Source organism: Tabrizicola sp. (assembly GCF_016792905.1).
In the GTDB taxonomy this organism is placed as follows: Bacteria; Pseudomonadota; Alphaproteobacteria; order Rhodobacterales; family Rhodobacteraceae; genus Tabrizicola.
The window spans coordinates 1-55593 of the sequence record NZ_JAEULP010000058.1; the positions used below are offsets into that span (position 1 = coordinate 1).

55 protein-coding genes and 1 tRNA gene (1 of these 56 only partly in view) are annotated in these 55593 nt (G+C 66.6%); 27 read left to right on the plus strand and 29 right to left on the minus strand.

Annotated elements, in window-relative coordinates:
* A partial coding sequence (locus tag JNL31_RS12260; RefSeq protein WP_294973614.1) for a DNA topoisomerase IV subunit B occupies positions 1 to 1689 on the plus strand: 1689 nt, incomplete at its 5' end.
* Between the two features lie 90 nt (positions 1690 to 1779).
* A complete protein-coding gene (locus JNL31_RS12265; protein ID WP_294973615.1) occupies positions 1780 to 2640 on the plus strand; it encodes an FkbM family methyltransferase in 861 nt (286 codons plus the stop codon).
* 252 nt (positions 2641 to 2892) lie between these two features.
* Here JNL31_RS12265 and JNL31_RS12270 read toward each other — a convergent pair whose 3' ends face one another.
* The 7 genes from JNL31_RS12270 to JNL31_RS12300 form a co-directional block, all read right to left on the minus strand.
* Positions 2893 to 3552 (minus strand): hemolysin III family protein, encoded by a 660-nt coding sequence (locus tag JNL31_RS12270; RefSeq protein ID WP_294973616.1) that lies wholly within the window; start codon positions 3550 to 3552, stop codon positions 2893 to 2895.
* Between the two features lie 83 nt (positions 3553 to 3635).
* Positions 3636 to 4292 (minus strand): ThuA domain-containing protein, encoded by a 657-nt coding sequence (locus JNL31_RS12275; RefSeq protein ID WP_294973618.1) that lies wholly within the window; start codon positions 4290 to 4292, stop codon positions 3636 to 3638.
* Positions 4293 to 4307: 15 nt separating this feature from the next.
* Entirely contained in the window at positions 4308 to 4955 is a 648-nt protein-coding gene (locus tag JNL31_RS12280; protein ID WP_294973619.1) for a dihydrofolate reductase family protein, read from the minus strand.
* 20 nt (positions 4956 to 4975) lie between these two features.
* The gene (locus tag JNL31_RS12285) at positions 4976 to 5557 is read right to left on the minus strand and encodes a DUF998 domain-containing protein (protein WP_294973620.1); all 582 of its coding nucleotides are present in this window, start codon (positions 5555 to 5557) and stop codon (positions 4976 to 4978) included.
* Between the two features lie 11 nt (positions 5558 to 5568).
* On the minus strand, positions 5569 to 6132 hold the full coding sequence (locus JNL31_RS12290) for a DUF998 domain-containing protein (RefSeq protein ID WP_294973622.1): 564 nt from the start codon (positions 6130 to 6132) through the stop codon (positions 5569 to 5571).
* Positions 6132 to 7469, minus strand: a complete 1338-nt coding sequence (proS, locus tag JNL31_RS12295; protein WP_294973624.1) for a proline--tRNA ligase — start codon at positions 7467 to 7469, stop codon at positions 6132 to 6134. Before proS ends, JNL31_RS12290 begins: the two co-directional genes overlap by 1 nt.
* 142 nt (positions 7470 to 7611) lie before the next feature.
* Positions 7612 to 8253, minus strand: a complete 642-nt coding sequence (locus JNL31_RS12300) for a BrnA antitoxin family protein (protein WP_294973625.1) — start codon at positions 8251 to 8253, stop codon at positions 7612 to 7614.
* Positions 8254 to 8374: 121 nt separating this feature from the next.
* Between JNL31_RS12300 and JNL31_RS12305 the strand changes: the two genes are divergently transcribed.
* Together JNL31_RS12305 and JNL31_RS12310 are read left to right on the plus strand one after the other, a co-directional pair.
* Positions 8375 to 9223: a carbohydrate ABC transporter permease gene (locus JNL31_RS12305; RefSeq protein ID WP_294973627.1), complete on the plus strand. Its 849-nt coding sequence runs from the start codon at positions 8375 to 8377 to the stop codon at positions 9221 to 9223.
* Positions 9220 to 9996, plus strand: a complete 777-nt coding sequence (locus tag JNL31_RS12310; protein ID WP_294973629.1) for a carbohydrate ABC transporter permease — start codon at positions 9220 to 9222, stop codon at positions 9994 to 9996. The genes JNL31_RS12305 and JNL31_RS12310 overlap by 4 nt, the downstream gene beginning before the upstream one ends.
* A gap of 4 nt (positions 9997 to 10000) precedes the next feature.
* On the opposite strand, the gene JNL31_RS12315 is transcribed toward JNL31_RS12310, so the two are convergent.
* From JNL31_RS12315 to JNL31_RS12325, 3 genes are read right to left on the minus strand one after another with little or no spacing between them, the layout of a single operon-like run.
* On the minus strand, positions 10001 to 10483 hold the full coding sequence (locus tag JNL31_RS12315; RefSeq protein ID WP_294973631.1) for a helix-turn-helix transcriptional regulator: 483 nt from the start codon (positions 10481 to 10483) through the stop codon (positions 10001 to 10003).
* 41 nt (positions 10484 to 10524) lie between these two features.
* A complete protein-coding gene (locus tag JNL31_RS12320; protein ID WP_294973633.1) occupies positions 10525 to 11181 on the minus strand; it encodes a cytochrome b/b6 domain-containing protein in 657 nt (218 codons plus the stop codon).
* 1 nt (position 11182) lies between these two features.
* On the minus strand, positions 11183 to 11446 hold the full coding sequence (locus JNL31_RS12325) for a PepSY domain-containing protein (RefSeq protein ID WP_294973635.1): 264 nt from the start codon (positions 11444 to 11446) through the stop codon (positions 11183 to 11185).
* Between the two features lie 223 nt (positions 11447 to 11669).
* Between JNL31_RS12325 and JNL31_RS12330 the strand changes: the two genes are divergently transcribed.
* From JNL31_RS12330 to JNL31_RS12340, 3 genes are all read left to right on the plus strand, one after another.
* On the plus strand, positions 11670 to 12821 hold the full coding sequence (locus tag JNL31_RS12330; RefSeq protein ID WP_294973638.1) for an AI-2E family transporter: 1152 nt from the start codon (positions 11670 to 11672) through the stop codon (positions 12819 to 12821).
* A complete protein-coding gene (locus tag JNL31_RS12335; RefSeq protein WP_294973640.1) occupies positions 12818 to 13474 on the plus strand; it encodes a chromosomal replication initiator DnaA in 657 nt (218 codons plus the stop codon). Before JNL31_RS12330 ends, JNL31_RS12335 begins: the two co-directional genes overlap by 4 nt.
* An 89-nt stretch (positions 13475 to 13563) precedes the next feature.
* A complete protein-coding gene (locus JNL31_RS12340) occupies positions 13564 to 15771 on the plus strand; it encodes an RNA degradosome polyphosphate kinase (protein WP_294973641.1) in 2208 nt (735 codons plus the stop codon).
* A gap of 80 nt (positions 15772 to 15851) precedes the next feature.
* Here JNL31_RS12340 and JNL31_RS12345 read toward each other — a convergent pair whose 3' ends face one another.
* The 3 genes from JNL31_RS12345 to JNL31_RS12355 all read right to left on the minus strand — a co-directional run bounded on the left by JNL31_RS12345 (position 15852) and on the right by JNL31_RS12355 (position 20071).
* Positions 15852 to 18149, minus strand: coding sequence for a Tex family protein (locus JNL31_RS12345; RefSeq protein WP_294973643.1), 2298 nt, complete (start codon positions 18147 to 18149; stop codon positions 15852 to 15854).
* A gap of 60 nt (positions 18150 to 18209) precedes the next feature.
* A complete protein-coding gene (locus JNL31_RS12350) occupies positions 18210 to 19859 on the minus strand; it encodes a DUF2235 domain-containing protein (RefSeq protein WP_294973645.1) in 1650 nt (549 codons plus the stop codon).
* A gap of 135 nt (positions 19860 to 19994) precedes the next feature.
* Positions 19995 to 20071, minus strand: a tRNA-His gene (locus tag JNL31_RS12355).
* A 135-nt stretch (positions 20072 to 20206) separates the two neighbouring features.
* Between JNL31_RS12355 and JNL31_RS12360 the strand changes: the two genes are divergently transcribed.
* The 8 genes from JNL31_RS12360 (at position 20207) to JNL31_RS12395 (ending at position 27167) form a co-directional block, all read left to right on the plus strand.
* The gene (locus tag JNL31_RS12360) at positions 20207 to 20425 is read left to right on the plus strand and encodes a DUF6324 family protein (RefSeq protein WP_294973646.1); all 219 of its coding nucleotides are present in this window, start codon (positions 20207 to 20209) and stop codon (positions 20423 to 20425) included.
* A gap of 136 nt (positions 20426 to 20561) precedes the next feature.
* Positions 20562 to 22136, plus strand: coding sequence for a Ppx/GppA family phosphatase (locus JNL31_RS12365; RefSeq protein WP_294973648.1), 1575 nt, complete (start codon positions 20562 to 20564; stop codon positions 22134 to 22136).
* Complete coding sequence (locus JNL31_RS12370; RefSeq protein WP_294973719.1) at positions 22136 to 22747, plus strand: VOC family protein; 612 nt, start codon at positions 22136 to 22138, stop codon at positions 22745 to 22747. Before JNL31_RS12365 ends, JNL31_RS12370 begins: the two co-directional genes overlap by 1 nt.
* Complete coding sequence (locus JNL31_RS12375) at positions 22744 to 23229, plus strand: GNAT family N-acetyltransferase (RefSeq protein WP_294973649.1); 486 nt, start codon at positions 22744 to 22746, stop codon at positions 23227 to 23229. Before JNL31_RS12370 ends, JNL31_RS12375 begins: the two co-directional genes overlap by 4 nt.
* Positions 23230 to 23260: 31 nt before the next feature.
* Positions 23261 to 23974, plus strand: a complete 714-nt coding sequence (locus JNL31_RS12380; protein ID WP_294973650.1) for a molecular chaperone DjiA — start codon at positions 23261 to 23263, stop codon at positions 23972 to 23974.
* Complete coding sequence (locus tag JNL31_RS12385) at positions 23971 to 25023, plus strand: endonuclease (RefSeq protein WP_294973651.1); 1053 nt, start codon at positions 23971 to 23973, stop codon at positions 25021 to 25023. Before JNL31_RS12380 ends, JNL31_RS12385 begins: the two co-directional genes overlap by 4 nt.
* Before the next feature lie 31 nt (positions 25024 to 25054).
* Entirely contained in the window at positions 25055 to 25432 is a 378-nt protein-coding gene (locus tag JNL31_RS12390; RefSeq protein WP_294973652.1) for an AAA+ family ATPase, read from the plus strand.
* 172 nt (positions 25433 to 25604) lie between these two features.
* Positions 25605 to 27167 carry a hypothetical protein gene (locus JNL31_RS12395; protein ID WP_294973653.1) on the plus strand — a complete coding sequence of 521 codons (1563 nt, stop codon included), beginning with the start codon at positions 25605 to 25607 and terminating at the stop codon, positions 27165 to 27167.
* Between the two features lie 99 nt (positions 27168 to 27266).
* Here JNL31_RS12395 and scpA read toward each other — a convergent pair whose 3' ends face one another.
* On the minus strand, positions 27267 to 29393 hold the full coding sequence (gene scpA, locus JNL31_RS12400) for a methylmalonyl-CoA mutase (RefSeq protein WP_294973654.1): 2127 nt from the start codon (positions 29391 to 29393) through the stop codon (positions 27267 to 27269).
* Between the two features lie 66 nt (positions 29394 to 29459).
* Between scpA and JNL31_RS12405 the strand changes: the two genes are divergently transcribed.
* The gene (locus tag JNL31_RS12405) at positions 29460 to 29921 is read left to right on the plus strand and encodes a DUF4174 domain-containing protein (RefSeq protein WP_294973656.1); all 462 of its coding nucleotides are present in this window, start codon (positions 29460 to 29462) and stop codon (positions 29919 to 29921) included.
* Between the two features lie 94 nt (positions 29922 to 30015).
* Here the strand turns inward: JNL31_RS12405 and JNL31_RS12410 are convergent, their stop codons facing one another.
* The 6 genes from JNL31_RS12410 to JNL31_RS12435 form a co-directional block, all read right to left on the minus strand.
* A complete protein-coding gene (locus tag JNL31_RS12410; protein WP_294973658.1) occupies positions 30016 to 32019 on the minus strand; it encodes an acetyl/propionyl/methylcrotonyl-CoA carboxylase subunit alpha in 2004 nt (667 codons plus the stop codon).
* A 107-nt stretch (positions 32020 to 32126) separates the two neighbouring features.
* The gene (locus JNL31_RS12415; RefSeq protein ID WP_294973659.1) at positions 32127 to 32345 is read right to left on the minus strand and encodes a hypothetical protein; all 219 of its coding nucleotides are present in this window, start codon (positions 32343 to 32345) and stop codon (positions 32127 to 32129) included.
* Positions 32346 to 32661: 316 nt separating this feature from the next.
* On the minus strand, positions 32662 to 33057 hold the full coding sequence (locus tag JNL31_RS12420; RefSeq protein WP_294973661.1) for a hypothetical protein: 396 nt from the start codon (positions 33055 to 33057) through the stop codon (positions 32662 to 32664).
* A 186-nt stretch (positions 33058 to 33243) separates the two neighbouring features.
* Entirely contained in the window at positions 33244 to 33372 is a 129-nt protein-coding gene (locus JNL31_RS12425; RefSeq protein WP_294973663.1) for a hypothetical protein, read from the minus strand.
* 211 nt (positions 33373 to 33583) lie between these two features.
* Positions 33584 to 33997, minus strand: coding sequence for a DUF6497 family protein (locus JNL31_RS12430; protein ID WP_294973665.1), 414 nt, complete (start codon positions 33995 to 33997; stop codon positions 33584 to 33586).
* 3 nt (positions 33998 to 34000) lie between these two features.
* On the minus strand, positions 34001 to 35533 hold the full coding sequence (locus JNL31_RS12435; RefSeq protein ID WP_294973666.1) for an acyl-CoA carboxylase subunit beta: 1533 nt from the start codon (positions 35531 to 35533) through the stop codon (positions 34001 to 34003).
* Positions 35534 to 35712: 179 nt separating this feature from the next.
* Here JNL31_RS12435 and JNL31_RS12440 point away from each other — a divergent pair, with 179 nt between their 5' ends.
* The 3 genes from JNL31_RS12440 (at position 35713) to JNL31_RS12450 (ending at position 38772) form a co-directional block, all read left to right on the plus strand.
* Positions 35713 to 36066 (plus strand): DMT family protein, encoded by a 354-nt coding sequence (locus JNL31_RS12440; protein ID WP_294973667.1) that lies wholly within the window; start codon positions 35713 to 35715, stop codon positions 36064 to 36066.
* 41 nt (positions 36067 to 36107) lie between these two features.
* Positions 36108 to 37316: a multidrug effflux MFS transporter gene (locus tag JNL31_RS12445; protein WP_294973669.1), complete on the plus strand. Its 1209-nt coding sequence runs from the start codon at positions 36108 to 36110 to the stop codon at positions 37314 to 37316.
* A 61-nt stretch (positions 37317 to 37377) separates the two neighbouring features.
* On the plus strand, positions 37378 to 38772 hold the full coding sequence (locus tag JNL31_RS12450; RefSeq protein WP_294973671.1) for a short-chain fatty acyl-CoA regulator family protein: 1395 nt from the start codon (positions 37378 to 37380) through the stop codon (positions 38770 to 38772).
* 73 nt (positions 38773 to 38845) lie between these two features.
* Here the strand turns inward: JNL31_RS12450 and JNL31_RS12455 are convergent, their stop codons facing one another.
* The 3 genes from JNL31_RS12455 to betI form a co-directional block, all read right to left on the minus strand.
* Positions 38846 to 39082: a DUF465 domain-containing protein gene (locus JNL31_RS12455; protein ID WP_294973673.1), complete on the minus strand. Its 237-nt coding sequence runs from the start codon at positions 39080 to 39082 to the stop codon at positions 38846 to 38848.
* 102 nt (positions 39083 to 39184) lie between these two features.
* Complete coding sequence (gene betA, locus JNL31_RS12460; protein WP_294973675.1) at positions 39185 to 40834, minus strand: choline dehydrogenase; 1650 nt, start codon at positions 40832 to 40834, stop codon at positions 39185 to 39187.
* Between the two features lie 3 nt (positions 40835 to 40837).
* Positions 40838 to 41419, minus strand: a complete 582-nt coding sequence (gene betI / locus JNL31_RS12465) for a transcriptional regulator BetI (RefSeq protein WP_294973676.1) — start codon at positions 41417 to 41419, stop codon at positions 40838 to 40840.
* 87 nt (positions 41420 to 41506) lie between these two features.
* On the opposite strand from betI, the gene choX reads away from it, so the two are divergent.
* The 3 genes from choX (at position 41507) to choV (ending at position 44383) form a co-directional block, all read left to right on the plus strand.
* Entirely contained in the window at positions 41507 to 42442 is a 936-nt protein-coding gene (choX, locus tag JNL31_RS12470; protein ID WP_294973678.1) for a choline ABC transporter substrate-binding protein, read from the plus strand.
* A gap of 82 nt (positions 42443 to 42524) precedes the next feature.
* Positions 42525 to 43355, plus strand: a complete 831-nt coding sequence (gene choW, locus JNL31_RS12475) for a choline ABC transporter permease subunit (protein ID WP_294973680.1) — start codon at positions 42525 to 42527, stop codon at positions 43353 to 43355.
* A complete protein-coding gene (choV, locus tag JNL31_RS12480) occupies positions 43352 to 44383 on the plus strand; it encodes a choline ABC transporter ATP-binding protein (protein WP_294973682.1) in 1032 nt (343 codons plus the stop codon). Before choW ends, choV begins: the two co-directional genes overlap by 4 nt.
* A gap of 208 nt (positions 44384 to 44591) precedes the next feature.
* Here choV and topA read toward each other — a convergent pair whose 3' ends face one another.
* Positions 44592 to 47186 (minus strand): type I DNA topoisomerase, encoded by a 2595-nt coding sequence (gene topA, locus JNL31_RS12485; RefSeq protein WP_294973684.1) that lies wholly within the window; start codon positions 47184 to 47186, stop codon positions 44592 to 44594.
* 351 nt (positions 47187 to 47537) lie between these two features.
* On the minus strand, positions 47538 to 48689 hold the full coding sequence (gene dprA, locus JNL31_RS12490) for a DNA-processing protein DprA (protein WP_294973686.1): 1152 nt from the start codon (positions 48687 to 48689) through the stop codon (positions 47538 to 47540).
* Positions 48690 to 48867: 178 nt separating this feature from the next.
* Here dprA and JNL31_RS12495 point away from each other — a divergent pair, with 178 nt between their 5' ends.
* The 5 genes from JNL31_RS12495 to JNL31_RS12515 all read left to right on the plus strand — a co-directional run bounded on the left by JNL31_RS12495 (position 48868) and on the right by JNL31_RS12515 (position 52586).
* Positions 48868 to 50145 carry a 4-aminobutyrate--2-oxoglutarate transaminase gene (locus tag JNL31_RS12495; protein WP_294973688.1) on the plus strand — a complete coding sequence of 426 codons (1278 nt, stop codon included), beginning with the start codon at positions 48868 to 48870 and terminating at the stop codon, positions 50143 to 50145.
* A 173-nt stretch (positions 50146 to 50318) separates the two neighbouring features.
* On the plus strand, positions 50319 to 50582 hold the full coding sequence (locus JNL31_RS12500; protein ID WP_294973690.1) for a YtxH domain-containing protein: 264 nt from the start codon (positions 50319 to 50321) through the stop codon (positions 50580 to 50582).
* A gap of 133 nt (positions 50583 to 50715) precedes the next feature.
* Positions 50716 to 51447 carry an ABC transporter ATP-binding protein gene (locus tag JNL31_RS12505; RefSeq protein ID WP_294973691.1) on the plus strand — a complete coding sequence of 244 codons (732 nt, stop codon included), beginning with the start codon at positions 50716 to 50718 and terminating at the stop codon, positions 51445 to 51447.
* The gene (locus JNL31_RS12510) at positions 51422 to 52018 is read left to right on the plus strand and encodes an energy-coupling factor transporter transmembrane protein EcfT (RefSeq protein ID WP_294973692.1); all 597 of its coding nucleotides are present in this window, start codon (positions 51422 to 51424) and stop codon (positions 52016 to 52018) included. Before JNL31_RS12505 ends, JNL31_RS12510 begins: the two co-directional genes overlap by 26 nt.
* A 25-nt stretch (positions 52019 to 52043) precedes the next feature.
* Positions 52044 to 52586, plus strand: a complete 543-nt coding sequence (locus JNL31_RS12515; RefSeq protein ID WP_294973693.1) for a biotin transporter BioY — start codon at positions 52044 to 52046, stop codon at positions 52584 to 52586.
* Positions 52587 to 52589: 3 nt separating this feature from the next.
* Here the strand turns inward: JNL31_RS12515 and JNL31_RS12520 are convergent, their stop codons facing one another.
* The 4 genes from JNL31_RS12520 to metF form a co-directional block, all read right to left on the minus strand.
* Positions 52590 to 53660: a thiolase family protein gene (locus JNL31_RS12520; protein ID WP_294973695.1), complete on the minus strand. Its 1071-nt coding sequence runs from the start codon at positions 53658 to 53660 to the stop codon at positions 52590 to 52592.
* Complete coding sequence (locus tag JNL31_RS12525; protein WP_294973697.1) at positions 53648 to 54943, minus strand: AMP-binding protein; 1296 nt, start codon at positions 54941 to 54943, stop codon at positions 53648 to 53650. The genes JNL31_RS12520 and JNL31_RS12525 overlap by 13 nt, the downstream gene beginning before the upstream one ends.
* Positions 54940 to 55380: a type II 3-dehydroquinate dehydratase gene (gene aroQ, locus JNL31_RS12530; RefSeq protein WP_294973699.1), complete on the minus strand. Its 441-nt coding sequence runs from the start codon at positions 55378 to 55380 to the stop codon at positions 54940 to 54942. Before aroQ ends, JNL31_RS12525 begins: the two co-directional genes overlap by 4 nt.
* 146 nt (positions 55381 to 55526) lie before the next feature.
* Positions 55527 to 55593, minus strand: partial view of a methylenetetrahydrofolate reductase [NAD(P)H] gene (gene metF, locus JNL31_RS12535; RefSeq protein ID WP_294973701.1) — the final stretch only. Its footprint extends 803 nt past the window's final position; the window shows 67 of its 870 coding nt (coding positions 804-870); its start codon lies off the right edge, out of view — the gene reads right to left on this strand; it ends in the stop codon at positions 55527 to 55529.

The window sequence follows — 55593 nt, forward strand, 5'->3', positions numbered from 1 at the left end:
CACCCCAAATTCCCCGGCAAATCCGCGCTCGAGGTCATCCTCTGCACCCTCCACGCCGGCGGCAAGTTCAACGCCAAGGCCTACTCCACCTCCGGCGGCCTCAACGGCGTCGGCTCCTCGGTCGTCAACGCCCTCTCCGACCTGATGGTGGTCCAGGTCGCCCGCGACCGCGAGCTTTACGAGCAATCCTTCTCCCGCGGCATCCCCCAGGGTCCCGTCGAGAGGCTCGGCCCCACCCAGAACCGCCGCGGTACCACCGTCACCTTCCACCCCGACCCGGAGATCTTCGGCCACCAGACGTTGAAACCCGCCCGCCTCTACAAGATGGCGCGGTCCAAGGCCTATCTCTTCTCGGGCGTGGAAATCCGCTGGAAATCCGCTGTAAACGACGGCGAGACCCCGCAAGAGGCGACCTTCCACTTCCCCGGCGGCCTTGCCGACTTCCTGAACGAGAGCCTCCGCAAGGTCACCACCTACTCAGAACGACCCTTCGCCGGACGGGTAAGCTTCGAGGAGAAATACCAGGTCCCCGGCTCGGTTGAATGGGCGATCAACTGGACCCCCGCCCAGGACGGCTACCTGCATTCCTACTGCAACACCGTCCCCACGCCGGAAGGCGGCACGCATGAGGCCGGGTTCTGGGCCGCGATCCTGAAAGGCATCCGCGCCTATGGGGAACGCGTCAAGAACCGCAAAGCCGACCAGATCACCCGCGACGACCTCCTCACCGGCGGCTGCGCGCTCCTCTCGATCTTCATCCGCGAGCCGCAGTTCGTCGGCCAGACCAAGGACCGGCTCTCGACCGAGGAAGCCGCCAAATGGGTCGAAAACGCCGTCCGCGACCATTTCGACACCTGGCTCGCCGCCGACCCGAAATCCGCCGGTGCGATCCTCGATTTCCTCGTCCTGCGCGCCGAAGAACGCCTGCGTCGGCGTGAGGAAAAGGAAACCCAGCGCAAGACCGCCACCAAGAAACTGCGCCTGCCCGGCAAACTCACCGACTGCTCCGCCAAGAACCGCGAAGGGACGGAGCTTTTCATCGTCGAAGGCGACTCTGCCGGCGGCTCCGCCAAGGGCGCCCGCAACCGAGAGACGCAGGCCCTCCTCCCCCTCAAGGGCAAGATCCTGAACGTCCTCGGCGCGGCCTCCGCCAAGCTGAACGAAAACGCCGAAATCCGCGACCTGTGTGAGGCGCTTGGCACCGGCATGGGTACCCGCTTCAAGCTCGACGACCTGCGCTATGAAAAGATCATCATCATGACCGACGCCGACGTCGACGGCGCGCATATCGCGAGCCTGCTGATGACCTTCTTCTTCACCCAGATGCGCCCGCTGATCGACAAGGGCCACCTCTACCTCGCCTGCCCGCCCTTGTATCGCCTGACCCAAGGCGCCCGCCGGATGTACGTCGCCGACGATGCCGAGAAAGAGGCGTGGCTGGCGAAGGGCCTCGGCGGCAAAGGCAAGATCGACGTCCAGCGCTTCAAGGGCCTGGGCGAGATGGACGCCAAGGACCTGAAGGACACCACGATGAACCCCGCCACCCGCAAGCTGATCCGGGTGTCGATCGATGAGGACGAACCGGGGGACACCTCCGACCTCGTGGAGCGCCTGATGGGCAAGAAGCCGGAGCTACGCTTCCAATACATCCAGGAGAACGCGCGGTTTGTGGAGGAGCTGGATGTGTGATTGCATTCTACCCCTGCCAACGCCTGAAACTTCAAACCCTGGCTCATAGGCAGATGGTACATCGTGCGCCCAATTGACCGTATAAGAGCGTTGCACAAGCTGGTTCAGGCGACCCGCAAGACAGTCGTGGTCGACGTCGGCGCAAACCCCTTCAACGGCACGCCAGTCTACGCTCAACTGCGCAAATCGGGCGTGGCGCACATCATCGGCTTCGAACCGCAACCCGAAGCCCTGGAAGCCCTGGTAAAGGCCGCTGGCCCTAACGAAACCTACTTGCCCTATGCGATTGGCAAAGGTGCGACCGAAACCCTGCACGTGACGAAGAACAGCGGTCTGGTATCGATTCTGGAGCCGGATCCATGGATTGCCAGATACCTCAATCCCTGGTGGCGCCGCGCCATCGAAGTGCATCAGCGCGTTCCGATGGAAACGCACCGCCTCGATGATCTTGATGAAATCGAGCAAGTCGACTTTCTCAAGATCGACATCCAAGGCGGGGAATTGGCTGTCTTCCAGAATGCCAGGAGCAAGCTTGCGACCGCAGCCCTTGTTCAGACTGAAATTCCGATAGTCCGCTACTACAAAGATCAACCCTCGTTCGGTGCGATCCAGGAAGAACTCGAGGCGCAGGGATTCCTGGCGCATAAGATTGTGGAGACAAGTGCGCATCACCTCGGCTATCCGACAGACCTCGCGGAAAAGCTGCCTATCAAGCCTTCTCAAGCCACGGTTGCCGACATCGCCTTCCTGCGCAGCCCGGTCAGCATGGAAAGCTTGTCCGTCGATACGCTGCAACACATGGCGATTCTTGCCGATGCAGTTCTCCATTCCTACGATCTGGTGTTCCGCTGCCTTGGCGAACTCGTCCGGCGAAATGTGGTGCAGTCCGGTGATACAGCGGATTATGTGGCATTGCTCCGGGGAACGGTTTTCAGGAAAACTCGGGAATAGGAAGCAAAGGGTGGGCGCCAACCCACCAAACTCGCCCTCCCCGTCAGATTTGCTCAAGGCAAATCTGACCGCGCCGTCCCTTCCGGCCCTCGGCAGCGGCCTCGGGCATTCGGTGGGAAAACGGTCCACAGGACTGTTTGTCTCATCCGTCTCACCCCTGCGTGCCGCTCGCGGTCAGCTTCGCACCCCGTCGGACAGGCGCCTCCTCACAGTCCTCGCGGGTGTGCTTGGGCGTTCGACGTTCGGTCCAGATCACCCCACCGCCACCGCCACCGCCGCGAAATGCAGCCCCGCCGCCACCGCGACAAACCCGTGCCAGATCGCGTTCTGGAACCGCAGCCGCTCCCAGACATAAAATCCCACCCCCGCCACATAGGTCGCCCCGCCCGCGACCAGAAGCCAGAGCGACACCGCAGGCAGCGCCGCCGCCACCGGGCCGATGGCGATGATCCCGACCCAGCCCAGCATCACATAGGCCAGGATCGACAGCCGGTCATAGCGCCCCGGCAGCACCACCTTGACCAGGATGCCGAGCGCCGCCCCGGTCCAGACCACCGCCCCCAGCGCCCAGGGCCAGGCGCCCGCCAGATGCGGGATCACGGCGGTATAGGTCCCGGCGATCATCACATAGATCATCGAATGGTCGAACCGACGCAGCAGCCATTTCAGCGCCGAAGGGGGCGTCATGTTGTAGGCCAGCGAAAAGCCCCACATCAGGAAGAAACCGCCCGCATAGACCGTCAGCGCCGCGAAGGTGCCGATCCCCGCAGTCTGAAGCCCGTGGAACAGGAGAAGCGGAAAGGCGATCAGCCCGGCCAGAAGCGCCAGCGCATGCACGATCCCGTCGGCCAGGAGCTCGCCCAGCGAAAGCTCGCGTTTCAGCATGCGGTAATGATCGGCTTGCAGGGTCATGGCGTCAGTCTGGCAGGCAAATGTTGCGAAAGCATGACCTGACTTTGCCACAGCGCAGGCACGCTCGAAGCCGTGACGTGGCGTCACGCCCGGCGGACGGCCCAGAGCAACCCGCGTCGCATCAGTTCGGCCGCCGGGCCGTGGTCGATCACCGCTTTCTGGTGGCCAAGCGCGTTGTAATAGACCCGGCCCGCGCCGTAGCCCTTGGTGAACACGACCGGCATCGCCACCGGCCCGTTCACCGCATGGGGGCCCGCCACCACCGGAAAATCGCAGACGGCATGGACCTTTACCGCCGGGTCGACATGCAGGTAGTACTGTTCGGTCTTCACAACAAAGTCCCCGACCCCCGCCACCAGCGGGTCGTCCGAGAGGATCCGGACCCCATACTCCACCCCATCATTCCCCGGATGCGCCACCCACTGCGCGCCGGTCATGAACTGCCAGTCGACATTCTCGCGGAAGGCATCGCACATGCCGCCGTGACACCCCGCGATCCCGGTGCCCGAAGCCACCGCCGCGCAGGCGTTCAGGGCCTGCTCCTTGCCGATCCGCGACATGGTCCAGACCGGGACGATCAGGTCCATCGTCGCCAACGTCTTGGGATCATCGAAGCAGGACAAGCTGTCGGTGAGGTCCACCGCCATCCCCGCCTCGCGCAGCCAGCCCGCGAAAAGGGCCGCTACCTTGTCCGGCTCATGCCCGTCCCAGCCGCCCCAGGTGATCAGTGCCTTGCTCATGCCAATCCCCTTCGCTCAGGCCCGCCCGATGACGACATGGCTTGCACCCTCCCCCGCCACCTGCCGCGCGACCCGGTAGCCGAGCGCAGGCAGGTCAAGGCCCTGGATCACGGCCTCGCCGCGGCCCAGAAGCACGGGCGAGACGGCGAAATGCGCCTCGTCGATGTGTCGGCCCCGGAAGGCTTCGCGCAGGGTCGCGACCCCGCCACCCAGCCGCACATCCTTGCCGCCCGCCGCCGCCTTGGCCCGAGCCAGTGCGTCCTCAAGCCCGCCGGTCTCGAAATGGAAAGTGGTGCCGCCCGCCATCACCAGATCGGCCCGCGGGAAATGGGTCAGGACGAAGACCGGGCAGTGATAGGGCGGCTCGTCGCCCCACCAGCCTTTCCACTCCTCATCCGGCCAGGGTCCACGGATCGGGCCGAACATGTTGCGCCCCAGGATCCAGCTGCCGATGTTGCGGAAACCCTCGGCGGCGAAGCCCTCGTCCACGCTGTCGGCCTCGCCCCCGCCCGCGCCATGCATCGCCTGGAAGGTCTTCGTCCTGAACACCCAGTCGTGCAGCGCCATGCCGCCCTTGCCAAGGGGGTCGGCCAGTGACTGGTCCGGCCCCGCGCCGAAGCCGTCGACCGAGAGGGAAAAGCACCTGACGACAAGGCGGGACATGGGGGCCTCCGTTTGCCCGATCATAGCGGCGGCAGCGTCAGCGAGGCCAGCAGAAACCAGAGCGCTGTGGCGTACAGGAACGCCCGCTCGGCCAGCCCGAACCAGGGTCGCAAGGCGGGCGAGGTGGTCAGCACCACCGCCAGAAACGCGGCGCTGATGACCTGCTTCAGTACCTCATCGGCCAGCGAGCGCGCGCCTTCGTGCAGCAGCACCAGTTGCGGCGTCGCCTCGACCACGGCCATGTAGGCCGCGGCAAAGGCAAGAAGCGTCGCGGCCCGGTGCAGGTTGCCGCGGCGGCTGTGCGGCATGTCCTGCGGGTCGCTCTGCCAGAGTGCGATCCCCAGCCGTCCCACTGCCACCAGCCCCAGGTAAACCGTCACCGCGATCGGAAAGTCCGGATTGCCCGAAACATGGACCTGCCAGGCGAGGATCGGTGGCGCGATACAACCCGCGATCAGGTAGACCTTGAACAGCGAGGCCGTCCGCCCCAGTCCGTAATCGCTGATCGGGCGGGCAAAGGCGGGCTGGTCCCGGTTCAGGACCTGGAAGGCCAGGAGGAACAGAAGGTCTAGGAGGTAGAGCGCCGCCGCGACCTTCTCCATCGCCGCCGCCCTCAGCCGCCTGCGAAGGACAGGGCCGCGACGAGGAACCAGAGGGCGGTCGCGAACAGGAACAGCCGCTCGGCAATGCCGAAATACGGCCGAAGGGGTCCCTTCATGCTGACGACCACCGCCGCAAGCCCGATCATCGCCGCAAGATGCAGCGGCCGCAGCACGGGGGCTGCCCCAGCCAGAAACGGAGTGGCCTTGGCGATGGACATGTAGGCAAGGGTGAAGGTCAGGATCGCGAAGACCAGATGGATCCGCCCGGCCCTTGTCGGGGTGGCACCCGGCAGGTCGGTCGGAAAGACGCCGACGCCGACCCGCACCGCCGCCATGGCGACAAGATACCACGCGACGGCCTGCGGCACCGCCGGGCTGGCCATCCAGACCTCGCGGCCCAGCATCAGGGCCGCGACAGAGCCGACAACGACATAGACCCGGAAAAGCCTGGCCGTCCGGCCGACACCATAGTCCGACACTGCATTCGAAACCGGGCTGTAGTGCCGGTTCAGGACGTGAAACGACACAAGAAGCAGCAGGTTGACCGCGTAAAGCAGCGCCGTCAGTTGCGCCATCAGCGCCCCGCGTAGATCTGCGCGATGCGGTCGACGGCGGCTTCCGGGCTGACTTCCTCGCTTTCGCCCGTCCGGCGGCTGGTCAGCTCGACCACCCCGTTCGCCAGACCCCGCGGCCCGACGGTGATCCGCCAGGGCAGGCCGATCAGGTCCATGGTGGCGAACTTCGCCCCGGCCCGTTCGTCGCGGTCGTCGTAGAGCGGCTCCAGCCCCTTGGCCTTCAGCGCCTTGTACAGCCCCTCGCAGGCCGCATCCGCCGCCGCGTCGCCCTGCTTCAGGTTCACGATCCCGACCGGGAAAGGCGTCACCCCTTCCGGCCAGATGATGCCCTTGTCGTCGTGGCTCGCCTCGATGATCGCGCCCAGAAGGCGGGAAACGCCGATCCCGTGCGATCCCATCTCGACCGGAACCTTGGTGCCTTCCTTCGTCACGACTTCCGCGCCCATCGCCTCGGAATATTTGGTGCCGAAGTAGAAGATCTGCCCGACCTCGATGCCGCGCCCGACCTTGCGGTGCGCCTCTGGCACCTTGTCGAAGACGGCCGCATCGTGGGTTTCGTCGGTGCGGGCGTAAAGGGTGGTGAACTCCTTGCAGACATCCGCCACCTGGGCACGGTCATCATAGTCGATGTCGCGGTTGCCAAGCTTCAGCGCCGTGACCCGGTCGTCGTAGAAGACCTCGCTTTCGCCGGTGTTGGCCAGCACCAGGAATTCATGCGTGTTGTCGCCGCCGATGGGCCCACTGGCTGCCCGCATCGGGATCGCGGTCAGGCCCATGCGCTCGTAGGTCCGCAGGTAGCTCACCATGTGGCGGTTGTAGGCGTGCAGCGCGGCGTCCTTGTCGACGTCGAAGTTGTAGCCGTCCTTCATCAGGAACTCGCGCCCCCGCATCACGCCGAAGCGCGGGCGCATCTCGTCGCGGAACTTCCACTGGATGTGGTAGAGCGTGAGCGGCAGGTCCTTGTAGGACGACACATGCGCGCGGAAGATGTCGGTGATCATCTCCTCGTTCGTCGGGCCGTACAGAAGCTCGCGCTTCTGGCGGTCGGTGATCCGCAGCATCTCCTCGCCGTAGTCGCCGTAGCGGCCCGACTCGCGCCAGAGGTCGGCGGGCTGGATCGTCGGCATCAGGAGCGGGATGTGACCGGCGCGGATCTGCTCTTGATGGACAATCTCCTCGATCCGCCGCAGCACCCGGTAGCCGAGCGGCAGCCAGGAATAGATGCCCGCCGCCTGCTGCTTGATCATGCCGGCCCGCAGCATGTAGCGATGGCTGACGATCTGGGCCTCGGCGGGGTTTTCCTTGAGGACGGGGAGGAAGTAGCGGGAGAGACGCATGTCCGGGCCTTTGGCAATGAGGTCCCGCGTTTCCTAGCGGGTCGGGCGCGGGCAGGCAAGGTGCGAGGGGCTGTCCACAGGGGACAGGCGGACCGAGCGGCTTAAGGGGGCGTTGCGGATTGAGAGAAGCGCAGAAGCCCGACTACAGCCCGAGCGCCTTGCGCAGCGCCGCATTGGCACGGGTCTGCCAGCCCCTGCCATCGGCCTTCAGCCGCGCCAGCACGTCCCGGTCTAGGTACAGCGTGACCCGCTGCTTGCGCTGATCTTCCGGCAAGGGGCGGCGGCCGAGCTGGCCGGATTTCTGGAAGATTTCCACCAGTTCGGGAAAATCCCAGATCGTCTTGGCGCGGGCGAAATCCTCGTCGGTCCATTCGGGATTTTCGTCGTCCGGCTCATCGGGGCGCAGGCGGCGGAAGGGGGCCGGTTCTTCGGCCACGCCAGGCTGGGTGTCATTCATCATGGGTTTTCGGGCCATTTCCGGCGCTCCCTTGCATTTGCGCGGCGAAGGCTGATCACCCGCACCCCGCCCGCGCGCGGAGTGAAGGAGGTCATCAACGATGTGCGCGGTGTCGGGCGCCCGCACCCCGCCCGCGCGCGGAGTGAAGATCAGGACATGGAGCCGCCCGTCCAGCATCCCGATGGCCCGAAATCGCGGCTCGCCGTAGTCCCGCCGCAGGTCGGGCCGGATCTCTGCCGCCTCGAAGTCGAACCGGGCGACATCGGCAAAGTCGATGCCCCGGTCCTGCAGCGTGCGCTGGCGTTTGCCTTCGTCCCAGTCCCACATTCATGTGCATATATTAAATCGGCGAGTCCGGAAAGAGGATAGCCGGAGGATAGTTAACGAAAGGTGACGGATAGCCGCCCCGCCCTTGACTTCCCTTCCCTTACGCCCTCCCCTTCCCTCCATGCGCCCGCATGACAATCGCGCCTGGTTGCTGATCCTTCCGGCCCTTACGCTTCTGGGGCTTGTCGGCGCACTCCCGCTTCTTGCGGTGATCAACTATGGGTTCCATGACATCTTCACGCTGCAGGATGTCTACTGGGTCGGCCTGCAATGGTTCACCGACATCCTGCAGTCCGACCGCTTCCTCGCCTCGCTGGGACGAAGCCTCCTCTTTTCCACCCTTGCCCTGGCGATCCAGGTGCCCCTTGGGATCAGCGTGGCGCTCCTGCTTCTGAGCTATGGCAAGCGGGCGGTCTGGGGGCTGATGCTGGTGGCGCTGCCGCTGGTGGTGCCATGGAACATGATCCCGATGTTCTGGCTTGGGCTGATCGACGCGAAGACGGGCCTCCTCGGGCCGGGGCTGGCGGCAGTGGGGTTCGACTGGAAGTTCACCGGCTGGCACACCTGGACACTGATCCTGGCGGTCGACACCTGGCACTGGCTGGGGCTCGTGGTGGTCTTGGCCTATGCCGGACTATCGGCCATCCCGCCTGCCTACATGCAGGCCGCCGCGATCGACGGGGCTTCACGCTGGGCGGTGTTCCGCTTCATCCAGCTGCCGAAGATCGCGGGGGCACTGGCCATCGTCTTCCTCCTCCGCTTCGTCGACAGCTTCATGATCTACACCGAGGCTTTCGCGATCAACGCCGGGGGACCAAGCGACGCCACGCGCTTCCTGTCCCTGGAACTGGGGGAAGAGATAAAGGGCTTTTCCTACGGTCAGGCCGCCGCGCGGGCGACGCTGTATTTCCTGATCGTGCTGGCCGTGGTCTGGGCCTTCGTCGCCGCCACCCGGGAGCGCGAGGCATGAGGCATCTGGGCGTCGTGGTGCTGGCCACCTTCATCCTTTTGCCGCTGGTGCAGGCGATCCTTCTGAGTTTCACCGCCACGCTGCCGCAGGACGGCTCTGCCCAAGGCGCCATCGGGCTGATGAATTACCGCAGCGTGCTGGCGACGCCGGAGCTGCGCGCGGCGATGGTCAATTCCTTCATCTACGTCAGCCTGAACGTTGCCCTGTGCATTGCCCTGGGCCTGCCCACGGCCTATGCCCTGGCGCGCTATCGCTTCACCGGCGACCGGCATTTCCTCATGGCGATCCTGGTGTTCCGGGTGACGCCGCCGGTGGTGCTGTCGCTGCCGATCTTCATCCTCTTCAGCCAGTTCGGGCTGGTCAATTCGCCCGTCGGCATCGCGCTGGTGCATTGCCTCTTCAACCTGCCGGTGGCGATCTGGATCCTGGAAAGCTTCATCCGCGCCGTCCCGCGAGAATTCGACGAGACGGCCTATCTGGACGGCCATTCCGGCCCGTCCTTCTTCTTCCGCCACCTGGTCCCGCAGATTGCCCCGGGGATCGGGGTCGCGGCCTTCTTCTGCTTCATCTTCAGCTGGGTCGAGGTGGTCTTCGCCCGCATCCTGACGGTGACGGGCGGCAAGCCGATCACCATGGCGATCCAGGCGATGTTCAGTTTTCGCACCGACGTCGGCATGGTGATGGCGATGACCTGCCTGTCGCTGGTGCCGGGGGTGGCGATGATCTGGTTCGTGCGGAACCACCTGGCGCGCGGCTTCACGCTGCGGGCCTGAGGCATCAGGAGGCCTCGGCCACCTGGGTGGGGACGCCCTCGCCCAGCAGGTCTTCCACGAAGAAGGCGGCGAACTGGGCGCGCCCGGACACGCCCGCCTTGGAGTAGATCCGGGTCAGCTGCGCCCGGACCGTGCCCTGCGCAGCGCCGCGCAATTCGGCAATCTCCGCCACGTCGAGCCCCTTGAGTGCCAGAAATCCGACGTCGCGCTCGGCAGGGGTCAGTGCCCAGGACTGGAACTGGCGGTCGATCACGTCGGACAGGGCGCCGCGCGCCACGGCGAGCGCCTGGTCCTGCGCGCGCAGAAGCTCGATCGTGCGACGCAGCGCGAAGGCGCCGAACAGGATGCCGAGCACCAGCGTCCCGGTGACGAAGGCCTCGAAGATGAAATGCACCGAGCCGGGGTCCTCGCGCAGATCGCCGATGACGTCGCCGACGAAGAACACCGCAGCCAGCGTCTGGATCAGGAGGAAGATCGAAAGCGCCATCGTCTGGCGCCGCCCGGCGGACCGGATGTCAGGCGCACCCGTCATTTGCGCCTGTGGGCATCGCCCAGGATCATGGGCTTGACAAGGTTCCTCCGCATCGCCCGGCTTTCCAGTACCACCCCGGCAACATGCAGCGCTGCCAGGAACAACAACAGGTTTGCGGCCACTTCATGCACCTCTTCAGCCGTGTGGCGAAGGCCCTTGTCCTCGTCGTCCGAAGATTCGCCGTCGCTTTTCACGATCAAAGCAGACCAGTCGCCGGATGCAACCGCTGCCTTCTCGGCGGCCACCCGCATCGGTGTCGCGCCGCCGGTCAGGATCAGGCCGGTGGCCGTCACCACGGCAAGCGCCGCCCAGAATACATAGACCATCAGCGCCCCTGCCGGATTGTGCGACGAGTAGTATCCCGGCTGCCCGGACAGGAGTTGCCGGAGGTGGCGGGCGGCTGCGACAGGGTTCGGCGGGAAGGCCGAGAACCGCGCCTCGGCCGGGCCAAGCACCCCCCAGACCAGCCGAAGCAGAAGCAGCGCCATGACCAGCCAGCCCAGCGAGACATGGGTCAGGCTGCCGCCCTTTGTCACCAGCGCATTGAGCAGGACCGCGACCGCGACCCCCCAATGGGTCAGGCGCACGACGGGGTCCCAGAGGTCGGGAGGGGCGACGGGGGGCGCGATGCTGCGGGTCCGGGGGGAAGCCATGTCAGTCTTCCGACTTGATGTCAGCAACCTTGCCGGTCGCCGGGTCGATGTAGACTTCCATCGCCTTGCTGGTGGCGGTGTCGGTGCACTTGGCCTCGATCTTGCCGTCCTCGGCCTCGAACTCGTCCACCGGGCAACCGGCCTTTTCCAGCGCGGCCTTGGCGGTTTCCGGATCGGTGCCGATCATGTCGCCGACAACGGGCATCGCCATCGCGCCCATCGGCAGCGAGATGAATGCGAGGATGGAGAGAAGCTTCAGTTTCATGGTCTTGCCTTTCGCTTGGGCCTGCCGCTTTCGGGCTGGCCGGGCCGGGGCACGGCGCCCCGGATGCCGTTGCACTTCCCGGCTTTTCCGGGCGGGCGCCATCCCGGCGACGCTTACCGCCCCCCGCCTAAGCGCATGCTGACAGCGGCCTTTCGCCCGTCGCGCCCCTTGCGCGGGTGCGCGGGTCCGGGCGATATGGGGGTCAAAGGGAAGGAACCTGCTGATGGCGCTGCCGACTTCACACCAGCTTCGCTACTGGGGCATCGCGGCGGCGGTGTTCTTCCTGGCGATCTGGTTCCTGGGCGACGTGCTGCTGCCCTTCATCGTCGGCGGGGCGATCGCCTATTTCCTCGATCCCGTCGCCGACCGGCTGGAGCGGGCGGGCCTGAACCGCGCCGCGGCGACTGCGGTCATCTCGCTGGTCGCGCTCCTGCTGTTCGTGCTGCTGGTGCTGGCGGTGATCCCGACCCTGGTCGACCAGTTGACCGCGCTGGTCAATGCCGCGCCCGACATCGCCCGGAAATTGCAGAATTTCCTGCTGGAGCGTTTCCCGGACCTGGCCGATTCGACCTCGACCATCCGGCAGACCCTGACCCGGATCGGCCAGGCGATCCAGGAACGCGGCGCGGACCTGGCCGAGGGTGTGCTGACCTCGGCCCTGGGGGTGATCTCCATCGTCCTCTTCATCGTCGTGGTGCCGGTCGTGGCCTTCTACCTGCTCCTCGACTGGGACGACATGGTGGCGCGGGTCGACAGCATGCTTCCCCTGGACCATGCCCCCACGATCCGCCGCCTTGCGCGCGAGATCGACGCGGTGCTGGCGGGCTTCGTGCGGGGGCAGGTCTCGGTCTGCCTGGTGCTTGGCACCTACTATGCCGTGGCGCTGATGCTTGCGGGGCTGCAATTCGGCCTGATTGTCGGCGCGATTGCCGGGACGATCACCTTCATCCCCTATGTCGGCGCGCTGGTCGGTGGCGCGCTGGCCATAGGTCTTGCGCTGTTCCAGTTCTGGGGCGACTGGTTCCAGATCGGCATTGTCGCCGCGATCTTCGCGGTCGGGCAGTTCATGGAAGGCAACATCCTGACCCCGCGCCTGGTGGGCAAGTCGGTCGGTCTGCATCCGGTCTGGCTTCTGTTCGCGCTTTCGGCCTTCGGCACGGTCTTCGGATTCGTCGGCATGCTGATTGCGGTGCCGGTCGCGGCGTCCATCGGTGTGCTGACGCGCTTCGCAATGGAACGCTACCGGGCAAGCCTGCTGTATCAGGGCAAGGCGGGCCTGCCCACGCCGACGCCAAGCTTCACCACCGCACCCGAGGCGCCGAAGTCCAGGCGCAGCCGCAAGCCCGCGTCCGGCAGAGCGGATCCGGGCGCGTGAGCCGCCAGCTGGCCTTTGACCTGCCCAGCGCGGAAGCGATGACGCGGGAGCATTTCTTCGTCGCGCCCTCGAACGCGCTGGCCTTGCAGGCGGTGGAGGACTGGCGAAACTGGCCGGGGCGCAAATTGCTGGTCGTCGGGCCGGACGGGGCGGGGAAAACCCATCTCGCGCATGTCTGGGCCGCGCTGGCCGATGCGGTGATCCTGTCCGCCGAGGCGTTGGCCGCCGCCGACATCGCCTCGCTTTCCGGCCGGGCCGTGGTGGTCGAGGATGCCGACCGGATCGGGGCCGCCGAGGCACAGCTTTTCCACCTGCACAATCTGGTCACGACCACCGGCGCGCTCCTCCTGACCGCCCGTACACCGCCACGCGACTGGGGTCTGCACTTGCCCGACCTGGTCAGCCGGATGCAGGCCACGCCGATCGCGCATCTCGACGCGCCCGACGACGCGCTCCTTTCTGCCGTGCTGGTCAAGCTTTTCGCCGACCGGCAGGTGGCGGTGCCCGCGAATCTGATCCCCTATCTGGTCAGCCGGATGCCGCGCAGCATCGGTGCCGCCCGCGCGCTGGTCGCTGCGCTCGATGCCCGCGCGCTGGCACTGGGACGCCCGATCACCCGGGCTCTGGCGGGCGAGATTCTGGGGGAGGACTGACCCCGACCCCCGGGCCTCACTGGACAGTCTGCGGCCAAGCTGCCTAACTGTCGCAATAGTTTCACAGACTGCACGACATAAGCGCGCCCATGACTCAGGCCGATTTCCTCCGCTCCCCCTTCCCCGCCCCCGTCGAGCTGCCCTTCGCGGAGACCGCCGGGCCGGGCCGCTTCTTCAATCGCGAACTTTCGTGGCTCGCCTTCAACTGGCGTGTCCTGGAGGAAGCCGCGAACCCCGCCGTTCCGCTTCTGGAACGGCTGCGCTTCCTGTCGATCTCGGCCACCAACCTGGACGAATTCTACACCGTCCGCGTGGCGGGCCTGCGGGCGCTGGTCAGGAACGGCAATGCGACGCTGTCGGAGGATGGCCGCAGCCCGGCGGAGCAGTTGCAACTGATCAACGCCGAAGCACGGCGGCTGATGCAGACCCAGCAGACCACCTTCAACCGCCTGCGGAAAGAGATGGAGGCCGAGGGTATCACCCTTGTCGCCCGCCCGAAACTGACGGCGCGCGACCTGAAGTTCCTGGAAGGCCACTTCCTGACCAATGTCTTTCCGGTGCTGTCGCCGCTTGCCATCGACCCGGCCCACCCATTCCCGTTCATCCCGAACACCGGCTTCTCGCTGGCGTTGGAACTGGAGCGCACCGTTGACCGCCGCCAGTTGAAGGCGCTCCTGCCGATCCCGCAGCAGATCGCCCGCTTCGTGCCCCTGCCGGGGAAAGAGGGCGAGCATCGCTTCCTGCCGCTGGAGGAGCTTCTCCTGCTGCACCTCAACATGCTCTTCCCCGGCTATGCCGACCGCGGCCATTGCACCTTCCGCGTGCTGCGCGACAGCGACCTTGAAGTCGAGGACGAGGCGGAAGACCTGGTCCGGGAATTCGAGACCGCCTTGAAGCGCCGCCGCCGGGGCGAGGTGATCCGGCTGAAGCTGTCCGCAGGTGCCCCGGAATCCTTGCGTGCGCTGATCATGGAGGAGCTTGCCGTCACCGAGGACGAGGTGGTGGAGGTCAAGGGTCTTCTGGGCGTGGCCGACCTGAAGGAACTGATCCTCGCCTCGCGCAAGGATCTGATGTGGCCGCCCTTCACCCCCCGCGTGCCGGAACGGGTGCAGGACCACGAGGGCGACATGTTCGCCGCGATCCGGCAGAAGGACATGCTGCTGCATCACCCCTATGAGACCTTCGACATGGTGATCCGCTTCCTGCAACAGGCGGCAACCGATCCGAACGTGCTGGCGATCAAGCAGACCCTCTACCGGACCTCATGGGACAGCCCGGTCGTCACCGCACTCTGCGAGGCGGCGGAGGCTGGGAAATCGGTGACGGCGCTGGTGGAACTGAAGGCCCGCTTCGACGAGGCGGCGAACATCCGGCAAAGCCGCCGCCTGGAACGCGCGGGCGCTCATGTCGTCTACGGCTTCGTCAACTACAAGACCCATGCCAAGATCAGCACGGTCGTCCGCCGCGAGGGCGACCACCTTGTCACCTACACCCATTACGGCACCGGCAACTACCACCCGATCACCGCGCGCATCTATACCGACCTGTCGTTCTTCACCTGCGATCCGGCGCTGGGGCGCGATGCAACCAAGGTCTTCAACTACCTCTCCGGCTATGTGCAGCCCGAGGGGCTGGAAAACCTAGCGATCAGTCCGATCACCCTGAAGCCGCGCCTTCTGGCGATGATCGCGGCCGAGGCGGAACATGCCCGCGCGGGCCGTCCGGCGGAAATCTGGGCCAAGATGAACTCGATCATCGAGCCCGACGTGATCGACGCGCTATACGCGGCCAGCCAGGCGGGGGTGAAGATCAGCCTTGTCGTGCGCGGCATCTGCGGGCTCCGCCCAGGGGTGAAGGGCCTCAGCGAGAACATCCGGGTCAAGTCCATCGTCGGGCGGTTCCTCGAACATTCCCGCATCGTCTGCTTCGGCAACGGCCACGGCCTGCCGACCAAGAAGGCGCGAGTGTTCTTCTCCAGCGCAGACTGGATGGGGCGGAACCTGACGCGCCGGGTCGAAACTCTGGTCGAGGCGCTGAACCCCACCGTCAGAAACCAGATCCTCAGCCAGATCATGGCGGCGAACCTTGCCGATGAGGCGCAAAGCTGGGTGCTGGCGCCGGACGGCAGCTACTCCCGCGATCTGGGGCCCGAGGGGGCGCAACTGTTCAGTTGCCACCAGTTCTTCATGCAGAATCCGTCGCTGTCGGGGCGGGGAACGGCCGCGAAGGACGCACCCCGGCTGATCCCGGTCAAGGACGATGACGCCGTCGGGGCGACCGCAGCGCGCCAGGGCTGACACCCGGGGCCAGGGCGAAGTTTTCCAACAGATTCGGTAGGGCTGCGTCCGGGTCGGCCGACACCCCGGCAGGGTTCGCCCTATCGTCCGAACTTGCCTTTCAGCGCATCGGCGAAGGCATTCCCGCCGGATTGCGGCCCCGACTGCATCGGCCCCCTGACCGGCTTCGACGGCGCCGCGCCCCGCTCCCGTGCCTGATCCTTCGCCGAAGCCCCACCGTCCGACTTCATCGTGAGCCCGATCCGCTTGCGGGGCACGTCCACCTCCACCACGCGGACCTTGACCACGTCGCCCGCCTTCACCACGGCATGGGGGTCCTTCACGAAGCTGTCGGACAGCTGGCTGACATGCACCAGCCCATCCTGATGCACGCCGATGTCGACAAAGGCCCCGAAGGCAGCGACGTTCGTGACCGTGCCCTCCAGCACCATGCCGGGCTTCAGGTCGGTGATCTCCTCCACGCCTTCCGCGAAGGTCGCCGTCTTGAACGAAGGCCGCGGGTCGCGCCCCGGCTTTTCCAGCTCCGCCAGGATGTCCTTCACCGTGGGCAACCCGAAGCGGTCATCGACGAAACGCGCCGGGTTCAGCATCTTCAACACTGCCCCGTCGCCCATCAGCGCGCGGATGTCCCGCCCGCAGGCCGCGACGATCTTCCGCGCCACGTCATAGGCTTCCGGGTGGACGGAGGAGGCATCCAGCGGCTCCTTCCCGCCCGAAATCCGCAGGAACCCCGCCGCCTGCTCAAAGGCCTTCGGCCCCAGCCGCGCGACCTTGAGCAGATCCTTCCGCGTCCCGAACGGCCCGTTCTGATCCCGGTGTGCGACGATGGCTTCGGCCAGCCCCGGCCCCACGCCCGACACCCGCGCCAGCAAGGGCGCCGAGGCGGTGTTCAGGTCCACCCCGACCCCGTTCACCGCATCTTCCACCACCGCGTCCAGCGACTTCGCGAGGCGATGCTGGTCCACGTCATGCTGGTACTGGCCGACGCCGATCGCCTTCGGCTCGATCTTCACCAGTTCCGCCAGCGGGTCCTGCAAGCGCCGGGCAATGCTGACCGCCCCCCGCAAGGACACGTCCAGCCCCGGAAACTCCCGTGCCGCCAGTTCGCTGGCAGAATAGACCGATGCCCCGGCTTCCGAGACCACCACCTTCACCGGCTTCTCCGGCCCGGGCAGCAGCGCCAGTAGGTCGCCGACCAGCTTCTCGGTCTCGCGGCTGGCCGTGCCGTTGCCGATGGCGATCAGCTTCACGCCATGCTGCCCGATCGCCTTGGCAATCGCCACCTGCGCGCCGCGCAGGTCGTTCTTCGGCTGGAACGGATAGACCGTGTCCGTCGCCACCAGCTTGCCCGTCGCATCCACAACCGCCACCTTCACGCCGGTGCGGATGCCGGGGTCCAGCCCCATCGTCGCCTTGCCCCCCGCCGGAGCCGCCAGCAGCAAATCCTTCAGGTTCCGCGCAAAGACCCGGATCGCCTCGGCCTCCGCCGCCTCGCGCAACTCGGCCATCAGGTCCAGCGTCAGCGAGGTCTTCAGCTTCACCCGCCAGGCCCAGGCCGCCGCCTCGCGCAGCCATTTGTCCCCCGCGCCCTGACCGCCAGCCCCCACCGCCGCGCCACAGGCGCGCTCCGCCGGGCTTTCCCCGCGCGGGGCCTCGGCATCAACTTCAAGGTCCAGCGTCAGGACTTCCTCATTCCGCCCCCGGAACATCGCCAGTGCCCGGTGCGAGGGCACCCGCGAAAACTCCTCGGTATGCGCGAAATAATCCGAGAACTTCGCCCCCGCCGCCTCTTTCCCCGCGACCACCTTCGCCGCCAGCTTTCCCGCCTTGCGCATGTGGTCGCGCAGCCGTCCCAGCAGCGCGGCATCCTCGCTCAACCCTTCCGCCACGATGTCCCGCGCCCCCTCCAGCGCGGCCTTCGCATCGGGGAACCCTTCCGACAGGAACCCGCCCGCCAGCGCCACCGGCTCCGCCGCCCGATCTGCAAGGATCGCCTCCACCAGCCCCTGCAACCCCGCCTCGCGCGCGATCATCGCCTTGGTCCGGCGCTTGGGCTTGTAGGGCAGATAGATGTCCTCCAGCTCCGCCTTCGTCACCGCCCCGGCGATGGACTTGGCCAGCGCATCGGTCATCTTGCCCTGCTCGGTGATCGAGCCGACAATCGCCCCCCGCCGCGTCTCCAGCTCGCGCAGGTAGCCCAAGCGCTCCTCCAGCTTGCGCAGCTGCGTGTCGTCCAGCCCCCCCGTCACTTCCTTGCGATAGCGCGCGATGAAGGGCACCGTCGCGCCGCCGTCGAGCAACTCCACCGCGGAAGTCACCTGCGCAGGCGTCGCCCCGATTTCCGTGGCGATCAGGCGGGGGATCTGGGTCAGGCTCATGCGAATCCTCGTCACTCGGGGCGGGCACCTTAGCCCCGGCCCGGACGGGGGTGAAGCCCGTCAGGGATCAAACCGCCAGACCCGCAGCGCCTGATCCTTGATCCGGCCCTGCAGATCACCCCCCCGCCACCACAGCCCGGCCATCACCACCAGAAGCACCGCCGCCCAGGGCCAGATCTCGCGATAGAGCGCCCAGAGCGGATCGACGGAAAGGCGCACCGCAGACAGCCAGGCCAGCACGATCGCCTTGCCACTGGACCAGAGGTTCGGAAGCAACGGAAGGCCAAGCCGCTCCAGCATCGGCAGCAGAACGAGCAGCACGGCGAAGGCGATCAGCGCCCGGTTCGCCCGAATGCGCTTGCCGATCAGCGCACGCGCGCGGCGATCCGCATCGGCCTCTGCCTCCATCGGCGCCGGGCCGCAGCTGTCGTGGCTTGCAGGCCCATCGCAGACGCTTGGCTTCACGGGCAAGAGCAGCGGCGCATAGCCATCCGCCCCCGTCCTGATCTTCGTCAGGACCGAACGGTGCAGCACCGGCGCCCCCCGGCCGTTCCCAGGCAGATCGGGCTTCGGCCGCGGCGCATAGCGGTAGCTTGCCGCCAGCCCCGCCCGGGAATCATGGATCAGCGCCCGGGGATAAAGCCGCCCGGCAAAGCCCTCCCGCGCGCCCTCGGCAAAGCGCAGCCCCTCGGCTTCTGCCGCATCCAGGATCCACAAAAGCGGGTCCATCGCCACCGCGTCGTCGGGATAGCCGCCGCCAACGTCAGAGTGCATTCCGGCAAACCAGGTCTCGCGCACCAGTGTCGGGGCCTCGGGCCTGCCCGCATCGGTCTGGTCGAACTGCAAGGGATGAAAGGTCTTGCGTTCATCGTCCAGCGCGAGGACATGGTCGGCCCGGGTGACGATCTTCGCGCAGACCCGGTTGCGGAAGATGATCGGCCAGATCAGCCAGCTCCAGGCCTCGCGCAAACCGACAAAGGGGAAGCCATAAGCCTCGACCGTGTCGAAGAGACCCATGTAGCGGATGCCGACCTCGCCGCCCGCCTCCTCCTCCGGTCCACTGGCGCCCAGCGCCGGGCGCCGCTCCACCGGACGGGCGGCCAGCACCTCGGCATGGGTCGGCTGGCCGAAGAGCCGCCGCTTCGCGCTGATCGCCCGGTCGCGCAACCAGCGCAACGCCCCGATCCAGGGCGCCATCTTCAGCCTGCCATCCTGCACCAGCGGAGCGGTCTTCGCGCGATAGGCCTCCCAGGCCCGCATCGCGTTGCGCTTCATCTCGGCATCGGTGACGGGGCGCTCGCCGATCATCAGCGGCATCAGCCCCTGCCAGCGGATCATCCCGGCCAGCGTCCTGACCGTGAAGGCCCCGCGCGAGAAGCCGAAGAGATAGACCTCGTCCCCCGGCTGCCAGTTCCAGCACAGGAAGCGGTACAGCTTGCGCACGTTTGACGGCACCCCGATCCCGGTCGCCCCGTCGATCAGCCGCAGCACCCGGTTCGAGGATGTCCCCACGCCCGGAATATAGCGGGCGAGCTGCAACTCGACCGGCGTCCTGCCGGACTTCTCGGTCTTGTCGAGCGCGGAGTACAACCGCCAGACGTTCGATTCCTGCATGGCGAAGCTGTTGCCGGTGCCATCGGCAAAGATCACGATCTTCCTGCCGCGCGAGGCGGGCGTGACCGGGACGGGGTCGGCAGGAGCGTCGGGCATGAAATTCCTCCAACCGGGAGTTCTGCGATCTGAAATGGCCTGGCGCTGCGGCGCCGCATAATGCTGCCAGCATCGCACAAAGCCGCCCAGTCGCAAAGCGCGGTGGCGTTATTTCATCGTCAATGCGGGGGAAGATGGTACCGCCTCCCCGGCTCGAACGGGGGACCCCCAGATCCACAATCTGGTGCTCTAACCAACTGAGCTAAGGCGGCACTCGCGGGGCGATTTAGCCCCGCGCCCCCCGGAATGCAAGCGTCTTCCCCCGGGGCGGCACGGGCCCGGCACGGTTTTTTCTTGCGCGCCGTCCCGCCGCCCGCTACCCGGACCTGCAAAGCCGGAGCATCATCATGGGCATCAACAACCCCAGCGACATCGCCGCCAACATCCAGATCGGCCCGACCGATGCCGGAATGGTCCGCATCTATGTCGAGGCCGAGGGCGGGATCGAACTGCCGCTCGACTTCGACCCGGAAGAGGCCGAGGAGATCGCCGAGGAACTGCGCGCCGCGGCCGAAGCCGCCCGCGCAATGGCCGACAAGCCCGCCCCGAAGCCGAAGAAGCGGTAGGGCCGCCCAAAGGGTGACACAAATCCTTTCGAAGGGATCTGCAAATTCCTTCGAAAGGATTTGGCCCGCCAGAGCCGGTTGACCGCACCCCCGCGCCCCGTCACCATACCGCCGCACGACCCCGGAGGATTCTTCCATGGCCGCAGACGGACCCGCCCCGCTTTCGGATGACGACGACGACGCGGGCGACTGGGGGCCATTCGGCAAGCCGCTGTTCGATGACCCCTCCGCCCGTGCCCTGTCGCGCGTGGGCGTGGTCGATGTCGGCTCGAACTCGGTCCGGATGGTGGTCTTCGACGGCGCCGCCCGCAGCCCGGCCTATTTCTACAACGAAAAGATCATGTGCGGCCTCGGCAAGGGGCTGGCCCAGACCGGACGGCTGAACCCCGAGGGCAAGGCGCGGGCATTGTCCGCGCTGAAACGGTTCTCGCTTCTCGCCAAGGGCATGAACATCAGCCCCTTCACCGTCGTCGCCACCGCCGCCACCCGCGAGGCCGAGGACGGCGCCGAATTCCAGGCCCAGGTCCTGCGCGAGACCGGCCTCAAGCTCCACGTCATCGACGGCCCCGAGGAGGCGCGGCTGTCGGCGCAGGGCGTGCTGCTCGGCTGGCCCGAGGCCAAGGGCATCGTCTGCGACATCGGCGGCAACTCGATGGAACTGGCCCGCATCGGCGAGGGCCACGTCGGCAAGCGCGTCTCCACGCCACTTGGCCCGTTCCGGTTGCAGCAGGTTTCCTCCGATCCGAAGAAGCGCAAGGCCCATATCGCCGCGACCCTTGAAACCGCCGCCAAGGAACTCCGGCCCGACAATGACCGCATTTACCTGGTCGGCGGCAGCTGGCGCGTCATCGCGCGTCTTGACATGGAACGGCGCAATTACCCGCTGACCGTCCTGCACGAATACCGCATGACCCCGCAGGGCCTTCTGGACACGCTCGACTGGCTTGGCACCGCCGACCTTGCCGCGCTCCGCGGCCGCACCGGCACCAGCGCGGAACGGATGGAGCTCGTCCCCCTCGCCTGCGAGGTCCTGCGCGAGATCATCCGGATCCTGAAACCGTCCGAGATCGACGTTTCCGCCTACGGCATCCGCGAAGGACTGCTTTACGAACAGATGCCCGACCGCCTGCGCGCCCGCGATCCGCTGATCGAGGCCGCACGGATGACCGAACTGACCCAGGCCCGCATCCCCGGTTTCGGCAAGAAGCTCTTCACCTTCCTCGAACCGCTGTTCAAGGGCGCCTCGCCCGACCGCCTGCGCCTGATCAAGGCCGCCTGCCTTCTGCACGACACCACCTGGCGCGCGCACCCCGACTACCGGGCCGAAGCCTGCTTCGACAACGCCACCCGGGCGAACCTCGGCGGGCTCGATCATCCCGGCCGCGTCTTCCTTGGCCTGGCGCTCCTGCACCGCTACAAGAACAGCCGCGCCGGCAGCCGGATGGAGCCGCTGTTCCGCCTGCTCTCCGAAACCGACATCCAGGAGGCCGAGGCGCTTGGCAAGGCGATGCGCTTCGGGGCGATGTTCTCGATCGGCGATCCGTCGCAGGCGGGCACCCTGCGCTGGAACCCGAAGAAACGGCAGTTGAGCCTCGCCCTGACGGAAGAGGGGCTGGGACTGTTCGGCGAAGTGGCGCAGGCCCGCTTCGTCGCCTTGGCGCAGGCCCTGAAGGCGCAGTCAAACGTCGTGCTGACGGAGCCTTCCGCATGATGCTGGCCCTGGACCATCTCGCCGTCTCTGCCGGAACCCTGGAAGCGGGGGCCGAATGGGTGGAACGCGCGCTTGGCGTGCCGCTTGCGGGCGGCGGCAAGCATGCGCACATGGGCACCCACAACCGGCTCCTGTCCCTTGGCGATCTCTATCTCGAAGTCATCGCCACCGACCCCAAGGCACCGAAGCCCGCCTGGCCACGCTGGTTCGACCTCGACAACTTCCGCGGCCCGCCCCGCCTGACCAACTGGATCTGCCGGACCGACGATCTCGACGCCGCGCTTGCCGCCGCGCCTGCGGGCACCGGCACCGCGACCGACCTGCAACGCGGCGACTACCGCTGGCGCTTTGCCGTTCCCGCGACCGGCAAGCTTCCGTTCGACGACCGCTTCCCCGCGCTCATCCAGTGGCAGGGCGACCTCCACCCTGCCAAGGCGCTCCGCGACCACGGCATCCGCCTGACGGGCCTTGAAATCACCCATCCGCAGGCTCCCGCCCTGCGCGCCGCGCTGCGGGGCCTTACCGACCCCCGCGTCACCGTCGAGCTTGGTCCCTACCACGCCCTCCGCGCGACCTTCTCCACCCCCCACGGCCCGCGCGTCCTGACATGATCCGTCCCGCCCGGGCCGCCGACGCCCCTGCGCTGGCCGCCCTCCTGAACCACTGGATCCTCCACACCGCCGTCACCTTCAACCCGGTCCCGAAGACCGACGGCGACATCCTCGACATGATCGCCGCCAAGGCCGCCGCCGGTCACGCCTTCCTTGTCGCCGAGGAAGCAGACGTTCTGATCGGCCAGGCCAGCTACGGCCAGTTCCGCGGCGGCGAGGGCTACCGCAGCTGCATGGAGCATTCCATCTCGCTGCTCCCCGGCACCCCCCGCAAGGGCCTCGGCCGCAGCCTCCTCACCGCAATCGAGGATCACGCCCGCGCGGGCGGCGCCCACCAGATGATCGCGGGCATCTCGGGCGAGAACGCCGACGGCCAGGCCTTCCACGCCCGCATGGGCTATCGTCCCCTCGCCATCATCCCCGAGGCCGGTCACAAGTTCGGTCGCTATATGGACCTTGTGCTGATGCAGAAATTCCTCTGACAAGCCATCCGGGCCGGGCTATGGTCGCCCCATGTCGATCTGGACCCGCATCACCGAAGCCCTCGCCGCCCTAGCCAAGGGCGAGCCGCTGTCCGTCGTCTTCGACAAGCTGCGCGCCGATCCCGTCCCGGAGCAATCCATCGGCTTCACCATCGCCGTCCTTGCGCTCGGCGCCAAGATGGCCAAGGCCGATGGCTCCGTCACCCGCGACGAAGTCACCGCCTTCCGCCGCATCTTCACCTTCCCCGAAGGCGAAGAGGATCACGCCGCCCGCGTCTACAACCTCGCCCGGCAGGACGTCGCGGGCTTCGACACCTATGCCCGCAAGATCGCGCGTCTCTTCAATCCCGACGGCCACCGGATCTGCGCCGACGACCACCATGTCCTGGTCGACATCCTGGAAACCCTGTTCCAGATCGCCATCGCCGACGGCACCTATCACCCCGGCGAGGATGCCTTCCTGAAACATGTCGCCGACGAATTCGGCCTCGACGAACGCTGCTTCAACATCGTCCGCTCGCGCCTTGTCGAAGGCGCCCCCCGCGATCCCTATGACGTCCTCGGCCTGCCGCACAACGCCTCGAAGGACGCCGCCCGCAAAGCCTGGCGCGACCTCGTCCGCGACACCCACCCCGACGTGCTGCAATCCCGCGGCGTCCCGCCCGAGGCGATGAAGCTGGCCGAACGGCGCTTGCAGATGATCAACGAAGCCTGGCGCGCCATCTCGGCGAGAGAGGCCGCATGACCGCCCGCCCCCTGCGCCTGGCCACCTACAACGTCGAATGGTTCAACGCGCTTTTCGACGACAACGGCCGGATGCTCGACGACCGCGAACTCTCGACCCGCTACAAGATCACCCGCGGCGAACAGCTTGCCGCCCTTGCCATCGTCTTCACCGCGATGGATGCCGACGGCATCACCATCATCGAGGCCCCCGATACCAACCACCGCCGCTCGACCGTGAAGGCGCTGGAAACCTTCGCCCGCGCGGCAGGCCTCCGTGCCCGCAAGGCCCTGATCGGCTATCCGTCGGAAACCGAACAGGAAATCGCCTTCCTCTACGACCCGGACCGGCTGACCGCCCGCCACGACCCCGTCGGCGCCCCCGCGAACAGCCACGGCTCGCACGACGCGCCCCGCTTCGACACCACCTTCCGCTACGACCTCGACGCCGACAACATCTCCGAGACCATCCGCTTTTCCAAACCCCCGCTGGAACTTGCCGTGACCACCGACGGCGGCACGAAACTCCGCCTCATTGGCGTCCATGCCAAGTCAAAGAACCCCTACGGCGCCATCGGCCGCGAGGCGCAGATCCGGCTTTCCATCGAGAACCGCCGCAAGCAGCTCGCCCAATGCCTCTGGCTCCGGCAGCGGGTGGAAGGTCACCTCGCCGCCCATGACAGCCTTCTCGTCATGGGCGATTTCAACGACGGCCCCGGCATCGACGAATTCGAGAAGCTCTTCGGCCATTCCGGGATCGAGATCGTGCTTGGCACCGGCACCGACCCCGCGCAAAAGCTCACCGACCCTCATGCCAGCATGGCGTTGCAAAGCAAGGTTTCCGCCTGCCCCACCTCGGCCCGCTTCTACCTTGCCCCGCAGAAACGCTATTTCGAGGCACTGCTGGATTTCGTGATGGTCTCGCCCGACCTTGCCGCGAAAGGCCCGGACTGGCGCATCTGGCATCCGTTCAACGAACCGCATGTCACCGCAATCCCCGAACTGCGCGAGGCGCTTCTGCAGGCCTCCGACCATTTCCCCGTCAGCATCGACATTCCAGATGTGATTTGAAATCGCGATCCCCCGTCCCCATATTCGCGGAATGAGACTGCTTCTCGCCCTCTGCCTCGTCTCTGCCCCGGCCTTTGCCGAGGACGCTCCCACCGTTCCACCCGCCGAAGACGAAGGTTTCAGCCTGATGGAAGAGGGCATGAAGCTCGTCATGCGCGGCATGATGTCCGAGATGCAGCCCGCGCTGGACGAAATGGGCAAGGCTCTGGACGAGATGGAGCCGCATCTCAAGGAACTCGGGCCGAAACTCCAGCAACTCATCGCGCTGATCGACGACATCCAGAACTACGATGCCCCGGTCATGCTGCCGAACGGCGACATCCTGATCCGCCGCACCGCGCCCCTCGTGCCGAAGATGACCCCGCAGTCTGAGCCGCAACCGGGGCCCAACGGCGAGATCGAACTGTAGCTTCCCGCTTCGTTCGACTTCGTCTCCTCGTCGGAGGTAGGGTGGGCAATCTGCCCACCGCACCGCTCGCCAGGGGTGACAAAGTCATCGACGAGCCTCCACCGCAGAAATGCCGCACCACGAAACCGGACAGTTCCCGGCTATGATCGCCCCGATTTCAGGAGCGAATCATATGCGCATCTGGCTGTTTCTCCTGCTCTTCTGGCCGCTGACTGCCCTTGCCGACGGGACGCAGGATTTCTACACCGGCCCCGCCAACCCCCTGAACCTGACCCTTGCGCTGGAAGACGACGGCGCGGAAAGCGCGATCATCGGGCCGGACGGCGGCAAGCTGAAACTGAAATCCGCCGCCGGGGACAGCTTCGTCCTGACCCTTCCCGCAGGCGCGCTCCTGACCGACACCCGGATCACCGCCACCCCCATCGCCCGGACCTCCGGCCTCCCCGACGGCGCGGGCGCGATCACCGGCGTCGTCCTGAAACCCGACGGGCTGGAACTGGCGCAGACCGCCACCCTGGAAATCACCCCGAAGACCCCGGTCCCGCCGGAAAGCCGGTTGCACTGGGGCTTCTACGCCGACGGCGCCGACGCCTTCCTGCACCTTCCGGTGCAGGGGACCGACGGTATCGTGATCCCCATCGACCATTTCTCCGGCGCTGGTGTGAGCTTCGCCGACCGCGCGACCCTGCAACTCGACCGCTGGCGGCAACAGCGTGCCGAAGACCGGCTGTCAACCCGCGTGGCCGAGCTTCTGCGCGAAGCCCGTACCGAAGCGAAGGCCACCGGCGAGGACGACACCGCCAAGGGCCGCGAGGCCGCCGCGATCCTGCAGGGCGAGGCGACCCGTCTGGTCCTCTCCGGCTGGCTGAAGCTGGCCACCAGCCCCGCCGCAGATTGTGCGACCGTCGAATCCGCCACCCGCTCGATCAACGCCATCGACAAGCAGCGCCAACTCCTCGGCGTCAGCGACTCCGTCGCCGATGGCGAGGTGATCCGCCAGCTCTTCGACCGCTACTGGACCGTCTGCTTCCCGGAAAAGGTGCAAATCTGCCAGTCCACCGGCGACCTGCCCCAGCTTGCCGCCTTCGGCCTCGCTTACGAACGGCAGCGCCAGCTGACCGGCATCACCGTCGAGGCGACCGCCGACCCCGTCCGCTCCGTCGAGCTTCGCGCCGCGATGGAGGCTTGCGGGCGCTACAAGCTGACCGTTCAGGCCTCGGGCCAGTGGAAGGACAATGCCGGGGTCTACGGCACCACGGCCTACAAGGTCGAGGTGCCGATCCGGCTGAAATTCAGCAATCCCGACCAGCTCACCTACACGCTGGAAGGCGAAGGTCCGCCAACCGCGCAGAACGTGACCTTCGTCGACTACGCCTGCTGGAAGCTCGACAGTTCGCATGGCGGCGCCCCGATGCTCGCCCGGCTGCAAAGCCTTGAATTCCGCGCCGACCACACGCCGCTCCGCGTCGACCTCAAGCTCCGCGCGGCCGAAGTGATGGCCGTGATCACCTGCCCCACCAACCGCTTGAAGAAGACCATCGAGAACGATGTCGCCTGGGTGGTCTGGGCCGTCGCCCACCGCAAGGACCGCGTGGGCCGCGGCTTCGGGCTGAAGACGATGAAGGCCGGGTCGCACCCGAAGATCTTCACCTATTCCTGGGACGGCAAGGGCGAGGATCAGGGCACCACCGCCAGCGACACCACCGCCCTGACGCTGGACCATATCGGCGGCTGACGGCACTGACGACGGCGCGGGCAGAGGTTAAGAAGTGGTGAATGCCCGCGCCCAAGCCCTTGATTTCCTTGGGCCCAAAAATCTGTCCACCGTGGACAGCTACCCCCTCGCCACCCGGATCAGGTCCAGGATTTCCTTCGCCGCCGCCGGAATGTTGGTCCCCGGCCCGAAGATCGCCTTCACCCCCGCCCCTTTCAGGAACTCATAGTCCTGCTGCGGGATCACCCCGCCGCAGATCACCAGGATATCCCCCGCCCCCCGCTCCTTCAGCACCTCGATCAGCTTCGGGGCCAGCGTCTTGTGCCCGGCAGCCTGGCTGGAAATCCCGATCACATGCACATCATTGTCGATCGCATCCTGCGCGGCCTCTTCCGGAGTCTGGAACAGCGGCCCCACATCCACATCGAACCCGATGTCGGCAAAGGCGGTGGCGATCACCTTCGCCCCCCGGTCATGCCCGTCCTGCCCCATCTTGACGACCAGCATCCGCGGCCGCCGCCCCTCTGCCTCGGCAAAGGTCTCCACATCCCGCTGGATCTGCTGGAACCCCGCGTCGCCCTCATAGGCCGCGCCGTAGACCCCGGCGAGCGTCTTCACCTCGGCCCGATGCCGCCCGAACACCTTTTCCATGGCCATCGAAATCTCCCCGACCGAGGCCCGTGCCCGGGCTGCCTCCACCGCCGCTTCCAGAAGGTTGCCGCCCTCGCCCGCCCGCCGGGTCAGCTCCGCCAGCGCCGCCTCGCAGCGCGCCTCGTCCCGGGTCGCCCGCACCGTCTTCAGCCGGGCGACCTGCGCCTCGCGCACCGAGATGTTGTCGATGTCCCGGATGTCGATCAGGTCTTCCTGATCCTTGCGGTACTTGTTGACCCCGACGATCACCTCCTCGCCCCGGTCGATCATCGCCTGCCGCCGCGCCGCACTTTCCTCGATCCGCAGCTTCGGCATCCCCGAGGCCACCGCCTTGGTCATGCCCCCCATCGCCTCCACTTCCTCGATCAGCTTCCAGGCTTCCTCGGCCAGCTCAGCGGTCAGGCTCTCCACATAATAGGACCCGGCCAGGGGATCGACGACATGGGTGATCCCGGTCTCCTCCTGCAGCACCAGCTGGGTATTCCGCGCTATCCGTGCCGCGAATTCGGTCGGCAAGGCAATCGCTTCGTCCAGCGCGTTGGTGTGCAGGCTCTGCGTCCCCCCCAGCACCGCCGCCATCGCCTCATAGGCCGTGCGGATGACGTTGTTGTAGGGGTCCTGCTCCTGCAACGAAACGCCCGAGGTCTGGCAATGCGTCCGCAGCATCAGGGAGGACGCCTTCTTCGCCCCGAACCCGCTCATGATCCGGTGCCACAGCATCCGCGCGGCGCGCAGCTTCGCGACCTCCATGAAGAAATTCATCCCGATGGCGAAGAAGAACGACAGCCGCCCAGCGAAGTCGTCGACGTCCATCCCCCGCGCAATCGCGGCCTGCACATATTCCTTGCCGTCGGCCAGCGTGAACGCCAGTTCCTGCACCAGGTTCGCCCCGGCCTCCTGCATGTGGTAGCCCGAGATCGAGATCGAGTTGAACTTCGGCATCTCGGCAGAGGTGTATTCGATGATGTCCGCGATGATCCGCATCGAAGGCTCGGGCGGATAGATATAGGTGTTCCGCACCATGAATTCCTTCAGGATGTCGTTCTGGATCGTCCCCGACAGGTCGGCGCGAGCGACCCCCTGCTCCTCCCCCGCCACGATGAACGACGCGAGGATCGGGATCACTGCCCCGTTCATCGTCATCGACACGCTGATCTTTTCCAGCGGGATGCCATCGAACAGCACCTTCATGTCCTCGACCGAGTCGATGGCCACCCCGGCCTTGCCCACATCCCCCACCACGCGCGGATGATCCGAGTCATAGCCCCGGTGCGTCGCCAGGTCGAAGGCGACCGACACCCCCTGCTGCCCGCCCGCCAAGGCCTTGCGGTAAAAGGCATTCGACTCCTCGGCGGTCGAGAACCCCGCGTACTGCCGAATCGTCCAGGGCCGCCCGGCATACATCGTCGCCCGCACCCCCCGGGTGAACGGCGCCACCCCCGGCAACTCGCCCATCTGCGGCAGGCCTTGCACATCCGCCGCCGTGTAGAGCGGCTTGACGGTGATCCCCTCCAGCGTCTGCCAGTTCAGGCTCTCCGGGCCCCTGCCCTTCAACTCTTTCGAGGCCAGCGCCTCCCATGCCTTCAGGTCCGTCATCGCTCTCTCCATCCCGCGCTCCACAGCGCGCTTGGGCTTTTGCCAAAGGCCCCCTATATCAAGGCCATGCAGCGTCTCGCCCGTCGTCCGTTCCTTGCCGTCCTGGCCCTGGCCCTTCCGGCGCTACTCTCCCATCCGGCCCGGGCCGAAGAGGTCATCGCATTCTCTCCGGTCGACGCTGCCGATGTGGTCGAAGCCGATCTTCTCTACACCCTGCGCCCGGTCATCGTGTTCGCCGACAGCCCCAACGATCCGGCCTTCATTCGCCAGCTGGAGCTTCTGTCGCGCTATCATGCCGACCTCGCGGCGCGGGATGTGATCCTGATCCTTGACACCGACCCCGCGAACCCTTCGGCCTTGCGCAAGAAACTGCGCCCGCGCGGGTTCTCACTGGTGCTGATGGACAAGGATTGGAAACCTTCGATCCGCAAACCCCTGCCCTGGGACGGGCGCGAGATCATCAACTCCATCGACAAGATGCCTATCGCGCGCACCGAGGCACTGGAGAAGAATCCGGCGGGGCGGTAAGGCACCGGAATTTCTGAAAATTCCGGATCGGAGCCTTCAAAGGCTCCGATGCGATTTCTTTGAAGAAATCGCCCCCGCGCCGGGCGCTGTGCCATCACTCGAACTCCATGATCACATCGTCGACCTTCAGGCTCGCCCCGGCGGCCGCCTTGATCTTCTTGACCACGCCCTTGCGCTCGGCCTTCAGGATGTTCTCCATCTTCATCGCCTCGACGGTCGCCAGCGCCTGCCCCTCCTGGACCTCCTGCCCCTCCTCGACCGCGATCTTCACGATCAGGCCCGGCATCGGGCAGAGAAGATACTTCGAGGTATCCGGCGGGGCCTTCTCCAGCATCAGCCCGGCCAGGGCCTTCTGCCGCGGGGTCTGGACATGCACCTTCAGGTCGGCACCCCGCAGCCGCATGCGGAAGCCCATCGGCACCTTGCCCACCTTGATCACCAGCGGCTCGCCACCCACGGTCAGGCGGGCCAGAGGCTGCCCCGGCGTCCAGTCCGAAGTTACCCGCAGGTCGGTGCCGTCCTCGAAGGCGACCGTTGACCCGTCATGGTCGGCCCGGATTGTGACCGGAAAGCTCTCGCCTTGCAGCGTCACCACCCAGTCGTCGCCCACCCGGCGGGTGTGGTTGTCCATCGTGCCGGAAATCCGCGTCCGCCGGATTTCCGCCACCCGGTTCATCGCCGCCGCCGCCGCCACCACTCGCCGCAACAGCGAAGCGTCGAGCGTGGCCCCGGTGAAACCGCCCTCGTATTCCTCGGCGATGAAGGCCGTGGTGATGTTGCCGCTGGTGAACCTCGGATGGTCCATCACGGCGGAACAGAACGGCAGGTTGTGGCCGATCCCCTCGACCTCGAACGTATCCAGCGCCAGCCGCATCTCCTCGATCGCATCCGCCCGCGTCGCACCCCAGGTGCACAGCTTGGCGATCATCGGGTCGTAGAACATGCTGATCTCGCCGCCCTCGTAGACGCCGGTATCGTTGCGCACGATGCCGCCGCGGTCGGTCTTGCCCTCGACCGGCGGCCGGTAGCGCGTGAGGCGACCGATGGAGGGCAGGAAGTTGCGGTAGGGGTCTTCCGCGTACAGACGGCTTTCCATCGCCCAGCCGTGGATCTTCAGGTCCTTCTGCGCGAAGGGCAAGGGCTGGCCATCGGCCACGCGGATCATCTGTTCCACCAGGTCGACCCCGGTGATCAGCTCCGTCACCGGATGCTCCACCTGCAAACGGGTATTCATTTCAAGGAAGTAGAAGTTGCGGTTGCCATCGACGATGAACTCCACCGTCCCCGCCGAAGTATAGCCCACGGCCTTCGCCAAGGCGCAGGCCTGCTCGCCCATCGCCTTGCGCGTCGCCTCGTCCAGGAAGGGCGACGGGGCCTCTTCGATCACTTTCTGGTTCCGCCGCTGGATCGAGCATTCCCGCTCATGCAGGTAGACACAGTTGCCATGCTTGTCGGCCAGCACCTGGATCTCGATGTGCCGCGGCTGGGTCACGAACTTCTCGATGAAGATCCGGTCGTCGCCGAAACTTGCGGCGGCCTCGTTCTTCGAGGACTGGAACCCCTCCGCCGCCTCGGCGTCGTTCCAGGCGATGCGCATCCCCTTGCCGCCGCCGCCCGCGCTGGCCTTGATCATCACCGGATAGCCGATCTTCTGGCTGATCCTCACCGCCTCGTCCGCATCCGCGATCAGACCCATGTAGCCCGGCACGGTCGACACCCCGGCCTCCATCGCGATCTTCTTAGAGGTGATCTTGTCGCCCATCGCCTCAATGGCCGGGCTGGGCGGCCCGACGAACACCACCCCCGCCGCCTCCAGAGCCGCAGCGAAGTTGCGGTTCTCCGACAGGAAGCCATAGCCCGGATGCACGGCCTGCGCGCCCGTCGCCTTGATCGCCGCCATGATCCGGTCGATCACGATATAGCTCTGCGCGGCCGGAGGCGGGCCGATATGCACCGCCTCGTCCGCCATCTTCACATGCAGTGCATTGCGGTCGGCGTCGGAATAGACCGCCACCGTCTTGATCCCCATCCTGCGCGCGGTCTTGATCACGCGGCAGGCGATCTCGCCCCGGTTGGCGATCAGGATCTTGTCAAACATCGGCTTCCCCCATCAGGCGCAAAGAAAAAGGACCACCCTGGCGCCCGGCCCGGGTGGTCCTTGAACGTGGTATGGCCCGCCCGCAGGCGGCCCGGTCAGCTAGCGGTTCAGTAGCCCGAGTTGCAGGGCGGCAGGCCAACTTCGATGCCGCAGGTCGCGACACCGGCAAGGCCGCCGATGACGGCCCCGGTAAGCATGTTGCTGTCGGTCGCGTCGGCAACCAGCGCACCGGCAGCCGCGCCCGCCACGCCGCGCGACGTGGGGTCCTGCAGGCAACCGGCGAGCGGCATGGACAGAAGGAAGAAGACGACAAGGGACTTGCGCATGGGGGACTGCCTCGTAGGGTTGTTGTTATTGACCCGGAGTCTACCGCAACGTCCCGGATTTCAAAGCAATATCTCGCTCCGCTCACGCGATCGGCACCCCGCCGCCGACCCGGAAGGGTCGGTCCGGCCTGGGACGGGCCGGACCGCAGGGAAGGGGAAGGGTAACAACGTTGAGTGTGCGGGTCACGGCTTGGCTGCCGTTGATCCACAAGGAAACAATGGCGCGCCCCAGACACCATTGCAAACGCCACAAGAACGCCGATCCGGGCTTGGGCAAAACCATGCCAAAACGACCTGAGGCTCGGCGAATTCATGCCTAGTCCTCCTCCCCGTCCCAGTCATCGGCCAGCGCATCGGGGGCGTCGGGCGCGAAAACCTGCGGGAAAGCCGCCTCGGCACGCTTCACGTCGATCCGGAGAAGCGCCTCATAGGAGCAGGGATCGAACGGGTCTTCCGCTGCAACCACCTCGCGCCCGAAGAGCCAGGAGAGCCGCCCGGCATCGAGGTTGCCGCGCTCGAACGGCTCTTCCCCGAAATACTGCCAGAGTGCTGCCATGAAGGCGGCATCGGCAGCGCGATCCATCTGCTTCCGGTCCTTGAACCGCTCGCGCCGGATCAGTTTCGTCGCGCCTTCCTTCACGTTGGCACGGCGGATGGTGAACTGGAAATCGGTCCTCGGCATCCGGCCCGGGAAGCCACGGTGCTTCAGCATCTCGTCTGTCTCCTGTCATTGCTGTGGACAGGACGGATAGACGAAACCTGCGGCACGGCCCAGACGAACCGATGCGAATTGCCTGCTATGTCAGGGAGAAATGGCCTTCGAACCGCGTCTGCTTGCAGGAGGCCAAGGCTTGGCGCGGGCCCGCCCGGCTGATGCCGGCAGGCCCGCTCCGCAAGATTACTTGTACTTGCCGGTTTCCACGACTTCCGGGGTGACCGGCTCGGGGGCCACAACTTCTTTCTTGGCACAAGCGGCAAGAGCTGCGACCGCAGCCAGAACCAGAACGAGACGTGCGCTCTTCGACATCCTCTACTCCATCCTTCTTGGGGTGCTTCGGACCCCGCAAGGGTATCCGGCACCTGTTCGCTGTTTAAGGCCGATTTGGCCCGGCCTGTGCCGACCTTATCCGAAAGCGTCCCGGATTGGTATGACGGCCCGACCAAGTTCCCGACCTGTGGCGTTCCTACATCAGCCCTTTGCGCATGGCCAGCAGGAAAAACAACATTCTGTGCCTGCATCAGAAAACCTCCCAGACGCAGGCGCCGTTTTCCGGACGATAGGATTCGAAGAACTGGACCACATCCGGCGAAGCTTCGCCAAAGGGCACGACCTCGCTGGCAAAGGAGATGACGATCTGCTGCGGCGCGGGCACCATTCCGTCAATCCGCTTGACGGCGAAACTGTCGCAGAGCACCTGCATGTCGGCCGATGCGGCCTCGGCGTCATCCGGCGAAAGGCCCGGCGCAAGGAACCGGAACCGGGCCGTTGCCCCGGCAGGCCCAGGCGCGTTGGTCACGATGTCGATCAGCGACAGCGCGCGCCCCGAGGGCACCTCGACCACCTCCCCCGCCGGGGGGTCTTCCTGGCAGGCGGCAACCAGCGCCAGGGCGCCAAGCCAGACCGGAATGCGAAAGGGAGAGATGCGGCGCATGGCTCAGAGCGGAATGTTGTCGTGCTTCTTCCAGGGGTTCGACAGCTTCTTGCCGCGCAGGGCCGCGAAGGCCCGCGCGACCCGGCGGCGCGTCGAATGCGGCATGATCACCTCGTCGATGAAACCCTTCTCGGCCGCCACGAACGGGTTGGCGAAGCGGTCCTCGTAATCCTTCACCCGCCCGGCGATCCGGTCGCGGTCGGCCAGCTCCGACCGATACAGGATTTCGACCGCGCCTTTCGCCCCCATCACCGCGATTTCCGCCGTAGGCCAGGCATAGTTGAAATCGCCGCGCAGGTGCTTGGACGCCATCACGTCATAGGCCCCGCCATAGGCTTTCCTCGTGATCACCGTGACCTTGGGCACCGTCGCCTCGCCATAGGCGAACAGCAGCTTCGCGCCGTGCTTGATGACACCGCCATATTCCTGCGACGTCCCCGGCAGGAAGCCCGGCACGTCGACGAAGGTCAGGATCGGGATCTCGAAGGCGTCGCAGAACCGCACGAAACGGGCGGCCTTGCGGCTGGCGTCGATGTCGAGGCACCCGGCCAGCACCATCGGCTGGTTCGCAACCACGCCGACCGACTGGCCCTCGATCCGGATGAAGCCGGTGATGATGTTGCCCGCGAAATCGCGCTGGATTTCGAAGAAGTCGCCCTCGTCCCCGATCTTCTGGATCAGCTCCTTCATGTCGTAGGGCTGGTTCGGGTTGTCGGGGATCAGCGTGTCGAGGCTCGGCTCCAGCCGGTCGGGCGCGTCGAAGAACGGCCGGACCGGCGCCTTTTCGCGGTTCGACTTCGGCAGGAAGTCGATCAGCCGCCGGGTTTCGGCCAGCGCCTCCACGTCGTTCTCATAGGCCCCGTCCGCGACCGAGGACTTGCGGGTGTGGGTCGAGGCCCCGCCCAGCTCCTCTGCCGTGACCTGTTCGTTCGTCACCGTCTTCACCACGTCGGGGCCGGTCACGAACATGTAGGAGGTGTCCTTCACCATGAAGATGAAGTCGGTCATCGCCGGGGAATAGACCGCCCCCCCCGCGCAGGGACCCATGATCAGGCTGATCTGGGGGACGACGCCCGAGGCCATGATGTTGCGCTGGAACACCTCGGCATAGCCGGCAAGCGAGGCCACGCCCTCCTGAATCCGCGCGCCGCCCGAGTCATTGATCCCGATCACCGGCGCGCCGTTTTGCAAGGCCATGTCCATGATCTTGCAGATTTTCTGCGCATGGGTTTCCGACAGCGACCCGCCGAACACCGTGAAATCCTGGCTGAAGACATAGACCATGCGGCCGTTGACCGTGCCCCAGCCGGTGACGACGCCATCCCCCGCCGGTCGGTCCTTCTCCATCCCGAAATCGGTGCAGCGGTGCGCGACGAACATGTCGAACTCCTCGAACGACCCCTCGTCCAGGAGAAGCTCGATCCGCTCCCGCGCCGTCAGCTTGCCTTTGGAATGCTGCGCCTCGCCCCGCCGCTCGCCGCCCCCCGAGCGGGCCGCGCCGCGACGTGCCTCAAGCTCTTCGAGAATGTCCTTCATCGCGCCCTCCCCCGGCTGATGGCGCGGTCAACTTACGGGAACGCCGCACCTGCGAGAAGCACGAATGAGAAAATTTGCAAACACATTCGAAATCGACGCTTTCAAATTGCGAAATCGCAAAGCATTGGCCGCATTGCGGCCCCAAGCTATCTCAACGCGGCACCCAGCCCGAGGACCCCATGCCCAACCTGCCCATTCCCGTCGTCACGATCGGCCTGCTCATCGCCTCGAACGTGTTCATGACCTTTGCCTGGTATGGCCACCTGAAATACAAATCCACCGCGCTGATGACGGTGGTGCTGGTCAGCTGGGGCATCGCCTTCTTCGAATACGTCCTCCAGGTCCCCGCCAACCGCATCGGGCACGGCCATTTCTCCGCCGCCGAGCTGAAGACGATCCAGGAGGTCATCACCCTCTCGGTCTTCGCCGTCTTTTCCGTCCTCTACCTGAAGGAACCGCTCGGCTGGAACCACCTCGTCGGTTTCGGCTTCATCGCCGTTGGGGCCTTCTTCATCTTCCACAAATGGGGCTGAGCCCGTAGACAATCCCGCCACCCGCGGTTAGCCCTGTCCGGATGCAAGAGCCCCGCTTCCTCGACCGGACCACGCCGCCGAAGATCGTCACGCTGATCCTGATGGCGGGGCTGTCTGCCCTGACGATGAACATCTTCCTGCCCTCGCTGCCCGGCATGGCGGTCTGGTACAACGTGCCCTACGGGGTGATGCAGCAATCGGTGGCCCTGTATCTTGCACTGTCGGCGGCGCTCCAGATCCTCATCGGCCCGATCTCCGACCGCTACGGCCGCCGCAAGGTGCTGCTCGGCGCCCTCATCCTGTTCCTTCTCGCCACCATCGGCACGCTCCTCGCCCCCACCGCCACCTGGTTCCTGATCTTCCGCATGGCCCAGGCGGTGATCGCCGCCGGGATGGTCCTTTCGCGAGCCGTCGTCCGCGATATGGTGGCCGACGAACGGGCCGCCAGCATGATCGGCTATGTCACCATGGGGATGAGCCTTGTTCCGATGATCGGCCCGGTGATCGGTGGCGTCCTGGACGACCTCTACGGCTGGAAGGCCAACTTCGCCCTCCTCCTCATCCTCGGGGCGGCCACCCTCGCCCTCGTCTGGGCCGACCTTGGCGAGACCGCCACCCTCCGCCGCGTTTCCCTGGCCGATCAGGTCCGCACCTACCCCGCGCTTTTCGCCTCGCGCCGGTTCTGGGGCTACACGCTCTCCGCCGCCTTCGCCTCGGGCTGCTTCTTCGCCTATCTCGGCGGGGCTCCTTACGTCGGCGACAAGATCTTCGGTCTCTCCTCCACCCATGTCGGAGCCCTCTTCGCGCTGACCGCCATCGGCTATGCCGCGGGCAACTTCTTCGCCGGGCGCTACTCGATCCGCATCGGCATGAACCGCATGATCCTCACGGGCTGCGTCGTCACCACCCTCGGCATGGCACTTCTGGCGCTCCTCACGCTTCTCGGCCTCTCCGGCCCGACCGTCTTCTTCGGCCTCACGATCTTCATGGGCCTTGGCAATGGCATCTGCCTGCCGAACGCCAATGCCGGGATGCTCTCCGTCCGCCCCGACCTTGCCGGCACCGCCTCGGGCCTTGGTGGAGCCATCCTGATCGGCGGCGGCGCCGCGCTCGCCGCCTTCGCGGGCGTCCTCCTCGGCCCCGGCTCGACGGAGATGCCGCTGATCCTCCTGATGCTCGCGTCCTCGGTCGCCTCGGTCGTGGCCATCCTCTTCGTCATCCGCCGCGCCCGGCAGATCGGCATCGCCTGACAGCGCAGTTGACGGCCGGGCTTTGCAAAGCGAAAGCTGGCTTTGCAAACAGGGGACGCACATGGCCACCCAGAAACTCTATGCCGGGGTCAAACTGCGGGAAATCCGCGGACGGCTGGCGCTGACGCAGAAGGTCTTCGCCGACAAGCTGTCGGTCTCGCTGCCCTACCTGAACCAGATGGAGAACAACCACCGGCCCGTGTCGGCGGCGGTCGTGCTGGCGCTGGCGCAGGAATTCGGCCTCGACGTCACCGAACTGACGGTGGGCGAAAGCGAACGCCTGGTGACGGACATGCGCGAGGCGCTGGCCGATCCGGTCTTCACCACCGCCACGCCCCCCTTGGCCGACCTCCGCCTTGCCGCCTCCAACGCACCGGCTTTGGCCCGCGCCTTCCTTGACCTGCACCGCGCCTACCGCCAGACCCACGAACGCCTTGCCTCACTGGACGAAGCTCTCGGGCGCGAAGACGCCTCGCTTCGCCCCTCCGCCTGGGAGGAGGTCCGCGACTTCTTCCACTACTGCGACAACTACCTCGACGCCATCGACCGCGCCGCCGAGCATTTCGCGACCTCGGCCACCAGCGGCAAACCCATCGAGGCGCTGGCACAGGACCTGCTGAAACGGGCGGGGATAAGCCTGCACTATTCCAGCACGGCACCCTTGCGCCACTACGATCCCGCCGCGAAACGGCTGGACATCTCCGCCCGCGCCTCCGGCCCCTCGCAGCGCTTCCAGCTTCTGCATCAGGTCGCGCTCCTGACCCAGAACGACCTCCTGGAAGCCACGCTCGACCTCGCCCGCTTCTCCACGCCCGAGGCCCGCGACATCGCCAAGATCGGGCTGGCGAACTACTTCGCCGGGGCCGCCCTTTTGCCCTACCGCGCTTTCCTGACCGCCGCACAGGAGGTGCGGCACGATCTGGAGCGCCTGGCCGACATCTTCGGCGCCTCGATCGAACAGGTCGGCCACCGGCTCTCCACGATGCAAAGACCCGGCGCCAAGGGCATTCCGTTCTTCTTCGTCCGCGTCGACCAGGCGGGCACGATCACCAAGCGCCATTCCTCCACCCGCCTGCAATTCGCCCGCTTCGGCGGCGCCTGCCCCCTGTGGAACGTCCACCAGGCCTTTGAAACGCCGGGGCAATTCCTGCGACAGCTCTGCGAGACGCCGGACGGCGTGCGCTACCTCTGCCTGGCCCGCGACGTGTCGAAACCTGCCGGGGCCTTCCTTGCCCCGGTCCGCCGCTATGCCATCGGCCTGGGGTGCGAGGTGCAGCACGCCCCGCAACTGGTCTATTCTGATGGGCTCGACCTGAAAGGCCGGTTCGAGCCCATCGGGATTTCCTGCCGGATCTGCGAGCGGGTGAATTGCCACCAGCGATCCGTCCCGCCGCTGGAGGGGCGCCTCAAGATCAACCCCAACGCCCGCGACGTGCTGCCTTACGAGATCGGCTGACCCTCGTCGTTCCGTTCGGTCCTCCTCGGAGGTACCCCGCGAGGAGGAGTCGAAGACGAACGACGAGCCGCCCCTATTTCCGCAACGCCGACGCGATCTGGTCCTTCAGCCGCGACCGCTGCTTGCGCAGGGTTTCCTCTTCCACCTCGGACAGAAGATCCAGCCGCGTTTCCGCCCGATGCACCTTGTCGTTGACCACGTCATACTCGGTCAAAAGCTTCGCGAAATGCGCGTCAGAAACCTTCAGGGCGCTGATCTTCTGCGCATCGGCCGGGAATTCTTCATGCAGGGTGTGCGGGGTGTTCGACATGCCTGTCTCCTTCTTGACTGTCCCACACAGTCTAGAAGCTTTGCCTGACCGGAGCCTTGACCCTGATCAAGCACTTGATCGAAAACCGCTTCCGGCGCGGACCTACCGTTGCGCCGTCCGCCAGTTGGGGTTGATCCACGGCTCCAGGTTCGAGGCCGGCAGGGGCGTGCGGCCCAGGATGTGATCCGCCGCCTTCTCACCGGTCATGATCGACGGCCCGTTCAGGTTGCCGTTCGTGACCTGCGGGAAGATCGAGCTGTCGGCCACCCGCAACCCCTCGACCCCGATCACCCGGCATTCCGGGTCGACCACCGCCATCGGGTCCGACGCCCGCCCCATCCGCGCCGTGCCACAGGGGTGATAGGCGCTTTCGACATGCTCGCGCAGGAAATCGTCCAGCTGGATGTCGGTCTGCACCCTCGGCCCTGGCTGCAATTCTTCCTTGAGATAGGGCTTGAACGCCTCCTGCCCGAAGATTTCGCGGGTCAGGCGGATGCAGGCGCGGAAATCCTCCCAGTCCGAAGGGTCCGACATGTAGTTGAAGCGGATGACCGGCGCGTCCGTGGGGTTGCCCGACCGCAGCGTGACCGAGCCGCGCGATTTCGACCGCATCGGCCCGACATGGGCCTGGAAGCCATGGCCCGCCGCCACGGCCTTGCCGTCATAGCGCACGGCGATCGGCAGGAAATGATACTGGATGTCGGGGTATTCCACCCCGGCCTTCGAGCGGATGAAGGCGCAGGCCTCGAACTGGTTCGAGGCACCCGGCCCGGTGCCGGTGAACAGCCACTGCGCCCCCACCCAGGCCTTGCCCCAGAGGTTCCAGTACTTGAACAGCGTCACCGGCTGGCTGGCCGCGAACTGCATGTAGATTTCCAGATGGTCCTGCAGGTTCGCCCCCACCCCCGGCCGATCCGCGACCACTTCGATCCCGTGGTCCTTCAGATGTGCGGCGGGACCGATCCCGGACAGCATCAGCAGTTTGGGCGAGTTGATCGACGAGGCCGCCAGGATCACCTCCCTGCCCGCCCGGATCACCTCGCGCCCCGACCGCGTGTCGACCTCGACGCCGACCGCGCGTTTGCCCTCCATCACCACGCGCCGGGCGAGGCCGCGCACCACCTGCACGTTGCCCCCCGCCATCGCCGGTTTCAGATAGGCATTCGCCGCCGACCAGCGTCGGCTCTTCCAGATCGTCGCCTCCATCGGGCCGAAGCCCTCTTGCTGGCGACCGTTGTAGTCCGCCGTGACCGGATAACCCGCCTGCTCTCCCGCTTCGATGAAGGCGTTGAACAGCGGGTTGTCGCGCGGCCCCCGGGTGATGTGCAGCGGCCCGTCCGAACCCCGGAACTCCGGCCCCGACCCGCCATGCGAATGCTCCATCCGCCGGAAATAGGGCAACACATCGGCATAGGACCAGCCATCCGCCCCCATCTCGGCCCAGGTGTCATAGTCCCGCGCATGGCCCCGGACATAGACCATCCCGTTGATGCTCGACGACCCGCCGATCACCTTGCCCCGCGGCGTCGCCAGCACCCGGCCCCCCAGATGCGGCTCCGGCTCGGTCGCAAAGCCCCAGTCGTAGATCCCCATGTTCATCGGGTAACTCAAGGCCCCGGGCATCTGGATGAACGGCCCCGCGTCCGAGCCGCCATGCTCGATCACCGTCACCCGCCGCCCCGCCTCGGCCAGCCGGTAGGCCATCGCGCAGCCCGCCGACCCGGCGCCGACGATCACATAATCCGCGTGCATCCCTCAGACCTCCCGCGCCAGTTCGGCGTCCAGATGCCGCAAGGCCAGCGCCACCGCCGCCGCCCCGTCGGGCGCGCCCGATTTCAGCACCTCGCGCAGGTACAGCCCGTCGATCATCGCCCCGAGCGATTCGGCGATCCCCGGCGCCCGTGCCCCCGCCAGGGGGCGCAAAGCCGCCGTCAGGTTCGACCGCAGCCGCCCCTGATACACCGCCAGAAGCCGCTTCGCCTCGGGCACCGTCTGCGCCAGCACCCAGAAGTTCAGCCAGGCCCCCACCGCCTCGCGCCGGAAGTTTCCGGGGGAAAACGACGCCCGCAGAATCGCCCGGATTCGCCCCTCCGCCCCCTCGGCCGCCGCCAGCGCGCCCCGCACTTCCGCCCCGTAAAGCGTGAGAATATGGCGCATTGCCGCCAGGAACATCTCTTCCTTGGACCCGAAATAGTGATGCGCCAGCGCCGGCGACATCCCGGCCCGCTTGGCGATCTGGCTGACCGTCACGTCCAGCGACCCCGCCCGGCCGATCTCGACGATCGTGGCTTTTACCAACGCGGCCTTGCGGATAGGCTCCATTCCAAGCTTCGGCATCGGTGCGGCCCCAAAAAATACTTGCCAAACCGAATAAGAGCGAAGTTTATTGACTCGTCAATCAACAAAAAACGCCAGGGAGTAACCATGTCCATCCGTTCCACCCTTCTGACCACCGCTGTCACCTTCGCGCTTGCCGGGTCGGCCTTCGCCGAAGGCTGCGACAAGATCGTCTTCTCCGACGTCGGCTGGACCGACATCACCGCCACCACGGCGGCTACGTCGCTTGTCCTCCAGGCCCTGGGCTACGAGACCGAGACCCAGATGCTCGCCGTGCCGGTGACCTACGAAGCCATGGCCTCGGGTGATGTCGACGTCTTCCTCGGCAACTGGATGCCGACGATGGAATCGAACATCGCCCCCTACCTGGAAGCCAAGACCGTCGACTCGCTGCGCCCGAACCTCGAAGGCGCCAAGTACACGCTGGCCACCAACGCCAAGGGCGCCGAGCTTGGGATCAAGGACTTTGCCGACATCGCCACCCATGCCGCCGACCTTGACAACAAGGTCTTCGGGATCGAGGCCGGGAACGACGGCAACAAGCTGATCCTCGACATGATCGACAAGGATGCCTTCGGGATGAAGACCGCTGGCGTCGAACTGGTCGAATCCTCGGAACAGGGGATGCTGGCCGAAGTCACCCGCGCCGACAACGAAGGCAAGGCCATCGTCTTCCTCGGCTGGGAACCCCACCCTATGAACGCCAACTACAAGATGACCTATCTCACCGGCGGCGACGATTTCTTCGGTCCGAACTTCGGCGGGGCGACCGTGCTGACCAACACCCGCGCGGGCTATGTCGCGGAATGCCCGAACCAGGGCAAGCTGCTCACGAACCTCGTCTTCTCGCTGCCGATGGAGAACGAGATCATGGGCGCGATCCTGAACGACGGCACCGATCCGGCCGAGGCCGCCAAGACCTGGCTTGCAGCGCATCCCGATGCCTGGAAGCCCTGGCTTGACGGCGTGACCACCAAGGACGGTGGCGATGCCGTCGCTGCGGTCGAAGCCGCACTGAAGTAAGACCGGACAGCCCCGGCGGACGCATCCGCCGGGGCTGCATTCTGCCTGAATTTGTCCACAGCGCCTGGGGAGAGACGTCACGATGGACTGGCTGACAGCCTGGAAGATTCCGGTTGGCAAATACTCGGATATGGTCTTCGACTGGATGAAGGCCCACCTGACCGTGATCTTCGACGGGATTTCCCTGATTCTGGAATCCCTGATCGGCGGCATCCTCTGGTTGTTGCAGGCCCCGCCCGCGCTGCTGATCGTGGCGCTGTTCGTGGCCCTGACCTGGTATCTGCAACGGAACTGGAAGGTCTGCCTCGGCATCGCGCTTGGCTGGCTGTTCGTGATCAACCAGGGCTACTGGAAGGAAACCACCGAAAGCCTCACGCTGATCCTGGCCTCCTGCGTAGTCTGCCTGGGCCTCGGCATCCCGATCGGCATCGCCGCCGCCCACCGGCCCAAGCTTTACGCCGCGATCAGCCCGATCCTTGACCTGATGCAGACGTTGCCCACCTTCGTCTACCTGATCCCGGCCATCGTCTTCTTCGGCACCGGCCTGGTCCCCGGCCTGATCGCCACGGTGATCTTCGTCCTGCCCGCGCCCATCCGCCTCACACATCTGGGCGTCGTGTCGACGCCCACCGCGCTGCTTGAAGCCGCCACCGCCTTTGGCGCGACGCCAAGCCAGCGGCTCTGGAAAGTCGAACTGCCCTGGGCGCGCCCGCAGATCATGGCCGGGCTGACCCAGACGATCATGCTGTCGCTCTCGATGGTGGTGATCGCCTCGATGGTCGGCGCCAAGGGCCTGGGGAACCCGGTGATGCGGGCGCTCGCCAATGTCGACGCCGCCAAGGGCTTTGAATCCGGCTTTGTCATCGTCGTCGTCGCCATTGCGCTCGACCGCATGCTGAGGGTCACGAAATGAGCCGTCCTGCCGTCATCTTCGACCGTGTCTCCATCGTCTTCGGTGACGCCCCCGAGCGCGCCCTGCCCCTGATGGACCAGGGCAAGACCCGCGCCGAGGTGCAGCAGGCCTGCGGTCAGGTCCTGGGCGTGCATGATTGCAGCCTGACGGTGGACGAGGGGGAAATCCTTGTTCTCATGGGGCTGTCCGGCTCGGGCAAGTCCACGCTCCTGCGCGGCGTCAATGCCTTGAACCCGGTGGTCCGGGGCGAGGTCCAGATTCTCGACGGCGACAAGATGGCCTCTGTCACCAAGGCGAACCCGGAGACGCTCCGCCGCCTGCGCGCGACCCGCGTGGCGATGGTCTTCCAACAATTCGGCCTTTTTCCCTGGCGGACGGTGCGCGAAAACGTCGGGCTGGGACTGGAACTTGCGGGCCAGTCGCCCGAGGCGCGCAAGCCCAAGGTCGATGCCCAGCTGGAGCTGGTGAACCTCACGCAATGGGCGGAGCGCAAGGTGGGCGAGCTGTCGGGGGGGATGCAGCAGCGTGTGGGCCTGGCCCGCGCCTTCGCGACCGAAGCGCCGATCCTTCTGATGGACGAACCCTTCTCGGCCCTCGACCCGCTGATCCGCACCAAGCTGCAGGACGAGCTTCTGGATCTGCAAAGGAAGCTCAAGCGCACCATCGTCTTCGTCAGCCATGACCTCGACGAGGCGTTCAAGATCGGCAACCGGATCGCGCTGATGGAGGGGGGCCGGATCGTCCAGTGCGGCACCGCGCGCGAGATCATCGCCAATCCGGTTTCGGACTATGTGGCCGATTTCGTGGCCCACATGAACCCGCTTGGCGTGCTGACCGCGCGCGACGTGATGGAGCCGGGTACGGCCTCCGCCGCCGCACGCGAACTGCCTGCGGAAACGCCGGTCAAGGACATCATGGACCTGATGTCGCAGGGCGTGGCCGAACTGGTGGTGACGGACAACGGTCGCAACCTTGGCATGGTGCGGACGGCGAGCCTGATGGCCAAGCTGATCAACCCGCGGGGCTGACGGGGCCGGGAACCAAAAGTTTTCGAAAACTTTTGACAAATCTTTTCGAAAAGATTTGGCCCCGATTGGATCGGCGCGGATCCCATCCATCCCTCGCCTCCCCGGTCATGGGGGCGCGACAGGTGCGGTCAAGGTCTTAAAAAACCCCTAATGCCCACGCGCAACCCATTGATTTTATTGCCTCGAAAATTCTGTCCACGGTGGACACTCATTCCGCCGCGCTCTTCTTCGCGGTGCCTTTCTTCACGGCCGCTTTCTTCGGCGCGGCCTTCTTCGCCGGAGCCTTCTTCGCCGCAGGCTTGGCCGCCGCCTTCTTCGGAGCCGCCTTCTTCCTGCCCCCGGATTTCCCCGCCTTCTCGGCGATCAGGACCAGCGCCTCCTCCAGCGTGACCGCCTCCGGCTCCACCCCCTTCGGCAGGGTCGCGTTCACCTTTTCCCATTTCACATAGGGCCCGTAGCGGCCCGGCATCACCTGGACCTCGCCCCCGTCCGGATGCGCCCCCAGCACCTTTAGGGGCCCGGCAGGCGCTGCCCGCCCCGCGCCCCGCTGGGCTTTCTGGGCCAGCACCTCGACCGCCCGGTTCATCCCGATGGTGAAGACCTCCTCCACCTCCGGAATGTTGGCATAGACCGCCCCGTGCTTCACATAGGGTCCGAACCGCCCGATCCCCGCCTCGACCAGCACGCCATCCGCCGGGTGCTTGCCAACCTCGCGCGGCAGCGACAGCAAGGCCAGCGCCCGCTCCAGCGTCAACCCATCCGGCGACCAGCCCTTTGGCAGGCTGGCCCGGTCGGGCTTCGGGTTGGCTTCGCTGGCCTCACCCCGCTGGACATAGGGCCCGAAACGACCTGCCCGCAGACTGATCTCGTTACCCTGTTCGTCCTGCCCCAGAATCCGCCCATCGGAAGCAACGCTTTCCGCATCCCCGGCCAGCGGCCTCGTATACCGGCACTCGGGATAGTTGCCACAGCCGATGAACGCCCCGCCGGACCGCGCCGTCTTCAGGTGCAGCCGCCCGGTTCCGCAGGTCGGGCAGACGCGCGGGTCGCCGCCATCGGCGCGGGGCGGGTAAAGATGCGGGGCGAGGAAATCGTCGATTTTTCCCAGCACTTCCCCGATCCGCAGGTCCGCCGTCTCGGCGATCGCGGCAGAGAAGTCGCGCCAGAACCGTGCCAGCACGTCCTTGTAGTCGCGGTCGCCGGCCGAGACATCGTCAAGCTCGGTCTCCAGGTCGGCGGTGAAATCATACTCGACATAGCGGTGGAAGAAGTTCGACAGGAAGGCCGTGACCAGCCGCCCCTTGTCTTCCGGGAACAGCCGGTTCTTGTCCTTCCGCACATATTCGCGGTCGACGATCGTGGTCAGGACGCTGGCATAGGTCGACGGGCGCCCGATCCCCAGTTCCTCCATCCGCTTGACCAGCGTCGCCTCGGTATAGCGCGGCGGGGGTTGGGTGAAATGCTGGTCGGGGGTGATCGCACCCTTGTCCACCGCTTCGCCCTGCATCACCTGCGGCAGGCGGCCTTCGTCCTCGTCCTCGTCATCACGGCCTTGGTCGTAGACCTTGAGATAGCCGTCGAACAGGACCACCTGACCATTGGCGCGGAACGCCACCTGCCCGTCGGGCGAGGCGAGGTCGACCGCCGTCCGCTCCAGCCGGGCGGCAGACATCTGGGACGCGATGGTGCGCTTCCAGATCAGGTCGTAAAGCTTGCGCTGGTCGTCCTCGACCCGGATTTTCTCCGGCCCAAGGCCCATGTCGGTCGGCCGGATGCATTCATGTGCTTCCTGAGCATTCTTGGCCTTGTTCTTGTACATGCGGGGAGAATCCGGGACGTAGTCCGCCCCGAAGCGACGCCTGATCTCGTCGCGGGCGGCCATCACCGCTTCGGGGGCCATGTCGATGCCGTCGGTTCGCATATAGGTAATATGCCCCGCCTCATACAGGCGTTGCGCGGCGTTCATGCATTGTTTTGCGCCCATGCCGTATTTGCGGGAGGCCTCCTGCTGGAGGGTCGAGGTCATGAAGGGCGGCCAGGGGTTGCGGGTCGCGGGCTTCGATTCGACCGCCATCACCTTGAAATCGCGCGACTTCGCGGCCTGCACCGCCAGTTCAGCGGCCGTGGCGGTGGGGATGTCGAACTTGGTCAGCTTCTTGCCGCCGAGCGTGACCATCCCGGCCTCGAACTCCTGCCCGCGGGGGGTGCGGAAGACGGCTTTCACGGTCCAGTATTCCTGGGCCTTGAAGGCCTCGATCTCCATTTCCCGCTCGACGATCAGGCGGAGGCAGACGGACTGGACGCGGCCCGCCGACTTCGCGCCGGGGAGTTTGCGCCACAGGACGGGGGAGAGGGTGAAGCCGACGAGATAGTCGAGCGCGCGGCGGGCGAGATAGGCTTCGACCAAGGGCGTGTCGATGTCGCGGGGTTCCTTCATCGCCTTGGTCACGGCGTCTTTCGTGATGGCGTTGAAGGTGACGCGGGCGACGTTTTTCCCTTTTTTCAGAGAGCTTTGCAGGGCTTCCTTCAGATGCCAGCTGATCGCCTCGCCCTCACGATCAGGGTCGGTGGCGAGAATCAGCGTGTCGTCGGATTTCAGCGCCTCGGCGATGGCACGGACGTGTTTCTTCGATTCGGGCGCGACTTCCCAAAGCATGTCGAATCCATGCTCGGGGTCGACCGAGCCGTCCTTGGCGGGCAGGTCACGGACATGGCCGTAGGAGGCGAGGACCGTGAAGTCGGGGCCGAGATACTTGTTGATTGTCTTGGCCTTGGCGGGGGATTCGACGACGACGACTGGCATGTTTCCTGAAACTCCCGGCCCTGGAAATGGCGCGGCAACATGTGGGGGATGGGCGGCGGTTGTCAACCGGGGGGTAAGTGTAGCGTCTTTGCGGCGCAGGAAGGGGAGGTCGGCGCGGTCATGGTTTCGGAGAGGTGAACACCTATCTGCGCAACGGGACGAGAGATAGCAGGTGCGACGCCGCAAGTCGTTGGGGACGCTAAGTTAATCTGTAAAATAGGGGTGCCTTCCTGGCATCTTCCCTGCGTCTTTACTCCGTCTTCCTTCCGTCTCTACGCGCGTACGGAACGGCAGTCGTTAACCATTCGCCGCGAATCGGGGCTGGCCGGGGATGGTGGGTTGGCACCCACCCTACGATACCCGCGCCAGAAGGCCGCCGGGCTGGCGGGAGATGCGGCCGTCAAGCTCCAGCGTCAGGAGTTCAGGGGCAAGCTGGGCGGACGTGACGTTCAGGTCGCGCATCAGTTGGTCTTCGGCGAGGGGGCTGGGACCAAGGCGGTTCAGGATCATGGAATGGAGAAGCGCCACATCCTTCAGCGGGCGCTGGGGGGCAGTGGGGCCGGGCAGCGGGGGAAGGCGCATCTCGGGTTCGGTCTGGGCAGCACCGGGCGCGCCGAGAGCCTCCAGCACATCCTGCGGCCCGCGCACCAGAAGCGCGCCGTCGCGGATCAGCATGTTGCAGCCCGAGGCGCGGGCGTCGAAGGGGTGGCCTGGGACGGCCATCACGTCGCGACCATAGTCGAGCGCGGCCTTCGCGGTGATCAGGCTGCCGGATTTCGCCGCCGCCTCGACCACGATGACAGCGCGCGACAGACCGGCGACGATGCGGTTGCGCAGGGGGAAGTGGCGGGCCTGCGGTTCAAGTCCGGGGGGGTGTTCGCTGATTCGGCAGCCCGTGGCGTCGAGGGCTGCCGCAAGGGCGGCATTCTCAGGCGGATAGATCACGTCGATCCCGCCTGCCATCACGGCGACCGTGCGGCCTTCGGCTTCCAGCGCAGCTTCATGTGCGGCGGTGTCGATGCCGCGGGCAAGGCCGGAGACCACGGTGAAGCCAGCCTCGGAGAGGCCAAGGCCCAGGCGGCGGGCCATGCGGACGCCGAGGGAGGAGGCGTTGCGGGCGCCGACCATGCCCACGGCGGGGCGGTTGAGGAGGGAGATGTCGCCCAGTGCCCAAAGCACCGGGGGCGCATCGGGGATTTCCATCAGGGCCTGCGGATAGGCGGGCCCACCATGCAAAAGCAGGCAGGCACCGAGGGCCTTGCCCTGGCTCAGTTCGGCCTGGACGACGCCGACAGGGCAGGCCTCATACTCCTCCACCCCGGCAGCCCTGGCAATGGCGGGCAAGGCCGCAAGTGCCGCGCGAGCCGAGCCGTGTTCGGCCAGAAGCCGGTGGAAGGTGACAGCGCCCACCCTGCGGGACCGGATCAGGCGGAGCCGGTCGAAACGGTCATCCTCTGTCCGGGATGTGGGGTGGGATGGGGTGGAAAGCTGCCCGTCCGGCATGATGGACCTCGCCTCGTTCGCTGGTCGCAGCCTGCACCTGCCAAGGTTAACGACTGCTTAATCCGGTTGATCCCCGAGGGAAGGATTGAACCCGGCGCAGATATTTGATCAAATGGCCCAAAGCCCGAGGTCTGAGTCTGGCCTGCGGGGGTACCTACATGTCTCTGGGAGCAAGACCATGCTGAACGCCGAAGTAGCCAAGCGCCGCGACGAAGCCATCTCGCGCGGGGTGGGGATGATGACGCAGATCTACGCCGACAAGGCGCTGAACTCGGAAATCTGGGACATCGAGGGCAACCGCTATATCGACTTTGCCGCCGGGATCGCGGTGGTGAACACCGGGCATTGCCACCCGAAGATCATGGCGGCGGTGGCGAACCAGATGGCGAAGTTCACCCATACCTGCCATCAGGTGATGCCCTATGAAAACTACATCCGGCTTGCAGAGCGGCTGAACGACAGGGTTCCGGGCAGCTTCAAGAAGAAGACGATCTTCGTGACCACCGGGGCCGAAGCCTGCGAGAACGCGATCAAGATTGCCCGGATCGCGACGGGCCGCGATGCGGTGATCGCCTTCGGCGGCGGCTTCCATGGCCGGACCTTCATGGGCATGGCGCTGACCGGCAAGGTGGAGCCCTACAAGAAGGGCTTCGGCTCGATGATGCCGGGCGTCTTCCACGTCCCGTTCCCGATGGGGCCGCAGGGGATTTCGACCAAGGACGCGATGGCGGGGATCGAGAAGCTGTTCAAGGCCGATCTCGACCCGGCGCGCGTTGCCGCGATCATCTTCGAGCCGGTGCAGGGCGAGGGTGGCTTCAACCCGGCGCCGACCGATCTGGTGAAGGCGATCCGCGCTTTGTGCGACCAGCATGGCATCGTGATGATCGCCGACGAGGTGCAGACCGGCTTTGCGCGCACGGGGAACCTCTTTGCGATGGAGATGCATGGCGTGGCCGCCGACCTGACGACCATGGCCAAGGGCCTGGCGGGGGGCCTGCCGCTGGCGGCCGTCACCGGCAAGGCGGAACTGATGGACGCGGCCAATCCAGGCGGCCTTGGCGGCACCTATGCCGGGAACCCTCTGGGAATCGCTGCGGCCAATGCGGTGCTGGACGTGATCGAGGAAGAAGACCTCTGCGCCCGGGCGAACGAACTTGGCAGCCGTCTGAAGCAGCGGCTGGAGGCGATCCGGGCAACGGCGCCGGAGATCGTGGACATCCGGGGCCCGGGTTTCATGGTGGCGGTGGAATTCGCCAACCCTGGCACCAAGGAGCCCGATGCGGGTTTCACCGGCCGGGTGCGGACCGAGGCGCTGAAGCGGGGGCTCTTGCTCCTCACCTGTGGCGTCTACGGCAACGTGGTCCGGTTCCTGGCGCCGATCACCATTCCGGACGCGCATTTCGCCGAGGCGATGGACATCCTGGAAGCCTCGGTCGCGGCGGCGCGGCAGGGCTGACGGAAGGCGAAGGCAAAGATCGTCCCTGCGCAGCGACGGAACGTTTCGGCGGTTTCGTAGTTGTTGCGGGGACAGCGGTCGGATAATTTCCGCCCATTGTGCCAGAATCCGCCCCCAAGCGCGGGGGAGACAGCTACTGTCCGTCGAGTGACTCACAACCTGGAGCAGATACAATGAAACGTTTCCTTCTGACCCTTCCGATCCTGACCCTGGCGCTTGCGGCCTGCACGCCGTCCGAGCAGAACGCGGCGATCGGCGCCCTGGGTGGGGCGGCGGTTGGCGCGGCGATCTCGTCGGATTCCGACCGGACCAAGGGCGCGATTGCCGGTGCGGCCGTCGGCGTGGTGGCCTCGCAGCTGATCGGGCCGGCGCCGCAGTCGGGCAAGTGCTACTACCGCGACCAGTACGGCCAGAAATACATCGCGAACTGCCAGTAAGGCGCCTGCGATGACATCGCTCCGGCCCCGATGCGGGCCGGGGCGCACCGCGCTGCCGGGCACGGCGCGTCGGCCCCTTTCCTGTGCGGACGTGAGCCGCTAGAAGGGCGGGCAATCCGCCACAGGGCCGTTCATGCCTGACCTTTCACCCGGAATCGAGATCGCCGCCGCCAGCGTCAGGCTGGGCGGGCGTCTGGTGCTGGACGGGCTGACCCTGCGGCTGAGCGAGGGCCGGATCGGCATTCTTGGGCGCAACGGGTCGGGCAAGACCACGCTTCTGCGGCTGATCGCGGGGCTGGTCGCGGCCGATGCGGGGACGGTGCGGGTGGACGGCGCCGACCCCTTTGCCGATCGCCGCGCAGCGCTGGCGGCACTTGGCATCCTGTTCCAGAACCCCGACCACCAGATCCTGTTTCCGACCGTCGAGGAGGAACTGGCTTTCGGGCTGGTGCAGCAGGGGTTGTCCGCGGCTACGGCTGCGGAGCGGGTGACGGGGTTGCTGGCGGCGGAGGGGCGGGCACACTGGGCGAAGGCCCCGGTCTCGACGCTGAGCCAGGGGCAGCGACATTACCTCTGCCTGCTGTCAGTCCTGCTGATGTCCCCCCGCACGATCCTTCTGGACGAGCCGCTGGCCGGGCTGGACCTGCCGACGCAGGCGCGACTGGCGCGCCGCTTTGCCGACCTGCCGCAGCGGCTGGTGACGATCACCCATGACCCGGCGGTGCTGGCGGGGTCTGACCGGGTGCTGTGGCTGGAGGAAGGGCGGATCGTGGCGGATGGCCCTCCGGGCGAGGTGGTCCCGGCCTTCATCGCCGAGATGGGTCGGATCGGAGCGCGCGATGCTGACGCTGACCTCGCCGGTTGAGACCTGGGCGCATCGGCTGGCTGCGGGGGCGAAGCTTGCGGCGCTTGCGGCGGTGACGACGGGGTTGTTCCTCCTGACCTCGCCGTGGGCCCTGGTCGGATCTTTCACTGCGGCCGTCGTGCTGTACCTGACAGGCGGCGGGCGGTTTGCGCTGACGGGCCTGCGGCAGCTGGCCCCGCTCTGGCCCTTCGTGGTGATCGTGGGACTCTGGCACCTCTGGACAGGGGATATGACCGGCGGCGCGGTGATCCTGCTGCGCATGGTCACGGCGGTGGCGCTGGCGAATTTCGTCACGATGACAACGCGGCTTTCGGACATGCTGGCGGTCTTCGAGCGGCTCGCGCGTCCCCTTGCGCCGATCCTGCCGCCGCGACGGTTGGCGCTGGCCTTCGCGCTGGTGATCCGCTTCATCCCGGTGATGCTGGAGCGGATGGGGCAGATCCGGCAATCCTGGTCCGCCCGGTCGCCCCGCCGCCCGCGCTGGCGGGTCATGGTTCCGGCGACGCTGGCGGCCTTGGACGATGCGGACCGGGTGGCCGAGGCCTTGCGTGCGCGGGGCGGGGCTGGTTAAAGGGCGAAAACCAACGGGGGACCAGATGGAACGCAACCTGACGCATATCGCCCTTTTCGCCGCGCTGATCGCGGTTCTCGGGCTGATCCCGAAGATTGATCTGGCCGCCGGCGTGCCGATCACGGCACAGTCGCTGGGGATCATGCTCTGCGGCACCGTGCTGGGGGCCAAGCGCGGGGCGCTGGCGGTCCTTCTGTTCCTGGGGCTGGTGGCGGCCGGACTGCCGCTGCTCTCCGGCGGGCGGGGCGGAATCGGCGTCTTTGCCGGGCCATCGGTCGGCTTCCTGGTGGGCTTCCCCGTCGCGGCCTTTGTCGCGGGCTGGGTGATGGAGCGCACGACCCTGTCGCCCGCCGTGGCGGCGACGGCGGCCAGTGTCATCGGCGGGATCGGCGTGTTGTATGTCTTCGGCATCATCGGCATGGCCGTGGTGCTGGGCAAGACCCTGGGCGAGGCGGCCTTCCTGGCCGGAGCCTTCCTGCCGGGTGATGCCGTCAAGGCGGTGATTGCGGGTCTCGTCACGCAAAGCCTGTCGCGGATGCGGCCTGCCTCGCTTCTGTCGCGGGCCTGAATTTCAGGTCGGCGCCTCGACCAGCAGCGCCGTCCCGATCCCGCCCGCCGCCGCGATGGCGGCGAGACCCCTGCCCTGCTTGAGGCCGTGGAACAGGCGCACCGCGAGGATTGCGCCTGACGCGCCGATGGGATGGCCGCGCGCCAGCCCGCCACCTGCGGGATTGATGATCTGAGGGTCGAGGCCAGTGCCGTCGATCACCGCAAGGGCCTGGACGGCATAGGCCTCCATGATTTCGGCCTGTGCCAGGGGTTCGCCCCGCCAGATGCGCCGGATCGCGGCGACGGGGGCGAGGCCGGGTTCTTCCGGGGTGCCGCCCAGCGTTGCCCCGCCAAGAAGGGCGAGGCCCCTGCCCCGCGCGATGCGGTCGGACACCACAAGGCAGACGGCGGCGGCATCGGCGGCGACGGCGGCGGTGGCGGCAGTGATGCTGCCGGTCAGGACCGGGGCGCGGGCGAGGAGCCTTGGCGAGAGGACACGCGGGAAGGCGTCGCGGGTGACGCCGTCCAGGGGGACGATTTCGGCGCTGAGGTCGGCGGCGAGAGCCTTGGCGTGGCTTTGCGCCGCCCAGGCCTCTTGCCGCGCGCGCGTGATGTTCAGACGCTGCGCAAGGGCCGCTGCCGCCTCGGCCATGTCGGGGTCGCGGTCGGGCCAGGGGGTGAAGGGGGCCTGCTCGTAAGGCACGGGCGGGCCACCGTCGGGGTCGGTCCGCAGGCGCAGCGGGCGGCGGGAGTAGCTTTCGACGCCTCCGGCGAGGACGACATCGGCGGCGCCGGAGTCGACGAGGGCTTTCGCCAGCAGGATGGCGTCAAGTCCACCCGCGCATTGCCGGTCGGTGGTCAAGCCCGCGACGGTGTCCGGCAGGCCGGCGGCAAGGGAGACACGGCGGGCGGGGTTGCCGCCTGCGCCGAGAGCGTTCGACAGGATGGCCTCGTCGACCTGGGTGGCGTCGATCCCGGCATCGGTCAGGCAGGCCCGCAGGACCGGGGCGGCGAGGTCTTCGATCCGCAAGCGCGCAAAGGCCCCGCCCCGGGGCACCACGGCGGAGCGACGGGCGGCGATCAGGCGGGCCATAGCGCGGCCTCCAGCGCCTTGAGGTCGGTCTTGCCTGAGGCGAGCATGGGCCAGTCATCGCGCCAGATGAGCGCCCGGGGGGATTTGAGCGGGCCGATCTGGTTTCGGAGTGCCGTGAGGATCACGGCCTCCTGCGTGGGGTCGCCTTGCAGGATCGCGATGAGGGTATGGCCGCGCTTCGCGTCCGGCACCGGCAGGACGGCAGCGCGGGTGACGCCGGGGAGCGTTTCGAGGAGGGTTTCGATTTCCTCGGGGAACACGTTCTGGTCGGCAACCGTGACCATCCGGCCCGCGCGGCCTTTCAGGGTGAGGAAGCCGTTGTCGAGACTGCCGATTTCGCCCACCGAGAGCCAGCCGTCGCGCCAGCGGGTAGCGGGGGTTGTTGAATTGAGCGCTGACGCGCAAGCCTCTTGTCTCGCCTCTGCGCGTGAAGAACGCGCAACCGGCTCGGGCGAAGGGCCTCCGGCGGGGATATTTGGGCAAGTGTGAAAGGCAGGGGGGCGGCTGGTATCAGCGTAGCCGAGGAAGAGGTAGGGGCTTTTGACCCAGACCTCTCCGGTCGGGTCGAGGGTGATGTCCACGCCGGGATAGGGGCGGCCGACGGAGGTTTCCGGGGTCGTCTCGTCGGCGAGGGTGATGAAGCTGGTCTCGGCCGCGCCGTAGAACTCGCGAAGTTGGGCCTTGGGGGCGAGGATCTTGAGGGCGGCGCGGAGGGCGGGGTCGAGCTTGGAGCCGCCGGTGAGGATGAGGCGGAGGTCGGGGAGCGTCTCGGGGCCGAGGATCAGACGCAGTTGCGCAGGGGTGGCGTAGAGGTGGGTGATGCGGTGATGGGCGAGGGCGGCGCGCTGGCGGTCGGGGCGGAGGTCGGCCAGGAGGTGGACGTGGGCACCGAGGTGCAGGCCCTCGATGGCGCCATAAAGAGAGAGGGAGTGGATGAGGCGGCCCAGCGTGGCGACGCGTGTGGCGGGGCGGATGCCGAGGCTGGCGTTGACGGCAAAGCTGGCGGTCCAGGAGGCCTGCGTGCGGCGGATGCGGCGGGGTTGGCCGGTGGAGCCGGAGGTCAGGGTTTCGAAGACCGGCTGGTCGTGCGGGTCCGGCGGCGGCTGATCGGGGGCGCCGATGCGGAAGGCGGGGTGGCCGATGGCGGCGGCAAGGCCCTGGGGACTGTCGGGCAGGATCGTGCCGGCCGAAGCCGGAAACCCGCCCGGATCAGCTCGCCCGATCTCGCCCCCGGTGCTGCCGAACAGCCGGGCCTCGGGGTGCCAGCGGAAGCGGTCGGTCATGCCTTGAGGAGCGTGGCGATCCGGCGGAGCGCCAGGAGGTAGCCCTCGGTGCCGCAGCCCGCGATGACGCCATCGGCACGGGCGGAGACGTAGGAATGATGCCGGAAGGCCTCGCGCTTGTGGATGTTGGAGATGTGGACCTCGATGACCGGGCCGTCATAGGCGTGGAGCGCGTCGAGGATCGCGATGGAGGTGTGGGAATAGGCGCCGGGGTTGATGATGATCCCGGCGGACTTGCCGCGGGCCTCGTGGATCCAGTCGACAAGCTGGCCCTCGTGGTTCGATTGCAGCGCGCGGAGGGTCAGGCCCAGCTCCTCGGCCAGGTCCGAAACCTTTGCCGCCACGTCGTCCAGCGTCTCGCGCCCGTAGATTTCGGGCTGGCGCAGGCCGAGGAGGTTGAGGTTCGGGCCATTCAGGAGGGTGACGAGCTTGGGCATCTCAGGTCCGCGCATTGGGGTCGCGCGAGATTAGCCGATATGGCCCTGCGGGCAACGGGCAAAAAATTGGCGGCCTTCCGGGCACCTGCTGGGGACAGGTCGGAAAGCCGCCCAGGGAGACATCGGTTGCCCCAAAGGGGCTGAAATCAGGCCACTTTCTCCAGCACCAGCTCGGGCAGGATACCCAGCGCGCGAACGACTTCCCGGGTCAGG

Coding starts and splice junctions, on each gene's coding strand:
- JNL31_RS12270 (WP_294973616.1), bottom strand. CDS start 3,552: ATGACCCTGCAAGCCGATCATTACCGCATGCTGAAACGCGAGCTTTCG.
- JNL31_RS12275 (WP_294973618.1), bottom strand. CDS start 4,292: ATGAGCAAGGCACTGATCACCTGGGGCGGCTGGGACGGGCATGAGCCG.
- JNL31_RS12280 (WP_294973619.1), bottom strand. CDS start 4,955: ATGTCCCGCCTTGTCGTCAGGTGCTTTTCCCTCTCGGTCGACGGCTTC.
- JNL31_RS12285 (WP_294973620.1), bottom strand. CDS start 5,557: ATGGAGAAGGTCGCGGCGGCGCTCTACCTCCTAGACCTTCTGTTCCTC.
- JNL31_RS12290 (WP_294973622.1), bottom strand. CDS start 6,132: ATGGCGCAACTGACGGCGCTGCTTTACGCGGTCAACCTGCTGCTTCTT.
- proS (WP_294973624.1), bottom strand. CDS start 7,469: ATGCGTCTCTCCCGCTACTTCCTCCCCGTCCTCAAGGAAAACCCCGCC.
- JNL31_RS12300 (WP_294973625.1), bottom strand. CDS start 8,253: ATGTGGGACTGGGACGAAGGCAAACGCCAGCGCACGCTGCAGGACCGG.
- JNL31_RS12305 (WP_294973627.1), top strand. CDS start 8,375: ATGCGCCCGCATGACAATCGCGCCTGGTTGCTGATCCTTCCGGCCCTT.
- JNL31_RS12310 (WP_294973629.1), top strand. CDS start 9,220: ATGAGGCATCTGGGCGTCGTGGTGCTGGCCACCTTCATCCTTTTGCCG.
- JNL31_RS12315 (WP_294973631.1), bottom strand. CDS start 10,483: ATGGCGCTTTCGATCTTCCTCCTGATCCAGACGCTGGCTGCGGTGTTC.
- JNL31_RS12320 (WP_294973633.1), bottom strand. CDS start 11,181: ATGGCTTCCCCCCGGACCCGCAGCATCGCGCCCCCCGTCGCCCCTCCC.
- JNL31_RS12325 (WP_294973635.1), bottom strand. CDS start 11,446: ATGAAACTGAAGCTTCTCTCCATCCTCGCATTCATCTCGCTGCCGATG.
- JNL31_RS12330 (WP_294973638.1), top strand. CDS start 11,670: ATGGCGCTGCCGACTTCACACCAGCTTCGCTACTGGGGCATCGCGGCG.
- JNL31_RS12340 (WP_294973641.1), top strand. CDS start 13,564: ATGACTCAGGCCGATTTCCTCCGCTCCCCCTTCCCCGCCCCCGTCGAG.
- JNL31_RS12345 (WP_294973643.1), bottom strand. CDS start 18,149: ATGAGCCTGACCCAGATCCCCCGCCTGATCGCCACGGAAATCGGGGCG.
- JNL31_RS12350 (WP_294973645.1), bottom strand. CDS start 19,859: ATGCCCGACGCTCCTGCCGACCCCGTCCCGGTCACGCCCGCCTCGCGC.
- JNL31_RS12360 (WP_294973646.1), top strand. CDS start 20,207: ATGGGCATCAACAACCCCAGCGACATCGCCGCCAACATCCAGATCGGC.
- JNL31_RS12365 (WP_294973648.1), top strand. CDS start 20,562: ATGGCCGCAGACGGACCCGCCCCGCTTTCGGATGACGACGACGACGCG.
- JNL31_RS12370 (WP_294973719.1), top strand. CDS start 22,136: ATGCTGGCCCTGGACCATCTCGCCGTCTCTGCCGGAACCCTGGAAGCG.
- JNL31_RS12375 (WP_294973649.1), top strand. CDS start 22,744: ATGATCCGTCCCGCCCGGGCCGCCGACGCCCCTGCGCTGGCCGCCCTC.
- JNL31_RS12380 (WP_294973650.1), top strand. CDS start 23,261: ATGTCGATCTGGACCCGCATCACCGAAGCCCTCGCCGCCCTAGCCAAG.
- JNL31_RS12385 (WP_294973651.1), top strand. CDS start 23,971: ATGACCGCCCGCCCCCTGCGCCTGGCCACCTACAACGTCGAATGGTTC.
- JNL31_RS12390 (WP_294973652.1), top strand. CDS start 25,055: ATGAGACTGCTTCTCGCCCTCTGCCTCGTCTCTGCCCCGGCCTTTGCC.
- JNL31_RS12395 (WP_294973653.1), top strand. CDS start 25,605: ATGCGCATCTGGCTGTTTCTCCTGCTCTTCTGGCCGCTGACTGCCCTT.
- scpA (WP_294973654.1), bottom strand. CDS start 29,393: ATGACGGACCTGAAGGCATGGGAGGCGCTGGCCTCGAAAGAGTTGAAG.
- JNL31_RS12405 (WP_294973656.1), top strand. CDS start 29,460: ATGCAGCGTCTCGCCCGTCGTCCGTTCCTTGCCGTCCTGGCCCTGGCC.
- JNL31_RS12410 (WP_294973658.1), bottom strand. CDS start 32,019: ATGTTTGACAAGATCCTGATCGCCAACCGGGGCGAGATCGCCTGCCGC.
- JNL31_RS12415 (WP_294973659.1), bottom strand. CDS start 32,345: ATGCGCAAGTCCCTTGTCGTCTTCTTCCTTCTGTCCATGCCGCTCGCC.
- JNL31_RS12420 (WP_294973661.1), bottom strand. CDS start 33,057: ATGCTGAAGCACCGTGGCTTCCCGGGCCGGATGCCGAGGACCGATTTC.
- JNL31_RS12425 (WP_294973663.1), bottom strand. CDS start 33,372: ATGTCGAAGAGCGCACGTCTCGTTCTGGTTCTGGCTGCGGTCGCAGCT.
- JNL31_RS12430 (WP_294973665.1), bottom strand. CDS start 33,997: ATGCGCCGCATCTCTCCCTTTCGCATTCCGGTCTGGCTTGGCGCCCTG.
- JNL31_RS12435 (WP_294973666.1), bottom strand. CDS start 35,533: ATGAAGGACATTCTCGAAGAGCTTGAGGCACGTCGCGGCGCGGCCCGC.
- JNL31_RS12440 (WP_294973667.1), top strand. CDS start 35,713: ATGCCCAACCTGCCCATTCCCGTCGTCACGATCGGCCTGCTCATCGCC.
- JNL31_RS12445 (WP_294973669.1), top strand. CDS start 36,108: ATGCAAGAGCCCCGCTTCCTCGACCGGACCACGCCGCCGAAGATCGTC.
- JNL31_RS12450 (WP_294973671.1), top strand. CDS start 37,378: ATGGCCACCCAGAAACTCTATGCCGGGGTCAAACTGCGGGAAATCCGC.
- JNL31_RS12455 (WP_294973673.1), bottom strand. CDS start 39,082: ATGTCGAACACCCCGCACACCCTGCATGAAGAATTCCCGGCCGATGCG.
- betA (WP_294973675.1), bottom strand. CDS start 40,834: ATGCACGCGGATTATGTGATCGTCGGCGCCGGGTCGGCGGGCTGCGCG.
- betI (WP_294973676.1), bottom strand. CDS start 41,419: ATGCCGAAGCTTGGAATGGAGCCTATCCGCAAGGCCGCGTTGGTAAAA.
- choX (WP_294973678.1), top strand. CDS start 41,507: ATGTCCATCCGTTCCACCCTTCTGACCACCGCTGTCACCTTCGCGCTT.
- choW (WP_294973680.1), top strand. CDS start 42,525: ATGGACTGGCTGACAGCCTGGAAGATTCCGGTTGGCAAATACTCGGAT.
- choV (WP_294973682.1), top strand. CDS start 43,352: ATGAGCCGTCCTGCCGTCATCTTCGACCGTGTCTCCATCGTCTTCGGT.
- topA (WP_294973684.1), bottom strand. CDS start 47,186: ATGCCAGTCGTCGTCGTCGAATCCCCCGCCAAGGCCAAGACAATCAAC.
- dprA (WP_294973686.1), bottom strand. CDS start 48,689: ATGCCGGACGGGCAGCTTTCCACCCCATCCCACCCCACATCCCGGACA.
- JNL31_RS12495 (WP_294973688.1), top strand. CDS start 48,868: ATGCTGAACGCCGAAGTAGCCAAGCGCCGCGACGAAGCCATCTCGCGC.
- JNL31_RS12500 (WP_294973690.1), top strand. CDS start 50,319: ATGAAACGTTTCCTTCTGACCCTTCCGATCCTGACCCTGGCGCTTGCG.
- JNL31_RS12505 (WP_294973691.1), top strand. CDS start 50,716: ATGCCTGACCTTTCACCCGGAATCGAGATCGCCGCCGCCAGCGTCAGG.
- JNL31_RS12510 (WP_294973692.1), top strand. CDS start 51,422: ATGCTGACGCTGACCTCGCCGGTTGAGACCTGGGCGCATCGGCTGGCT.
- JNL31_RS12515 (WP_294973693.1), top strand. CDS start 52,044: ATGGAACGCAACCTGACGCATATCGCCCTTTTCGCCGCGCTGATCGCG.
- JNL31_RS12520 (WP_294973695.1), bottom strand. CDS start 53,660: ATGGCCCGCCTGATCGCCGCCCGTCGCTCCGCCGTGGTGCCCCGGGGC.
- JNL31_RS12525 (WP_294973697.1), bottom strand. CDS start 54,943: ATGACCGACCGCTTCCGCTGGCACCCCGAGGCCCGGCTGTTCGGCAGC.
- aroQ (WP_294973699.1), bottom strand. CDS start 55,380: ATGCCCAAGCTCGTCACCCTCCTGAATGGCCCGAACCTCAACCTCCTC.